The following is a 51,531-nucleotide window of genomic DNA, read 5'->3' on the forward strand; positions in this document are numbered from 1 at the left end:
TATTTCTTTGTGGCGAACAGTATATTGTATTTTTTTTTAACCCCTTTTAAAAAAGTAATCCCACGTCTCGGTCCCAGATCAGCTCGTGATGTCGCGGCGGCGGAAGCCGACGAACGCAGCCAGGAGCAGAACGGCTGCGACCACACTGAGGCCGATCATGTGTGACGGCTCGATGGGCTCCTGGGGGTAGCGGCCGACCCACCAGATGGGCGAGATGCCGGCTACGGCGTCCGGGAGGTCGAAGAGGGGCCCGAACATCCCGGTGATGGCGGTGAACGCGAAGAGCGCCCAGACGATCGGCGTGATCTTCGGGACCCAGGCGTACAGGGCCGCGGTCAGCGCCATGAAGACCGCGACTGCGGGCAGGAACGCCGCGCCGCCCTTCAGGAACGTCGCCAGCTCGACCTCACCGTTGACCAGCGCACCGGCCCACAGCGCGAGCGCACCGGAGATCATGGTCAGTACGAAGGCGCCGAACGCCACGACGGCGAGGTGTGCGGCGAACCAGCGGCCACGCGAGACCGGCTTGGCCAAGGTGATGTCGAGCCGGCCCTCGGTCTCCTCGCTCTTGGCCCGCAGCGTGGTGGCGATCGCATACCCGGCAGCGGCCAGTGCGGCGTACAGGATCATGATCGCCAGGAACCCGGTGAGCGGGTCGTCGCCGAACAGCTTGGCTGCCTCGGGGTTGGAACCCGCCATGTCGTCGACCATGTCCTCGACGCCTTCGCCGAGGTAGGTGCCGGTCGCCCCGAACATCACGAAGGTGCCGAGGAACCACCAGAACAGAGCGATCCGCTGCTGGCGCCAGGACATCGCGAGCGGGTTCGAGAGCATCGAGGGAGCCTCGGCCCGACCCGATCCGCCGGTGAGCAGGGCCCCGTCGAAGTCGCGCTTCGAGGCCAGGAAGGCCCCGAGCGCGAGCAGTACCAGGATCGCCACGACACTCAGCGCGAGCGGCCACCAGCGCAGATCGACGTACGCCCGCATCTGCTGTGCCCACGCGATCGGCGAGAGCCAGGAGAGCCAGGTGCCGTGCTCGCCGGGCTCGGCCTGCAGGTCGCCGATGCCGCGCACCAGCACCGCGACGCCCAGGACCGCGAGACCGAGACCGGTCGCGCCGCGCCCGTTCGTGGTCAGCTGCGAGGTGACCAGGGCGACGGCGGCGAAGACCAGGCCGGTGACGGCGATCGTCGTCGAGAGCGCGAAGGTGTCGGCGACGGCGAGGTCGCCCGCGGTGATGAGCAGCGCGCTGCCGAGCAGGGCGAAGACGACGTTGGCGATGATCACCGTGAGCAGCGACGCGGCTACTGCCGCGTGCCGCCCGACCGCGCCGGACCGGACCAGCTCGGCCCGACCGCTCTCCTCCTCGGCGCGAGTGTTGCGCACGACCTCGAACATGTTCATGACGCCGAGCAGACCGATCATCCACAGGGTCATCTCGTTGGCGAACATGGCGCCGATCGTGTAGTCGTCGAGCCCGTAGTTGGGCCCGCCGAGGAAGATCGACGCCGGCTGCTCCATCAGCGCTGCCCGTCCTGCGCGGTCCTCGGCGGTCGGGTAGAGCGCGCTCAGCGCCGTGACGAAGTAGGCGTACAACGCCAGCAGCGAGACCGTCCACACCGTCAGCCGGACCCGGTCGCGCCGCAGCATGAACCGGGTCAGGTGCCAGGTGCCGGCGAAGGAGTCCAGCGGCGTACGCCTCGGGACGGCCGGGGCAAGCGTGCTCATCACGCCTCCTCCGTCTCGATGACGTCGCCGTAGTGCCGCATGAAGAGCTCCTCCAGCGACGGCGGGGTGATGGTCAGACCGCGTACGTCGAGGTCGGTCAGGGTCTTGAGGACGTCCCCGACGGCGTGGTTGTCCACGTCGAAGGCGACCCGGGTGCCGGCACCGTTCTGGCTGGTCACGAGGTCGTTGACGGCCTCGAGGCTGCCCAGCGGGGACGGGTCGCCGCCGACGGTGGCGACGACGGCGGAGCGGGTGAGGTGGCGCAGCTCGTCGAGCGTTCCGGACTCGACGGCGACCCCGGCCCGGATGATCGTGACGGTGTCGCAGACCTTCTCGACCTCGCTGAGGATGTGGCTGGAGAGCAGCACCGAGGAGCCCGCAGACTTGGCCTCCCGGGCGTACTCGGTGAAGACGGCCTCCATCAGCGGGTCCAGACCCGAGGTCGGCTCGTCGAAGATGTAGAGGTCGGACTCGTCGAGGAAGGCCGCGACCAGGGCGACCTTCTGCCGGTTGCCCTTGGAGTAGGTGCGCGCCTTCTTCGTCGGGTCGAGCTGGAACCGCTCCAGCAGCTCGGCCCGGCGCGCCTTGCGTCGGGCCTTGTCGCCGCCCGGCTTGAGCCGGGTGAGGTAGTCGATGCACTCGCCACCGGTGAGGTTGGCCCACAGCGACACGTCGCCAGGGACGTACGCGATCCGCTTGTGCAGCTCGACCGCGTCCTGCCAGACGTCGCCGCCGAAGAGGCGCGCGGTGCCGGCGTCGGCGCGCAGCAGTCCGAGCAGAACCCTGATGGCGGTGGACTTGCCGGCGCCGTTGGGGCCGAGGAAACCGGCCACCTGGCCGGGCTCGACGATCAGGTCGAGGCCGTCGAGGGCTTTGAAGGAGCCGTAGGACTTGTGCAGGCCCGCGATCTCGACCGCGGGGGTGGTTTCGGACATGGCTAGCTCGCTTCCGCGTAGGGAGGGTAGAAGGACGTACGCCGACGGCCTGGCGTCATTCAGACGGGGGCTCCGTGGCGGGGTCCTGTGGCGGGTCGGGGACGTAGAGCAGGTAGTCGTCGAGCATGCGGCGAGTGGTGAAGAAACCCTGGGAGTAGAGCTCGATCATCGGGAGGTAGCTGGTCGTGATGAAGTCGCGCACGATGCTGCCGAGGTCTGCGGGGTCCTCGGGTGGGTTGAGGGTGATCTCGAGGATGAGCACGCCGAGGGCCGACAGGGTCAGGTAGCGCGCGCGGGCAGGCTCGTCGAGGCTCGGCTTGATCAGGCCCGCCTCTACGCCGTGCTTGGTGTAGCCGACCGCGTCCTCGACCATCTGCTCGATGAAGCTGCGGCCGACCGGGCCGCCGTCCTGGACCGAGCGCAGGACGTAACCGAGCATCGGCGCGTACTCGTCGGCCGCGGCGAACCGGTGCAGGATGCCCTTCCCGGATGCCAGGTCGTCGATCGACTCGTTCTTGACGGCGCGGATCTCGGTGAGGACCCGCTCGTCGCACTCGGCGTGCAGGGCGTCCTTGGAGCCGAAGTGATGCATCACAAGGGCCGGGCTCACTCCGGCGTCGGTGGCGATCGTGCGGACCGAGGCGCCGAAGCCGTCACGCGCGAACCGCAGCACGGCCGCGTCGCGGATTCGCTCGCGGGTGCTCTGGTCGGCGGAGGCTGAACGCATGTTCAATGCTAAACACGTGTTCAGCCCCCGCGCAAGGGGTTATCCGATCAGTCGGTGGTCCAGCTGAAGTCGACCGCGATGGGGAAGTGGTCGGAGAGCATCAGACCGGTGCCGTCCTCACGGAAGTCGGCGTCCAGGTTGCGGTAGGAGGTCGCGCTCAGATCCATGCCGTCGCCGTCGCGGTAGAGCACCTTGTCGACGATCTCGCACTCCACGCCTGGGTTCACCTCCGGGCACGCCAGGGCGGGGCTGCCGCGGTCGGGCTCGTCGCCGTTGCGTACCAGTTCCACCCAGGCATCGGTGAGCCCGTTGGCGGCGGCGAAGTCGGAGATGCGATCACCCTCGCGGGTGTAGCGCGTGTTCGTGTCACCCATGACCAGGACGGCGTTGCCGGCGGAGTGCGCGGAGATGTACGCCGTGAGCTGCTCGAGATTTCCGCGTCGAGCGGCCTCGTCCAGGGCGCCGTCGCCGGCGTCGGCGTGCAGGTTGTAGACGTCGATCCAGGAGTCAGGGGCGATCTGGGCGCGGTGGAAGGTGAACCCCTTCGGCGTCAGGCAGTCGGCCGAGCCGATCCAGCAGTGCTTCCACGTGACGCGGTCGAGCGCCTCGTACGGCTGGTGGTGCAGGCTGTTCAGCCCACTGCCGAACGGCACGCCTCCCGACGTCGGGGTGCGGTGGGCGTGCGCGTCGGTCTCGTAGAGGTAGGCGTGATAGTTGAAGTCCTCCTGGACGTTGACGATGTCGAACTCGTCGATCCGGCGGCCGATCTCGTTGGTGGCGCTCTTGCGGGGTGTCGGGGCGCTGGAGATGGCTTCGGGGAGACCGGCGATGTTGTACGTCAGCGCGCTGAAGCTCCCGTCCTGGGCCTGCGCCGGGGTGGCGCCGAGAACGGGTAGGGCGGTGGCGAGCGAGATGGTCGCGACGGCGAGGAGGCGATTGATCTGAGGCACGAGAAACTCCGATCGACAGTGTGGGGGTGCTGCCGGAGTCGGCAGCGCCGAGCCACCCCATCGTGGCGGACGTCGCTGCGGATGTCCTCGGATCCGCGCGAGTCAGCCCGCGTAACGAGCAGCCCGAGCCGCAGGGTCGCCGGGGCCGGCGGCGAGCAGCGCGAGCAGCTCGTCCTCCAGGATCGCGCCGACCCGGCGGCAGAAGGCCACGGGCTCGTCGGCGGCGTCGGGGGACTCGGTGACGATCCGGTCGACCACGCCGATCTGCAGGAGGTCTACTGCCAGGACCCGCTGCGCCTCGGCCATCTCGGCGGCATGGTCGGAGTTGCCGTGCACGATCGCGCTCGCGCCTTCTGGCGGCAGCGGAGAGAGCCAGGCGTGCTGGGCGGCGACCACCCGGTCGGCCGGGAGGAAGGCGAGCGCGCCGCCGCCGTTGCCCTCGCCGAGCATCAGGCTGAGCGTCGGGGTCTCGACGTTGACGAGCGCTCCCAGCGTACGCGCGATCTCGCCGGCGATGCCGCCGTTCTCCGCCTCGGCCGACAGCGCGGCGCCGGGGGTGTCGATGACGGTGACGACGGGGAGGCCGACGCCGGCGGCGAGCTTCATCCCGCGCTGTGCCTCGCGCAGCCCCTCCGGGCCGAGCGGCTGATGGGCCTGCTCGCGGCGGTCCTGGGCCAGCACCAGGCACGGCGCCGACCCGAACCGAGCCAGCGCGATGATCAGGCCCGGGTCGCGCTCGCCCTGCCCGGTGCCGTTGAGAGGTACGACGTCCGAGGCCGCGATCCGGAGCAGCGCTCGCGCCCCTGGTCGGTCCGCCCGCCGGGACCGCGTGATCGCGTCCCAGGTGTCGATCGCCGAGAAGTCGCGCGCGTCGGCCGAAGCGTCACTCCCGTCGGCCGAAGCGTCACTCGCTGACGTCTCGGCCGACGCGAGTGACGTCTCGTGCCGGAGGTCGAGGATGGTGAGTACGCGGTCGACGAGCCCGGCGAGCTCGTCGGGAGGTACGACGCCGTCGACCAGGCCGTGCGCGAAGAGGTTCTCCGCGACCTGGACCCCGGAGGGGAAGGGCCGGCCGTTGAGCACCTCGTAGACCTTTGGCCCCAGGAAGCCCAGGAGCGCCTCGGGCTCGGCGACGGTGACATGCCCCAGAGAGCCCCAGGAGGCCATCACCCCGCCGGTGGTGGGGTGGCGCAGATAGACGAGGTAGGGGAGTCCGGCCGCCTTGTGCCGGGTGACCGCCTCGGCGATGCGCACCATCTGCACGAATGCCGGCGTACCTTCCTGCATCCGGGTCCCGCCCGAGGCGGGCCCGGCCAGCAGCGGCAGTCCTTCCCGCGTCGCCCGCTCCACGGCTGCGATGAGCCGGTCGGCCGACGCACGCCCGATCGATCCGGCGAGGAATCGGAACTCCGAGAGCACCACCGCCACCCGTCGTCCGGCGATCCGAGCCTCTCCGGTGACCACCGACTCGTCGGTCCCGGCGCGCTCTCGCGCGCGAGCCAGGTCAGCGGCGTACGCCTCCGGGATCTCGCCGTAGGACGGCGGGGCGTCCCAGGGAGTCCACGTGCCGGGGTCGAGGACGAGGTCGATCAGCTCAGCGGAGGTCAAGCCCATGGACCGACCATACCCAGGGATTGGCTCGGTGGTCAGTCCAGTCCAGATCGGCGGATCTTGTCGCTAACGGGCACAAACGATGCGAGTTGGCTGTAGTTAACCCGAACGACATGCTGCTGACCTGCGAAAACCGTTGGTAGGTGGAGGGTGTTCGTTCTATTCTGGTAGCACCCGGTTCGCGCCGGGCTCAGTCATCCAAGCCCAACCGAAGGTCCAGCCATGAACGCGCAGCACTCGACCACCGCCCCGGCGGCCTGGTCGCTGACCGCTGCGCACGAGCGCGACCCTCATGCCCGCGGGAGCCGACAGTGACCTGGGTGCATAGCTGCACCGGATCACTCCGGGCCGCTCCTGCGAGACATGTCCGTCTCGCCGGGGCGGCCCCTCTTTTGTTTCAGTCCAGTGTTTCCGTCCGATCGACACGCGATCTCTATCCGACTCTCCTGGGAGGTAACCGAGCATGACCACGACCATGGGTGCAGTGACCCTGTACAACGCCTCCTTCGAGCCGCTCGGGAGGGTCTCGTTCAAGCACGCCGTGCGGATGCTGTTCCGCGAGGTGGCGGTGGTCCACGAGCAACAGGGCGACAAGATGATCGGGCCACATCCATGGCCCAAGGCGGTGCGGCTGGTCCGCTACATCGCCATGCACTGGATGTATCGCCCGGCCGGCTACTCCCGTGAGGGAGTGCTCAAGCGCGACCAGCATCGTTGTGCCTATTGCGGCGGCCACGCTCGCACCATCGACCACCTGCTGCCCCAGTCGCGCGGCGGCAGGTGGACGTGGATGAACACCGTGGCGGCATGCGGCAGGTGCAACGGCCGCAAGGGCAACCGCACGCCCGAGGAGGCCCACATGTCCCTCCGGATCCAACCCTTCATCCCAACCCGTGCCCAGCTCGCCGCCATCGTCTGACCCGTCGAGAGGTCAGAATGTGACGTCTCGGCGGGGAAAATGTCGCGTCGACTTGACGCACCATTAATAAGTACGATGGACTAACAAACATGTCGAAGGCGAGACGGCGTACGTTGCGGCCGATCGGGAAGCTGCTGCAGGAAGATGCGCGGCGTCATCATCGTTCTCTGGTGCTCCAGCACCTCTTCGCGGTGGGTCCCGCGAGCCGTGCCGACCTGGCTCGATCCTCCGGTCTGACCCGGGCGACGGTCTCTGATCTGGTCGGCAGCCTGCTCGCCGACGGGCTCGTCGAGGAGCTCGGTGCGCCGGTGGAGAGCCGGGTGGGGAAGCCGCCCATGCTGGTCGGGCTCGCCGCCGATGCCACCCACATCGTGGCGATCGACGTCTCCGGGGACGACCAGGTCGCCGGGGCCGTGCTCAACCTGACCGGCGACGTCGTCCACCGCACCACCAGGTGCCGGGAGGGGCGCACCGGAAGCGAGGCCGTGCGCCTCGTGACCGGTCTGGTCACCGAGCTGATCGCCAGCTCCGCCCGGCCGATCCTCGGCATCGGGATCGGCAGCCCAGGTGTCGTCTCGGCCGACGGCACCGTGATCGACGCGCCCAACCTGGGCTGGACCGATGTCGCCCTGGCCGAGCATGTGCGCCGCGAGACCGGCCGACCGACGTACGTAGCCAACGACGCCAACACGGCGGTGCTGGGGGAGTACACCTTCGGGCAGTCCGGCGACGGCGGGCTGATGCTCGTGCGGGTCGGCACCGGTGTCGGTGCCGGTCTCGTGCTCGAGGGCGCGCTGCTCCATGGTTTCGTCGACGCGGCCGGTGAGCTCGGGCACGTGACCGTCGACCCCGGAGGCGCGCTGTGCGCATGCGGCCGCTCGGGCTGCCTGGAGACCTTCCTCGCGGTGCCGCGCCTGCGGGAACGCATCGAGACAGGCCACGACGATGCGCTCGTGGAAGCCGGAGAACATCTTGGAAAGGCACTGGCGCCCGTGGTCGGAACCCTCAATCTTCACGAGCTGGTCCTCTCCGGGCCGGCCGAGCTCCTCGACGGACCGCTGCGGGAGACCGCTGATCGGATCATCCGCGAGCGGACGATGCCAGTCAGCGGCGAGCGGCTGGAGTTCCGTACGTCCACGCTCGGCGAGGACGTCGTCATAGTCGGGGCTGCGGTGCTCGTCCTCGCCGGCGAGCTGGGAGTGTCGTGATGCCGCCCTCGTCAGCCGTCGAGACCCTGGCGCTGCGCGTCCAGGTGTCCGCCTTCGCCGGCGCCACGCTGCCCGCCGACCACGCCGACCTGCTCCGCGAAGGCCTGGGCGGGATCTGCCTCTTCGGCACCAACACCGGGGCCGGTGCGGAATCCGTACGCAGCCTGGCGGCCGAGATCCGATCCGCCGCTGCCTTGGGTGGCCGGGCCCCGGTGATCACCATCGACGAGGAAGGCGGGGACGTCACCCGGCTGGAGGCGCTCACCGGCTCCTCGGTGCTCGGGGCCGCTGCCCTCGGCGCAGCCGACGACCTGGCGCTGACCGAGGAGACCGGCCGGGCCGTCGGAGCACGGCTGGCGTGGGCCGGCGTCAACCTCGACCTCGCACCCGTCGCGGACGTGAACTCCAACCCCGACAACCCGGTGATCGCGACCCGGTCGTTCTCCCACGACGCCGGCGTGGCCGCCGAGCACGTCGCCGCGTGGGTGCGGGGCCTGGAGTCGGCCGGTGTCGCCGCCTGCGTCAAGCACTTCCCCGGCCATGGCGACACCGGCCAGGACAGTCACGTCGCCCTGCCTGTCCTCGACGCCGACCTGGCGACGCTTCACGAGCGTGAGCTGGTCCCGTTCCTGGCGGCCGTCGAGGCCGGCGCCGCCTCGGTGATGACCTCCCACATCGTGGTGCCGGCGCTCGACCCCGACCTGCCCGGCACGCTCTCGGCGCCGGTGCTGGGCCTGCTGCGCGAGCTGGGCTTCGACGGGCCGATCGTCACCGACGCCCTCGACATGGCCGGAGCCTCTGCCGAGCGCGGGATCCCGGCTGCCGCGGTGCTCTCGCTCGCGGCGGGGGCCGACCTGCTCGTCCTCGGTCCCGACAAGCCCGCCTCGCTGGTCCGCGACACGACCGCCGCGATCGTGGCCGCCGTCGAGTCCGGTGAGCTCGCGCTGGAGCGGCTCCAGGATGCTGTCGCGCGTATCGACCGGCTGCTCGCCGCCTTCCCCGGAACCCAGCAGCGCCCGGACGTCGATCCGAAGCTCGAGCAGCGCTCGATCGAGGGTGCCCGCCGCGCGCTCGCGACGGCGAGCGACCTCACCGATATCCCGGACCTCGCCGGTGCCCGGGTGGTGAGCGTCGACACCGAGGCGAACATCGCCGTCGGCGACGTCCCCTGGGGTCTTCCTCCGGACGTCGTCCTGCGCCCGGGCGAACCGCTCCCTGATCTCCCAGATGCGCCCCTCATCGTGCAGGTGCGCGACGCCCACCGGCGCCCCGACGTCGGCCAGACCGTCGCGGAGCTCCGCGGCGTTGCGGTGCTGGTGGAATGGGGCTGGCCCGGGACGTACGACGGACGGCGGTTGCCGCGCCTGTGTCCGCAGGGCTTCTCCCTGCCGGGCGCGGCCGCCGTGACCGAGGTGCTGCGACGATCGGGCTGGGACCAGTGAGCCCCCGACCGGTGAACCCCGCACGGGTCGGCCTCGACATCGGCGGGACCAAGATCCACGGCATCGCCATCGGCCCGGACGGGGCAGTGTTGGCCGAGGACCGTGCCGCCACCACCCCGGGCGCGGAGGGCGTCGTGAAGAGCGCGGCCGCGGTGGTCGCGAGCCTGCGGGATGCCCTCGCCGACGGCGAGATCAGCTCGATCGGGGTCGGCATCCCCGGCATAGTCGACACCCGAGCGGGCACCGTGAAGCATGCGGTCAACCTGGGTCTGGACGGCGACGCCTTCCCGCTCGCCGAGCTCCTCGGCGCGCGGGCCGGAGCGGTCGTCACCCTCGAGAACGACACCAACGCGGCCACGCTCGGCGCGCACGCGGTCGAGGACGTCGACGACCTGGTCTACCTCTCGCTCGGCACCGGCCTCGCCGCCGGCCTCTACCTCGGCGGAGCGCTCCGCCGCGGCTTCCACGGCGCAGCCGGAGAGGTCGGGCATCTCCCGGTCGACCCGGAGGGCCCGGTGTGCGGCTGTGGGCAGCGTGGCTGTCTCGAGCTGGTCGCCTCGGGCGCCGCGCTCGCGGCCGCCTGGCCGACCGCCACCGGCCACCCCGCGGCCGCGCTCTTCGCGGCAGCGACCGCGGGCGATCCGGCGGCCGTCGTGGTCCGTGACCGCTTCGCCGACGGCGTCGCCGCCGCCGTACGCGCGCTCGCTCTTGCCGTCGACCCCGAACGCGTCGTCATCGGCGGGGGAGTGGCGACGGTCGGTGAGCCGCTGCGCGAGGCGATCGCGGCCGCGCTCGTCAGGCAGACCGAGGCCTCGCCCTTCCTCGCCTCCCTCGAGCTCGCCTCGCGACTGAGGGTGGTCTCCGCCGCTCCGGTCGCCGCCATCGGCGCCGCTCTGATCACTCCGACGATCACTCCGACCAAGGACTGACCATGGAAGTAGTTGTCCTCGACACCCCGGCCCAGGTGGCCTCCCTCGCCGCCGACACCATCGAAGACGTCGTCCGCCGCGGGGCGGCCGCCGGTGCCCCGGCGGTGCTCGGCCTGGCCACCGGCTCGACGCCGCTGGCGACGTACGTCGAGCTCGTCCGGCGCGCCCAAGACGGCCACGGACCGTCCTACGACGGCGTGGAGACGTTCAACCTGGACGAGTACGTCGGCCTCCCCGACGGCCACGAGCAGTCCTATCTGGCGACCATCCGGCGAGAGCTCACCGACGCGATCGGCATCCCTCCCGAGCGGGTCCACGGTCCCGACCCGACCGAGGCGACGCTGCCGGACGCCGGCGAGCGCTACGAGGCGGCCATCGTGGCAGCGGGCGGGATCCAGGTGCAGCTCCTCGGTATCGGCTCCGACGGCCACCTGGCCTTCAACGAGCCCGGCTCGTCGCTGGCCTCGCTGACCCGGATCAAGACGCTCACGGCCACGACGCGCAAGGACAACGCACGCTTCTTCGGCTCGCCCGACGCGGTGCCGCACCATGTGCTCACCCAAGGGCTCGGCACCATCACCAGAGCCGGCCACCTGCTTCTGCTGGCGACCGGGGAGGGCAAGGCCGAGGCGATCGCCGCAGCGGTCGAGGGCCCGGTCTCGGCGAGCTGTCCTGCCTCGGTCCTCCAGCTCCACCCCCACGTCTCCGTGCTGCTCGACGAGGCCGCGGCCTCTCGCCTCGTACGCCGCGACTACTACCGCGAGGTCTACGCGGACAAGCCGGACTGGCAGGGTCTCTAGAGCGCCTCACGAAGACGCTCGGCCGCGGTCTCCGGCGGGATGTCGTTGACCCAGAGCGCAACGCCGGACTCGATGCCGGCCAGGTACTTCAGCCGCCCCGGCGCCCGCCGGATGGTGAAGATCTCGGCGGCCAGGTGCCAGGTCTCCTCACGGCCGGTCGGTGCCTGCTGCCAGCCGGCGATGTAGGGCACCGGACCGGCGTCGTCGAGCCCGTCCAACCGGCGCAGGCACTCCTGGTAGAGCGCCGCGAGGTCGTTCATCTCGTCGGCGGTCACCCCCGGCAGCGAGCCGACGTGGCGCCGCGGCACGACGCGGATCTCGTAGGGCCAGCGACCGGCATAGGGCACGTACGCCACGAACGACTCGTTCTCGGTCACCACCCGCGACCCGTCGGCGATCTCGTCGGCGAGCACCACACACTGCAGACACTCGCCGGTCGCGTCGCGGTGGACGTCGGCGGCGTTCACGAGAGACTCGATCCGCGGCGGCAGCACCGGCATGGCGTAGATCTGGCCGTGGGGGTGCTGCAGGGTCACCCCGATCTCCTCGCCGCGGTTCTCGAAGCAGAAGACGTAGGTCACCTCCGGCATCGCCGTCAGCTGCTCGGTGCGGTGAGCGAGCGCCGCCAGCACCGTCCGCACCCGCTCGGGAGGGAGATCGACGAAGCTCTGCTCGTGGTCGCTGGTGAAGCAGACCACCTCGCACCGGCCCTGCCCCGGCTGGGAGACGAACGGCTCCCCGGTCGCCTCGCCGACCGCGACCGTCGAGAGCGCCGGGAACCGGTTCTCGAAGGCCACCACGTCATAGCTCTCGGCCGGGATCTCGGTGAGCCTGCCGTCGACCGACGGACACAGCGGGCACTCGTTCGACGGCGGCTTGAACGTACGCGTCTGCCGGTGTCCCGCCACCGCCGTCCAGGTCGCGGTCAGCCGGTCCCAGCGCAGCTGCGACCCGCCCGCCCGCGGCTCCAGGGGCCGCTCGTCGTGCACCGACCGCAGCGTCGGTTGCTCGTCGAAGAACCAGATCTCGCGGCCGTCGGCCAGCTTCGCTGACGTGGCCACCGGGACGGTCTGCGCTGGGTTGTTCGGCATGCGCCCAGTATCGCCCGCGGCGGGCTACTTGCTGACGCAGGCCTGGGCGGCGCCCTGGGAGACGTTGCCGTTCTCACCCAGGGAGCGGACCTGGATGCAGACCTTGGTGGCTCCCTCGAGGCGTACGACCGCCTTGGGACGGTTCACGTTCCCGCTGGTGGAGTTGTCGCCGACCCACTTGTAGCCGGTGGCTCCGGGGACGCCGGACCAGGTGAAGACGGCGCGGTTGCCGTCGAGCGTGCCCTTCACCTTGCCCGGTGCGGCGGGCCCGGTGACGCCGGGGAGGTCGGTCTCGACGGGCGGGGGCGGGACCTCGTCGGGCTTCTCGTCCTCGCCGCCGCGGGAGAGCATGATGCCGATGGTGGCGGCGATGAGGAAGAGGACGACGACGCCGATGATCGCGGGCGTCTTGCTGCGGGTCTCGCCCGGGAGCGCGCCGGTGAGGACGGAGGGGCCCTCATCCGTACGCGGGTAGCTGAACCGGGTGCGGTCGCCGGAGGGCGAGCCGGCGTCCGCCACCGGCGTCGACGCGAGCGAGGCCGGTGGCTGGGTGATCGGCGCCTGCGCGATGACCTGGGAGGGCGGCTTGAGGTCGGTGGCCTTCTCCATCTCCGGGTCGGAGGGCGGGGAAGGGAGATGCGCACGGCCGGAGCCCGTGGTCGGTCCCTCGCCGCGGGCGGCCGCGATGTCGGGAACGACCGGGATGGACCCGCTGCCGCCGGCGTCGCGGTCGAGGACCTGCACCTCGGTGCGTCCGAGCCGCAGCTCCTGCTCGATCCGCTGGAAGTGCCGGGCCAGGTCGAGGGCCGTCCTCGGCCGGTAGGTCGGGTCCTTCGCCATCGCCTGCTGCAGGACCCGGTCCAACGACGGAGGTACGTCGGGCCGACCCGTCGCGGGCGGAGCCGTGTGCAGGATGCGGGAGAAGACGGCGCGGTCGGAGTTGTTGCCGCGCTCCGCGAACGGTGACCGGCCGACGAGGAGGTGCCAGACGGTCGCGGCCAGCGAGTAGACATCGGAGGCCACCGAGCCGTTGGACGCGGAGGTGAGGACCTCGGGCGGCGACCACGGCAGCGAGACCCCGATGTCGCCCTCGTCGTCGCGCGGACGGCCGGCGATGCCGAAGTCGGCCAGACCGGGCACGTCGTAGCGGGAGAGCAGGATGTTGGACGGCTTGATGTCGCGGTGGATGATCCCGGCGCGGTGCGCGGTCTCGACCGCCGACGCCATCTGGATCCCGAAGCGCAGCGCGTCCTGCACCTTCATCGGGTTGTTGCGTACCCGAGCACCGAGGTCGTTGTTGGGGTAGTAGCCCATCACCAGGTACGGGCGGCCGTCGGGCGTCTCGCCGGCGCTGTGCACCGGCACGATGAACGGGTGCTCGGCCAGCTCGGCCATCACCGCCGCCTCCGCGGCGAACTGCGCCCGCTGGGCCTCGGCGAGGTCGGCGGACCGCATCAGCTTCACCGCGACCCGGACCTTCGGGTGGTGACGCTCGTAGAGGTAGACGTCGGCGAAGCCGCCCGAGCCGAGCCGGCCCAGGCAGGTCATCCCCGGCAGCTCGGGACCGAGCTCGGGGTGTTGTGCCTGGTTCACTCGCTGCGCTCGCTCATCCGAGAACCTCGTAGGTCAGGTTGATCGAGCCGGCGAGGCTCACCACGGCGCCGGGCTCCATGGCGTACTCCTCCATCGGCCGCATCTGCTGCGGACGCCCACCGGGCAGGGTCAGGTAGGACCCGTTGGCGGAGCCCAGGTCGCGGACCAGCACCTGCCACTCCTCCAGGCGCACCTCGGTGTGCAGCCGGCTGATGTCGGGCAGCATCACCTTCACCAGATGCGGAGGTACGCCGCCGGCCCCCGTGTTGCCGCTGGCATCCGCCCGCGGCGACCTCCCGAAGACCGCGCCGCGGTCCAGGACGACGATCCGGCCGTCGTCCAGCTTGAGCTGCCCCAGCGCGGGGCGCGGGACCGAGACCGGCTGCTGATGAGGAGGCAGCGTCAACCGGCAGATGCGGCAGGTCGGGGAGTAGGGCGGCGATGCGTGCCCCTGCGGGCAGTAGACCGCCCACACCGTCGGCCCGCCGGCGGGCGGCACCGGGGTCGGGGTGTTGCGGACCCGGGTGGCCATGTCTTGGGGCGGGTGGGGCGCAGGAGCGGGGGCAGGCATCGGCGGCGGGCTCTGCGGAGGCATGGCCGGCGGCGCGGGCTGCCGGTCCGGCGGACCCCACGCGTTCGGCTCGGGCTTCTTGGCACCCTTCTTGCGCCAGGGAAGCCCGTCGATGATGCCCTTTTTGGACTCCGGCGCGGGCTGCGGCGGCGACACCGGGGGCGGCGGCACCGCGGCCGGGGGAGGGCTCTGGAACGGCGGCACGCCCGGCGACGGCGGAGGAGGCACGCCCGGCGGCCCCGGGGGAGGCGGAGAGGTGGCCAGGTCCGAACGCCGGATGGTGTGGTCCAGCGGCACCATCGTCGCGTCGGCCTGCGCCTGCGCGCCGAGGTCTGGGTCGAAGACGACGTCGAGCGAGCGCGCATGGGCGGTGTCGAGCAGCGGCTGGTCCTCCTCCATGCCGCCCCAGGCGCCGTTGGCGAGCTCGGCGCGCTCGGGGACGGCGGCGAAGTGGCCGTCGGCCCACTTGCCGGAGACGTCGATGCCGTCGACGAAGACCGGCACCTCGTTGACGACCGCGGTCACCTTGGCCGGTGAGCGTACGGCGTAGCGCACTCGCGGGCCCTCGCGTCCGATGATCGCGAAGCCAGGGGCGCGCGGTCCGTCGGCGGAGAGCAGCCCGGCGATCGCGTCGACGGGCCGCGGGTCGGCCAGGGCGGCTTGGACGCCGACGACCCGCGGGTCGCCCGGCCCCAGCTGGACCAGTGCCCAGCACCGGTCGCCCTTCAACGCGAGCCAGTGCCCAACACAGTAGGTAGCGGTATCACTCATGAGACGACGTGACGTCCCCTGAAGGTCGGGCAGGGTCCGTGGGGGCGGCGAACAGAGAGGGCGGCGGTGTCACGAGTACCACAGTGACATTGTCACGCCCACCCGATGCAACCGCAGCGTCCACCCGCCTCTGGGCCAGGTTGTCGATGCTTCCGCCCACCCCGAGCGTCTTGGAGACGATCTCGTGGATCTCGTGGTCCTCGAGCTCACCGGTGAGACCGTCGGAGCAGAGCAGGAACATGTCGTCGGGCGACACGGCCATCAGCCAGGTGTCCGCCTCGGGCGAGGGGAAGGTGCCGAGCGACCGGGTGATGACGTTGCGCAGCGGGTGGACACGGGCCTCTGCGGCGGTGATCATCCCCGCCTCGACCATCGCGGCGACCTCGGAGTGGTCGGTGCTCACCTGGGTCACGCCCGTCGTCGAGAGCCGGTAGACGCGTGAGTCGCCGACGTTGAACACCAGCCAGTGGGGCGCACCTTCCGACTCCACCAGCGCCACCCCGGTCAGGGTCGTGCCCATGCCCTGCTTCTCGGAGTGGCGGGTCGCCTCCGCGGTGATCGCGGCATTGGCGGCCTCAACGGCGTCGAGGATGTCCTCGGGAACCGGCCAGACGGCCGCGAAGCGGCTCTGGAAGGTCTCCACCGCGAGCGAGCTGGCGACGTCGCCACTGGCATGACCACCCATCCCGTCGGCGACGACGGCCACTGCGGGGAGCATGACGAACGAGTCCTCGTTCACCTCGCGGACCCGGCCGACATCAGTCGCCCCCGCGGCACGCAGGGCTGGGTATGCGGTCATGCTGTTCCTTTGCGGAGCCAGTTATCGGGACATCACGGTCAGGATGCGGAATAGTGATGCTGGGAGCGGACACTTTAGAACATCCCGTACGGTACCGGTGAGCGTGTTCACTGAGCCGTGTGCCACGTTTGGCTCATTCGTGTGGCTTCAACCCTGATGCGCGCCTAGAGTAAGCCCGGCTTTTTGTGTCGGCTGGCCGATTTGGCATGGAAGGACTTGGGGAGAGTCTTGGTGGCACGTTTCGGGATGGCGCCCGGTTGGATGCGGCGTCACCGCACCGCTATCGCGTCCTGGGCTGCACTTGCGGTGGTTGCCAGCGGTTTGACCGTCTACGCGATCCAGTCGACGGGCTACCCCGTGCACAAGGCCGACCTCGACGACGGCGGCATCTGGGTGACCAACCAGTCCTGGGGCACCTTGGGTCGGCAGAACCGCCCGGTGGCTCAGCTCGACGGTGTCGTCTGGGCGGGCAACGAGACCGGGTCCAGGTCCGAGCGCAACGGGCTCGACGTGGTGCAGAACGGCATCGCCGTGGCCTCCGTCGACCGCGACGCCCGCACGATCACGCCGGTCAACACCAAGCTCGCCGAGGGCCTGGACGACGACGCGGTGACCGTCAAGGACAGCCGGGTGGTGATGGGCGGCAACACGATCGGCGTCGCCGAGCAGAAGACCGGGAAGGTCTGGCTCACCTCCGTCGACCCGACCACCGGCATCGGCGACCTCTCCGACCTCTCCGGCTCGGCCAAGCCCACCGAGACGGTCGGCGCGGACGCGGTGCTCACGATCGGCACCGACGGGACCGCGTACGCCGTCTCTGCCGCCAAGCGGACGCTGACCGCCTTCGCGCCGGACGGCGAGCGGTTCGCCGATCCCGTCGAGACCAAGCTCCCCAAGTCGCCGGAGTACGCGGAGGCCCCGACCTCGGCGACCGTCGTCGGCAACGACGTCATCACCCTCGACGAGGCCGGTTGGCTGCTCGGTGCCTCCAAGGGCTCGGACATCGCCGTGGACTTCGGTGACACCGCGGAGAGCGCGGTCCTCCAGCAGCCCTCCGTCAAGGCCGGGGACGTGCTCGTCGGCGACGCGACGGGCCTCAAGGCCGTGGACCTGAGGAACGGCGAGATCCGCCACATCTCCGAGTCCGCCGGTGACCCCGCGGCCCCAGTCCGGCTCGGCGACTGCGTCTTCGGCGCCTGGGCCAACGGCTCGACCGGCTCGGTGGCGACCCAGTGCGGCGAAGGCGAGCCGGTCCTGGGCGAGATCCCGACGCTCGGTCCGGCAGCCGAGCTGGAGTTCCGGATCAACCGCGGCCAGCTGGTGCTCAACGACCTGCGCAACGGCGATGTCTGGGAGATCGACGGCGCCGACATCAAGAAGATCTCCAACTGGGAGGCGTTCCAGCCGCAGACCCAGAAGCAGAACCAGAAGAAGGACAAGCAGCAACAGCAGACCAAGGCAGCTCAGGCGCCGAAGGCGAAGGACGACCAGCTCGGCGCCCGGGCCGGACGCACCACGGTCCTGCACGTCCTCGACAACGACTCCTCCGCGAGGGACTCGATCCTGAGCGTGGTCTCGGTTGGCAAGGCCTCCGTCGAGGGTGTCGACGCCACCGTCGCCCCCGACCGGCAGTCGATCCTGGTCACCACTCCCGAGTCGGCCAGGGGCAAGACGACCAGCTTCAAGTACACCGTCGACGACGGCCTCAAGGGCAAGGCCGGCCAGGACGACGCCAGCGTCGAGCTGAAGATCCAGGGCTCCGAAGGCACCGGCAAGCCGACCCTGCGTGACCACTACACCCCGACCGACTACACCGTCGCAGCAGGCGGCACCGTGGAGATCCCGGTGGTGAGCGACTGGCGTGACGAGCGCTACGGCGACCCGGTCACAGCGCAGTCCCCGGAAGCGTCCAAGGGCAAGGCGAGCGTGACTCCCGACGGTCTGCTTCGCTACACCGCCGCCCCGGACGCCTCGGGCAGCGAGAACCTCGGCTACCAGGTCAGCACCGGCGGCAAGGCGTCGAAGAACAAGGTGCGCGTCAACATCGTCGCCGGCGCGAACACCGCGTCCCCCGACCCGAAGGACGACGTCGCCGAGGGGACCCAGGGCTCCTGGGTGACGATCCGGCCGCTCGACAACGACATCCCCGGCGCCGACCCGTCCAACCTCGACGCGGCCCTCACCCTCGCCGGTGACGTCCCACCCAAGGGCGGCCTCGAGGTGAGCACCGACCGGGAGACCGGCGTGGTGCGTGCCAGGGGCAGCTCTCCCGGCACCTACCAGCTCAGCTACAACGCCGGGTTCGGGGCGGCCAAGCCCGCCTCGGCGAAGATCCGTGTCGACGTCAAGCCCGCCTCCCAGGCCGCGGACGAGCCGATCGCGACCCCGGACACGACCGCCGTGCTCGGCACCTCGACCCGCACCCTGGACGTTCTCGCCAACGACTACGACTCCCAGGGCCGGCTCCTCGCCGTGACCCATGCCGAACCGGTCGGCGAGAGCGACCTGACGGTCGCGGTGCTCGACGGACGGTGGCTGCGTATCCAGGCGTCCAAGCCGGACATCTCCCCGTCCACCCAGGCGATCCGCTACACGATCAGCAACGGCGCGGCCGAGGCCGAGGGGTCGGTGACGGTGAGTCAGCGTCCGGCGCTGCGCGGTGCCGCGAACGCTCCGGAGGCGGTCGACGACGAGGCGACGGTGAGAGCCGCCGACTCCGTCTCGATCCCGGTGCTCGACAACGACTCGACGCCCTCCGGCGACCCGGTCGGACTGGTGGTCGACCAGACCATGGAGACCAAGGGGCAGCTGCAGGTGCTCGGCCAGCCGGCCGTCGGTGAGGCCTACATCGACGGCAACCGGGTCCGCTACGTCGCTCCGGACGACGTGAAGGGTCCGGTCGACGTCGACGTGCGCTACGTCGTGCAGAACACCGGCGACCCCTCCGCGGAGCACTCCTCGGGCAACATCCGTGTCCACGTCAAGCCGCTGCCGAAGAAGAAGGCCGACAACTCCCCGCCGGCACCTAAGGCGCTGGAGTCGCGGGTGGTCCAGGGCGACGAGGTCACGCTGCGCCTGCCCACGGTCGGCACCGACCCGGACGGCGACTCGGTCTCGGTGACCAGGATCAACAGCGCACCGTCCTACGGTCGCGTCCTGGCCCACGGGGCGAACACGATCACCTACCAGGCCTTCCCCAACGCCGCGGGCACCGACGAGTTCACCTACGAGGTCAGCGACCCGTTCGGTGCCGTCGCGACCGGCACCGTGCGGATCGCCGTCGTCGCGCCCGGCGCGCCCCAGCGCCCGGTCGCCGTCGACGACCTGGTCACGCTCGACCCCAGCAAGAAGCTGACCTACGACGTGCTCGCCAACGATCTGCGTACGCCGGGGACGGAGCTCCACCTGGCCTCGACCGAGGCGGCCAGCGGTGGTGGGGTGAAGCAGCGTTCCGACGGCATCGTCACGGTCTCGGGTGGCTCCGAGAAGCCGTTCCAGAACATCCCCTACCGCGCCACCACCGGCCTCCACGAGGACACCGGTGAGCTCGCGATCCGCTATCAGGAGGGCTACGACAACCCGCCGATGGCGGGGATCGTGGTCGCCGACCCCGAGGGCGACTCGGCGACGGCGACGGTCGACGTGATGGCCAAGGTCACCGACATCGACGACTCGCTCGAGGATCTCTCGGTCGACGCGGTCAAGGGCCCCTCGGTCGGCGAGGACGAGGCCAAGCCGAAGATCGACGACGGCAAGGTGACCCTGCCGGTCGGCGACACGACCCGGGTGTGGACCTACCGGGTCACCGACCCCGACGGCGCCCAGGCGGTCGGCTCGATCTACGTCCCGGCGCGTCCCAAGGACGCTCCTTACCTGAAGCCGGGCTCCGAGCTCCAGCTGAGCCCGGGGGAGACGAAGAAGGTCGATATCACCGACTACGTCGAGGACCCCGAGGGCGACCCGGTGGTGCTCACCACCACCGACAAGATCGTGGCCGCGCCGGAGGGGATGCTCAACACCGGCGACACCACGGCGACGACGGTGGAGGTCACCGCAGGTGAGACGAGGGGTCCGGCGGCCCTGACGTTCGAGGTCGCCGACCGCGAGAAGATCACCTCCGCGGAAGCCCACCTCGCGGTGATCTCCCTGCCGGTGCAGATCGGCAAGGAGGAGCCGGAGATCAACTGTCCGAGCACCCCGGTCGAGGTCCCCGAGACCGGCGACGGCGCGCTGGTCGACATCGCCGCCATCTGCCACGTGTGGACCGCGGACCCGGGCGACTCCGACGACCTCGACTTCACCGCCGAGGTCGGCGACGGTCTCGACGGGGTCGAGGTCAAGCCCGAGGCCGGCGGTCTGCGCCTCACCGCCGAGCACGCCGACGCCGGTTCCCAGGGCGCCCTGGAGATCGGCATCGAGGGCACCGACGCGACCGGTCAGCTCCTGGTCACCGTCATCGCGCTGCCGCCGCCGTCGCTCTCCCCGATCAAGCCGCTGCAGACCGAGGCCGGGAAGACGGTCTCGATCGACATCGCCGACTATCTGCAGACACCGGTCCCGGCCGGGTCCCAGGAGATCGTGATCACCAAGCTCGACCCGATCGACGGTGACTCGCCCGACATGGGCGAGGTCAGCGGGTCGAAGATCACCTTCAACACCCCCGAGGAGGGGCACGGCCACTACCGCTACCCGATCGAGGTCAGCGACTCGGGCAAGGACTCCAAGCGGGTCCGGGCCACCGGCGTCATCGAGGTGGACGTCATCGACGTCCCCGGTGCGCCGACGGGGCTGCGTACGACCTCCGACTTCCTCTCCAACGTGGTCGCGCTGTCGTGGAACGCGCCGAAGGACAACGGCGACGACCCGATCCAGCGTTACGAGGTGGAGGCCAACGGCGACCACATCCAAGACTGCCCGGCGACGTCGTGCCGGATCACCGAGCTGAAGAACGGCGTCGTCTACGACTTCCGTGTCCGGGCCGTGAACTCGGTGGGACCCAGCCGGGAGTGGAGCAACTCGGCCGAGGGCGAGCCCGACGCCTACACCGGTCCGGTGCAGAACCTCCGCGTGACCCGCCAGCGCGACCACAAGGTCGAGCTGAGCTGGGCGCCGCCGGCCGAGTGCGACTGCTCCGCCGTACGGAAATACCGGATCAGCTGGCCGGGCGGCGGCATCAAGGACATCTCCGCAGGTCAGACGACCTATCCGGCGGCAGTGAGCACCAACGGCGACCCGGTGCAGTTCACCGTCGTCCCGCTCAACGACAAGGGCGTCAAGACCAACAAGGGCCCGTCGGCGACGGTCGAGGGGATGGGTGCCGGCAAGCCGGACACCCCCGCGACACCGACCTTCGAGTTCGCAAACACGGCCAACAACTCCGGCAAGACGATCACCGTCTCGTGGAGTCCGGTCGCGCCCAACGGGCCGGCCCCGGTGACCTATGAGGTACGCCGCACCGGCGGCACCGGCGAGAAGACCGTCTGCTCCTGGGTGACCGAGACCAGCTGTCGCGACGACGTCGCCAACGACGGCACGATCTACACCTACGCGGTCCGGGCCCGCAACGCGGAGGCGACCTCGCCGCGTGAGACCAGTGCCGGGGGTTCGCCGGAGGCGCACGTCTCCAGCTACTCCGCGGGAGGAAAGGTCGAGGCGGCGGCGACGCCCGACGCGGTCTCGTTCGCGAGCGCGACTCCGACCGGGGCCAACGGCACGGCGAAGATCGTCTTCACGCCGCGCGCCTCGCACGGCAAGACCAACCGGGTCGAGTGCCAGCGCAACGGCTCCTCCTGCGGAAGCTGGACCTACCCTCCCGAGGGCGCTGGTCAGCAGACGAAGACGATCAGCGGATTCAACAATGGTGACTCCACGGCGGTGCGGCTCCGTGCCTGCAACGACTCCTCGGGCGGGAGTGGTGCGGGATCGTCCTGCGGGCCATGGTCGTCGAAGAACGTGACGACCTACGGGCCTCTAGGTACGCCATCGATCTCGCTGTCGCGAGATGGCAACAGCATCACTTGGACGGTCAGGTTCAACGGCAACGGTAAGACTGGCAACTATCGGGTCACATGGTCTGGCGGTGGCGAGAGCGGAACGGCGGGGAACGGCACCGTGACCGTGAAGGCGGGATCCGCTAGAGGCACGACGCGCGATCTCAAGTGGGATACGCCTTACACCTTCAAGGTCACCGTGAGTGACTCCGGGCGTGCCAGCAAGTCCGACAGTGCCTCGATCCGAACTGCGGTACCGCCCGACCCGACCCTCCAGGTGAACAAGGCCGGTGAGTGCACGGGCGCCTCATGCCCCGAGCCGGACGTGGCTTGCGGCGGCACCTGCTGGTACGTCGGCTCGACCATCACAGACCTCGCATTCCCAGATACGAGCTGGGAATGCCGCACGAACGCCACCACCTCGCGGTGGAATGTGAACATCGGGGGCAACGGCAAGGGCTCTGGCAGCGGCCGGGGCTGGGTCGGCGCGAATACCCCGTTCAAGGTGACCTGCACCTCGAACAACGGTAGACCCACCCTGTCGAAGAACGTTACGTGGTAGGAGAGAAGAAATGACCGTCACGGCCGAGCAGGCTCGCTGGTTCCACGAGACCTTCGAGAAGTTGTGCGACAACGTCGAGAAGGCGGTGCTGGGCAAGCGCAACGTCATCCGCCTGGTGCTGACCGCGATGCTCTCCGAGGGCCACCTGCTCCTCGAGGACTATCCCGGGACCGGCAAGACCCAGCTCGCCCGCGCTCTGGCCAACACCGTCCAGGGCTCGCACGCGCGCATCCAGTTCACCCCCGACCTGCTGCCGTCCGACGTCACCGGCGTCACGGTCTACGACCAGGGCAAGGCCACCTTCGAGTTCCACCCCGGTCCGATCTTCCACTCGATCGTGCTGGCCGACGAGATCAACCGAGCCTCCCCGAAGACCCAGAGCGCGCTGCTGGAGGTCATGGAGGAGGGTCGGGTCACCGTCGACGGTGCCACCCGCGACGTGGGCAGGCCGTTCATGGTGATCGCGACCCAGAACCCGATCGAGCAGGCCGGGACCTACCGGCTGCCCGAGGCGCAGCTGGACCGCTTCCTGATGAAGACGTCGGTCGGCTACCCCGACCGGAACGCCACCGTCGAGCTGCTGATGAACTCCTCGGTCCGTGACCGGGCCACCCTGGTCACCCCGATCATCACCGCGCCGACGGTCACCCAGATGGCCGAGATGGCCGACCAGGTCTACATCGACCAGGCGATCGTCGCCTATGTCTCCGCGCTGGTCGACGAGTCGCGTCGCCACAAGCACGTACGCCTCGGCGCCTCCATGCGTGGCTGCCTCGCCCTGGTGCGCACCGCCAAGGTCTGGGCGCTCTCCGAGGGCCGCTCGCAGGTGCTGCCCGACGACATCAAGTCGCTCGCCGAGCCGGTGCTCTGCCACCGCCTGATCCTCGACCCGGAGGCGATGTTCAACGGCGTCACGGTCGAGGACGTCATCGGCGACCTGCTCACCTCGGTCCCGGCTCCGCAGGAGCGCGTTTCGTGAGTTCCCCGTTGGTTGAGCCGGATTCGCGAGGAGCGAGCGAATCCGTGTCGAAACCAACACGGTCCCCTCGGCGCTCGATGAGGACTGTGTTGATCTCGACACGCCTCCGCCTAGCGGCTCCGGCGGCTCGATCAGCGGTGGCGGCGGCCCGACCGACGTTGTCGAAGTGGTTCGGCACCGTGACCTCGATCGGCTGGGGCGTGCTGCTCCTCGGCGCGCTCGCCTGGGTCGCCGCGACCGCGCTGGGCTGGATCGAGGCGGCCGTGGTGGCGATGGCGGCGCTGTTCCTCGTGATCGGCGCGGCCTTCTTCATGATCGGGCGCACCCGGCTCTCGGTGGCGACGGTGGTCGAGCCGCCGCGCGTCGCGGTCGGACAGGCGCTGACCGGCGAGCTGCGGGCCCGCAACGAGGCGCGCGGCCCGCTCGTCTCGACGAGCCTGGAGTTCCCCATCGGGGCAGGTGGGGTGACGTACGACCTGCCGATGCTGCTGCCCGGCGCCGAGCACACCGAGCTGTTCGTGGTGCCGACGCAACGCCGGGGCGTGATCGACGTCGGTCCCGTCCGGACCGTTCGTGGCGACCCGCTCGGGCTCTTCCGGCGGGTGCAGGAGTGGACGGATCGCACCGAGGTCTTCGTCCACCCACGCACCACTCACCTGGAGCCCTTCGGCGTCGGCCTGGTCCGCGACCTCGAGGGGACCACGGCCCAGAACACTTCGATGAGCGACCTGGCCTTCCACGCGCTGCGTGAGTACGTCCCCGGCGACGACCTGCGCCACGTCCACTGGCGCTCCTCGGCACGCCACGGGCAGCTGCTGGTGCGGCAGTTCCTCGACACCCGTCGCTCCCACATCGTCGTCATCGTCGACTCCTCGCCGATGTCCTACGACAACGAGGACGAGTACGAGACGGCGATGTCGATCGCGGGCTCGCTGCTGCGCCGCGGGATCCTGGACGAGTTCGACGTCTCGTTCGCGACCGGCGACGTGATGATGGTGCGGGCAACCGCGGCCAACGGGGGAGGGCGGTCCGCCCTGGACGCCTGCTCCCGGGCGACCCCGCAGCAGGCCAACCTGATCGAGACCACCGCCGAGGCTGCCCGGCAGGCGCCGGACGCGTCGTTGGTGATGATGGTGACCGGGCGCTATCCCCAGTTCGTGACCCTGCAGCGCGCGGCCGGTCAGTTCTCGGTCGACGCCACGACCGTCGCCGTGCGGGTCGACTCCTCGCAGCGGGCGGGCTTCAAGGCCGTCGCCGACCTGCCCATGCTCACCCTGCCCGATCTGGACCAGCTGCCGATCGTGCTGTCGAAGGGCCTGTCCGGATGAAGAAGCATCACGCCGTAGACGCCCTCCTCCTCTTCCTGCTCGGCACCATCGCGTTCCTCGGTTTCGACGACACCTACGCCGGCTGGACCTACCTGATCGCCGGCGTCGCCGGGCTCCTGCTCGGGATCCTCATCGCCTTCGTCGGCCGCGGGCAGCCGGTGGTCGTGCTGGCCGTCGGGCTGCTGGCTGCCTTCTTCGTGCTCGGTGGCGCGGTCGCGCTGCACGGGCTCGGAAGCCTCTCGATCCTCCCGGTGCCCGACACCATCGGCACCCTCGCCGACAACTCCGTGCACGGCTGGAAGCGGCTGCTGACCACGCTGCCGCCGGTCGACGGCGGTGCGCTGCTGACGATCCCGTACATCCTCGGCCTGGTCTCCGGCTGTCTCGGCTTCGCGTTGGCGGTGCGGATGAAGGCGGCGCTGCCGCCGGTGCTGGTCGCCTTCGCGTTGATGGCCGGAGTGATCCTGCTCGGCGTTCAGGACCCGTCCAAGACCGCCCTGCTGGGCGCGCTCTTCGGCGCCGTGGCGATCACCTGGCTCTGCATCCGCGGGCTCCGGGCTCGCGCCCTCGCCGCCGGTGGCCGTCGTCTCTCCCGGACCGCCATCGGTGCCGGTCTGTGCCTCGGCGCGGCTGGGCTGGCGTTCCTCGGCGGGCCGCTGCTCCCGGGTATCGCGCCCGAGCGCACCGTGCTGCGCGGCGAGATCGAGCCGCCCTTCAACGTCGGGAAGTATCCCTCGCCCCTGGCCGGCTTCCGGGTCTACACCAAGGGCTACCAGACCCCGGAGGACGATCGCCGGCTCTACGAGAAGGACCTCTTCACCGTCTCGGGCCTGCCCGAGGGGACCCGGGTCCGGGTCGCCGCCATGGATTCCTACGACGGCACCGTCTGGCGCGCGGCCAACGACTCCGGCGAGACCGAAGGTCCCGACGACACCTTCCAGAAGATCAGCTCGACGCTGCGCAACCCGCTCGCCGACGGCAAGCAGGTGCGCGGGACGATCACGATCGGCGAGGACTTCGGTGGAGTCTGGGTGCCGCTGCCGACCGCGCTGACGCGCATCTCCTTCGACGGGCCCGACTCCGACTCGTTCCGCTACAACCTGGCGACGTCCACCGGCGTTCTGCCCTCGGCGCTGAAGCCGGGCGACTCCTACTCCTTCACCGCCTCGGTCGCTGACGAGAAGGTCGGGGAGAAGAGCGAGAACTGGTCGGGTGGGTCGCCGATCGGTGACGAGGCCGCCCAGTTCCAGGCGCTCGCCGCCGAGTACGCAGGCGGAGGTGACTCGCCGATCACCAACGCGCTGGCGGTGGCTGAGAAGCTGAAGTCCGAGGGGACCTACACGGACGGGGAGCCGCCCAACCAGCAGTATCCGGCCGGCCACTCGCTGCGTCGTCTCGCCGACTTCACTGCCAAGGGTGGTCAGCTCGCCGGCAACGACGAGCAGTACGCCGCGCTGATGGCGATCCTGGCCAACCAGGTCGGCGTGCCTGCCCGGGTTGTCCTGGGGGCCGTCGTCGGCTCAGACGGTGTCGTCCAGGGCAAGGACATGCACGCCTGGGTCGAGCTGCGGATGTCGGACGGTTCCTGGGCGACGCTGGACTGGAACGAGTTCATGAACACCGAGAAGCCGCCCGAGCAGAACGCTCCGCAGCCCGAGGAGCTCGTGACGGGCAAGGTCGTCCCGCCACCGGCGCCGGTGCGTCCGCCCGCGACCTCCGGCGACCCGCTGGACGAGTCGGTCAACCAGAAGGCCAACTCCCGTCCCGACGGGTTCGTCCTCCCGGGCTGGGTGGTGGCCGTCCTCAAGTACGTCGGCCTGCCGCTGCTCCTCATCGCGGCGCTGTGCGCCGCGATCATCGGCGCCAAGATCTGGCGCCGCCACCGCCGGCGCACCCGCGGGACTCCTGTCGCCCGTCTCGCCGGCGGCTGGCGCGAGACCCTCGACCACGCCCGAGACTTCGGGGTGGCCGCCCCCGTCGGCGGCACCCGCCGCGAGCAGGCATCCGTCCTCTCCACGTCCGCGGGCATGGAGGGCGCCCCGGGCCTCGCCCTCCTCACCGACACCACCATGTTCGGCGAGTCCGGGCCGAAGGACGACGACGTGGAGACCTTCTGGGAGCAGGTCGGGACGCTGCGTACGTCCTTGTCCGGCTCTCGCACGCGCTGGCAGCGCATCCGTGCGGCGATCAACCCGCTGTCGCTGCTGCCCGCTGGGTTGCGGGGCAGGCGGTAGTTGCGGTTCGAGCCATCGTGGCTAGGCGGCTAGGCGTCGAGGCCGTACTCGATGATCCGCGTCGGGGTGATCCTGAGGATCTCAGGGGACATGCCCTCCATCGGCGGGTCGATGTCGGTGAGGGCCTCGGCGGTGCCACGGATCTCGACCATCCGCGGCTGCCAAGGATTGGTGGACTTCAGGTCGTCGACGACGAAGGCGACCTGATCGTGCTTCTGGGCGTTCTTGAACTTTCGGGACTTGCCCATCTGGTAGCCGCCGATCAGGATCCGGTGCTCCTCGTCGACCTCGAACCCGACGGGGTTGTTCTGTAGGCCCCCGTCGGGTGCCAGGGTCGCGAGCCTTCCCAGCGGTTGAGTGCGGAGGTAGCGGAGCTGCGTGTCGGTGAACTTCATGCCCCCAGCGTGGATGCTCATGTCGGGTTGAGGTCAACCCTTTCGGGATCGACGGCGTGGGGCTCCTTGTGGCTCCGGTCAGAGTGCGCCAGGTCGATCTCCTGCGTGCGGGCGTCGTCCCAGGGCGAGACCGAGCGCGATCATCCCCGCGCCCAGTACCAGGTGAAGCCAGTTGTCGGCGTCGTTGAGCGGTACGAAGTTCGCGTTGCTACCGTGATCGATGAACAGGCCGTAGACCCACAGGATCAGGTAGATCGCCCCGCCGGCGATCAGGTAGCCGCGGGCTCCGTTCCAGGTGGTTGCCAGGACGAGGCCGGCGATCCCGAACAGGAGGTGCACGATGTTGTGCAGGATCGACACCTGGAAGATGCCGAGGAGCATGGCTTGGGACTCGTGGCCGGCGAAGGTCATCGAGTCATAGTCGGTGGTGACGCCCGGGATGAACCCGAGGACCCCGACGAGCAGAAACGTCGCGCCCACGACCGTCGCCGCGATCTGCAGCGGAGTTGCGGTCATGGACCGATAGGCAGTGGCGTTTGTCATACCGAGAGTGGTACCCCGTTTGCCGGGCTGGTATGCCGTACCCGGGGAACCGACGTGTGCCAGCTTCGGTGGTCGAGCTTGTCGAGACCTCCCCTGAGGAAACCTCGCTTAGCGACTGTTTCTTCGTTTCAGGGTTCGCCGCCGACCCTTTCTTGAGTGTTTCTCGCTCATGCGCCGCGTCAAGGACGGGCTTCGCCCGCCGCTTCGCGGTGGCCTTCGGCCATCCTTGACTCGACACCTGATCGAGAAAGATTTCGCCTATATCGGGCCGGCGGCGAGGGCGTGGCGCGGAGTTCAGGTTGCTTGTTCACTGACTGCGTAAATTGGTTATGACCAGCACAAACAGGTAGCCACGGATGGCTCTGGCGAACCGCCTGCGGTGGTGACCATGGGGTTGCGACAGCTCGAGAACGCCGCCAGAAAGCTCGCGATTGCCCTCGACCAGGAATCCGTCGTCAACCGGGCCGCGAATGCCGAGAAGGACCGCCGTGTCAGTGTCCGGCCGGCTCCCGACACGATGACCCGGCTCGGGCCCTGCTCCCGGTCAAGGACGGGGTCGCGGTGTTCGCGGCACTGGATCAGGCGGCGAAGGCCGCGCAGGCGGCCGGCGATGAGCGGACGCGTGGTCAGGTCATGGCCGACACGCTGGTCGACAGGGTCGCCGGCCGCGCCGGCACCGAGGTGAAGCCTCGGATCGAGGTCAAGATCGTGATGACCGCCGACGCGTTCACCAACGACGCCGACCAGCCCGCCATGGTCGAGGGCTACGGGCCCGTCCCCGCCGCGTGGGCGCGTGAAGCGCTCACTCGGGACGCTGCTCAGCACGCTCGACCGTATCCGGCGTACGTTCGCCTGGAAGTGTGGCCGGCCTCACCGATGAGCAGCTGCGCCAGCGGCTGGAACCCTCGGAGATCACGATCGGCTGGCTGCTCAAGCACCTCGCCTTCTGCGAGGACCACTACTTCACCGCTGTACTTGCGGGCAGGGGTTACCCAGACGTCTGGGACCGCTATGACCTCAGTCTGGAGGACTGGGACCGGCGGACCTCGTCAGAGGACACCGCGTCCGACCTGATGGCGCTCTGGGAAGGAGCGGTGGCCAGGTCGCGCCATGCCATCGCCGAGGTCATCGCGGCCGACGGCTGGGACACCGTCGCACCCAACCCTGAGTGGGGCGTGGAGGCCAACGCCCGCCGCTACGTGGCCGACATGATCGAGGAGTACGCCCGCCACACCGGCCACGCCGACCTGATCCGCGAGTCCATCGACGGCCTCGTCGGCGAAGACCCGCGCGAGGAGTGACCTGACCTCAGCCCAGGGCGACGGTGAGGGCGAGGAGCATCGCGGGGTCGTCGAGCCGATCGCCGTACACGTCGCGCAGCTGCCCCATCCGATAGCGGACGGTCTGCGGGTGGATGAAGAGCTCGTCCGCGACGTCTTCGCGCCGGCCCTGGTGGAGGAGCCATGAGCGCAGCGTCTCGGTGAGCTTCTCGGCGGTGGCTGGACGCAGGTCGGCCAAGGGGGCTAGCACCTGGGCACGGAGGTCCTCGCGGGCGTCGGAGTCGGCGGACAGGACCAGCTCGACCAGGTGCTGCTCGGTGTCGGACCCGAGATCCGCGAAGTGGACGCGGCGGGCGCGCTCGTAGGAGACCCGGGCCTCGCGCCACGGCTTGGCCGGCCCGACCACGGCCCGACGACCTTCCAGCGCCTTCATCAGGGGCCGTCGGCGGTGGCCGTGTGCGTCGGGGACGAGCAGCAGGGTGTGGTCGCTCAGATCGCGCAGGTCGTCGAACTCCAGCGTGGACTGGTTGACCTTGGCGAGGAGGCTGCCGACCTGGGAGTTCGGCACGAGCACGGCGGTCAGGGTGCTGGGGGGAGTCCACTCGGCGCGCGCCGCGGCGTCATCGAGCTCCTCCGGGGTCGTCGCCTCGGCCAGCAGTCTCCGGGCCAGGCGCTCGCGCAGTTGGCGCTGCACACGTCCGGTGGTGGCGCGTTCGTCGGCATGTCCGGCGGCCGAGGCCTCCGAGATCTCGTCGATCCAGGCGAAGACCAGCGCGGAGAACTCGACCAGCATCGCCGGTTCCATCCCACCTTCGACGGCCTTGCTGGCGAGCTGTCTCCAGGCGACCCTGGCGCCGATGCGATAGGCGGCGAGCAGGGCCTCCATCGTGCGTCCGCTCCTGGCCTCGCCGCGCCCGAGGTCGTACGCGCCTTGGAGTGCCGGCGGCGTCGCGGCCGACACGTCGGCAGCGAGGCCGGCGCCGGAGGCGAGCGACAGGAAGCCGCCCAGCGCCACTCCGACCGCGGTTCGGATGGTCTCGCCCATGTGTCCGGAGAGCGCGTCCTGGTAGGGCGGCACCTCGGCGATGACCGCGGCCACCACATCCTCGCCGACCTGGGGGAGCACCTCTCGGATCGAGGCGATGACCTCGGGGGTCAGTTGGACGTCATACGATGAGAGTTCAGGGATATCTCGGGAGTTTTTGTTCGTCACGTACAAATCCACCTATCAGATTCACGTCGCTAACACAGGAGTTTACCTCGAATAAGTAGCACTATGGAGGCATGGCTGAGATCTCCACATCCACCGCCTTGCTCTCTCCGAGCAAGGTCAGGCGCCCCGCGCTGCGGGAGCGACTCTCGCGCAAGGCGTGGGAGCTCGCTGAGACGATCGCTACTCCACTGGCCCCAGCCGACTACCTGGACCTCTTCAACCCGCTCCGGCCCGGCGCTGACCTGCGCGGACGCATCGTCAAGGTCACCCCGGAGACCGCCGACGCGGCCACCATCGAGATCAAGCCCGGCGCCGACTGGGAGGGCCACACGCCCGGCCAGTACGTCCGCGTGGGCGTCGAGGTCGACGGCGTACGCCACTGGCGGGCCTACTCGCTGACCCACGGCCCCCGCAAGGACGGCCTCATCTCGATCACAGTCAAGGCCGTCCCCGACGGCAAGGTCTCCAGCCACCTGGTGCGCCGCCTGCGCCCGGGCAAGATCGTCCACCTCGAGCAGGCGGCCGGCGACTTCGTCCTCCCCAGCGACCTGCGCGGCCACAAGTTTCTGATGGTCACCGCCGGCTCCGGCGTGACCCCGGTCATCGGCATGCTGCGTAACCTCTTCCCGGTCACCGACGAGGGCGTCGTCGAGCACCAGCGTCTCGACGTCACCGTCGTGCACGTCGCCCCGAGCCGCCCCGACTCGATCTTCATCCGCAACCTCGAGTCCCTCGCCGAGGCCGGCGCGATCCGCCTCGTCACCCGCTACACCGGCTCCGAGGGCCGCCTCGACCTCGACGCCCTCACCGAGCTCGTCCCCGACCTGAAGGAGCGCAGGGCGTACGCCTGCGGTCCCGCCGGTCTCCTCGACACCCTGCAGTCCTGGTACGACGCCGAGGGCCTGCCGCTCCAGACGGAGCAGTTCCGCCTCGCCACCGTCGTCACCAGCGAGGGCGGCACCGTCGCCTTCAAGGACAAGACCGTCGATGCCGCCGGCGACAAGCCGATCCTCGACGCCGCCGAAGAGGCCGGCGTCCTGATGCCGAGCGGTTGCCGCATGGGCATCTGCTTCGGCTGTGTGCTCCCGATGAAGGAGGGCGCTGTCCGTGACCTCCGCAACGGTGAGCTCACCGTCGCCCGACCCGGTGAGACCGGGCCCCAGGGCGTCCCCATCCAGACCTGCATCTCCGCCGCCGCCGGCGAGTGCGTCATCGACCACCCCGCCTGATCGACCCAGCACGAGAGCGAGACAGAAATGACCATCGCACCCGAAGCCCCGGCCTACACCGGCCCCATCGCCCACCTCAGCCGCGAGGACGTCGAGCAGCTCGGCCGCGAGCTCGACGCCATCCGCCAGGACGTCCTCGACACCCGTGGTGAGCGCGACGCCGCGTACATCCACAAGGTCATCAAGGTCCAGCGCTCCCTGGAGCTCGGCTCCCGCGCGGTCCTCCTGGCGAGCATCTTCCCGCCGGCGTTCGTCGTCGGCACTGTCGGTCTCTCGATCGCCAAGATCCTCGACAACATGGAGATCGGCCACAACATCATGCACGGCCAGTGGGACTGGATGCGTGACCCGAAGATCCACTCCTCCGTATGGGAGTGGGACAACGCCTCGACGAGCGAGGGTTGGAAGCACTCCCACAACGAGCTGCACCACACCTACACCAACATCGTCGGCAAGGACAATGACCTCGGTTGGGGCATCATGCGCGTCGACGAGGAGCAGCGCTGGACGCCGGCGACGCTCAGTCAGCCGCTGATGAACTTCATCAACATGTGCATCTTCGAGTACGGGATCGCGGCCTACGACCTCGAGCTCGGCAAGATGCGCCGCCTCAAGAAGAGCGGCCGTGACATGCCCGAGGGCTGGCACGAGATGGCGCGCAACACGGTCAAGAAGATCCGCCGCCAGGCGTTCAAGGACTACGTCGCGCACCCGCTGGCGTCGATGGTGACGCTCTCCGGCCCGACCACGCTGCTGGCCAACGTGACCGCCAACTTCGTACGCAACGTCTGGACCCACTCGGTGATCATGTGTGGTCACTTCCCCGAGGGTGTGGAGACGTTCGAGCTCAAGGACATCCCCGAGAACGAGACTCGTGGCGAGTGGTACGTCCGCCAGATGCTCGGCTCGGCCAACATCTCCGGCTCGAAGTTCCTGCACCTCATGTCGGGCAACCTGTCCCACCAGATCGAGCACCACATCTTCCCGGACCTGCCCTCGAACCGCTACGCCGAGATCGCTCCCAAGGTCCGCGCGCTGTTCGACAAGTACGGCCTGAACTACCACACCGCGCCGATGCCGCAGCAGGTCGCTTCGGCCTGGCACAAGGTGCTGCGCCTCTCGATGCCCAACGGGTTCTTCGAGTCCACCAACGTGCGCAACGCTCCCTCGCAGTTCGGCAAGCTGGTCAAGGCCGTCCGCGGCGACACCCGCACCCGCCGCCGCATCCTCAAGGAGTTCGAGGCTGCCGGTGCCGCCTCGGTCGGCAAGGCTGTCTGACGCGTCCTGCTTCCCGGCGGTCGGATGTCCAAACGGTGACGAATCTCGTATGGACATCGTCCGCCGGGAGCGGTAGACAACTAGCCACTATGGAGAACGAGTTGATTCCCGGCACCGGGTCACAGACCGCGGTGCGCAGCTATGTGACCGCCAACCAGCCGAACTCCTCGGCGCTCGCCGACGGTCTGTGGGTGCTGCCTCCCGACGTGCTCTCCAGCGGTGACCGCGCGGTGCTCTTCGACCAGTACAAGCTCTACGCCGCCGAGGCGGAGCGGCTCAGCGTGCGGCGTACGCTCACCAGCGCCTTCCTCCTGGTCCTCAACATCGGCCTGCTGGTCGCCGGCACCGCCCTCGTGGCCAGCTCGCCCGAGCAGCCTTGGCTCTTCACCGTCGCCCTGATCGCCGCCCTCGGCACCTGCCTCGGCTGGTTCTGGATCATCCGTTCCTACCGGCAGATGGCGAGCGGGAAGTACTCCGTCATCTCCCACCTCGAGAAGCAGCTTCCCGCGGCGCCTGGTGTCGCGGAGTGGTCGGCGGTCGGTCTGGGGCGGGACAGCTCGCGCTACCTGCCGATGAGCAACATCGAGGTGTGGGCGCCCGCGCTCTTCGGGTTCTGCCACGTCGCGACGTACGCCCTGCTCTACCTGCCATAACGCTGGTTGAGCCACCGGAGCCGCTAGGCGGAGGCGTGTCGAAACCAACACATCACGTGAGCGTACGAACCTTCAGCGGGGTCTCCCCGTCCGGCCCGACGGCGTAGGCGACTGCGTCTGGCCGCTCGCTGATCGCCTCGACCAGCTCGCCGTCGCGCCACAGCAGGGCGACACCGTCATCGGCCGCGTAGCCGGCCGGGAGCGCCCCGGAGCCGACGAACCGGACGTACGTCTCGCGCCGGTCCGCCTCGCCGAGATAGTGCGGGCAGAACGAGCCGGGGAGGAAGCCCAGGCCGTCGGGGAGCGGCGCGGTGGGGCCGAAGGAGTCGGTCGAGGAAGCCTCGTACCAGCAGTTGGCCCCGGCCGAGATGCCCGCCAGGACCGTCCCGCCGGCGGCGGCCTTCTCCAGCAGCGCGGGCAGGCCGTGCAGCCGCCAGATCGCCAGCAGGTTGGCGGTGGAGCCGCCGCCGACGTAGACGATGTCCTGGTCGAGCAACTGCTCGAGCTGGTCGATCGGGAGCTCGTGCCCTTCGGGGGCCTTGTTGAACAGCGACAGCACCTTCGCCTCGGAACGCTCGGCGTACGCGGCGAGGAACTTGTCGTGGTAGCTGTCGGCGTCTCCGCTCGCGGTCGCGACGAAGCAGACCTTGGGCCGCTCCTTCCCGCTCAGTCGGATCAGGTGAGCATCGAGCGGCGAGAAGTCCCGACCGTGCACCTCCGGCATCGAGAAACCGCCACCGCCCATGGTCAGGATCGTTCCGCGCATGGGGTGAGTGTAGGGACACGGAGAGCCCCGCCGGAGAAGTTTTCTCCGGCGGGGCTCTGAGGGACTGACAGCTACCTGACCGTGACGGTCACCGTCTCGGTGACCGCCTCGTTCTTCCGGTCACCCGAGTAGGCCACCTCGTAGGTGTGCGTTCCTCGAGCCGCCCGGAAGGTCGCTTCCTCCCTCTTGAGGGTGAAGCGGCCGACACGGGTGCCGTTCTCGGTGACGACGATCTCGCCGGAGGCGCGCTTGCCGTCGACGGTGATCTCGACCTTGCCCTTCTTCGGCGACTCGGCGGAGATCTCCGGGACGGCCTTCTCGGTGCAGTAGCTCACCGAGACGTTGTCGATGGCCCAGCCCTCGACGCCGTTGCAGCCGTCACGACCCATGTCGAAGCGGAACTTCACGGTGTCGCCAGCATCGGCGACCGCGTCCAGGTCGACGATCGTCGTGCCCCACTCGCCGGTGAACTTGCCACCGTCGGTGCCGGTCCAGACCGGCTGACCCTCCAAGTAGCCGCTGCCGTCGCCAAGCGTGCCGCCGGGAGCGTTGAAGAGGTACGCAGCCTGGTCGACGAGCGCGAAGTCGCCGCCGTTGACCGACACCTTGACGTTGCCGCCGTCCCAGCCGGCCTCGGTGCGTACCGAGTGGTCGAACGTGAGGCGCGGCGTCTGGCCTGCGGGCACGGTGATCTCCGGGGAGATCAGACCGTTGCGAGAGGTCAGGTCGTTGGGGTCGTTCGGACCACCGCAGGAACCGACGTCCGCGGGGTCAGGGCCCCAGGCGACTCCGGTCTCGTTGCCCTCGATGTCGGAGCGGGCCTCCCAGGGGAAGCCGTTGTCGCCGTTCCACGCCTCGGCGTCCTGGGTCCAGCCGCTGAGGCCGTCCTCGAAGTTCTCGGTGTAGGTGGCGACCTCGTTGGTGCCCTCGCCGCAGATGGCGGGGGTGTCCTGGTCGAGCAGCGGACCGAAGTTGCACTGGACGGGCTCGTCGGCGAGCTCGGTGGCCGTGTTGGCCGCGGCAACGGCAGCACAGTCAGCAGCCGTGATCGGCTCGAGTGCCGGAGCCTCGGCCGCGCCACCCGGAGTCACGCCGCCACCGCTCTGCGGCGTCGAGGTGCCGAGGGTGAGCTTCTTGAGGTTGGTGGCCCCAGCCAGGTCGGCGCACGAGGTGACCATCGCCTGGGCGTACTCGGGGAACCCCGAGGTCGGCGTCAGGTAGTTGGTCTGGGTGTGCCAGATCAGGTTGGCCGCCTTGTCGAGACCGATGCTCGGCACGGTGACGTCGTTGGAGGTGCCGCCGTCAACGAGCAGGGCGAAGTGGTGGTTGATGACACCCGAGTTCGAGTGCACACCGCCAGCGTCGGAGGTGTCGCAGTGGTACTCCTCGTCGGAGACCTTGGCCGGGTCGCCGTAGCAGTTCGGGTTCCACATGTCGCGGATCGCGCCGCCGAAGGCGGTGGAGTCCTCACCCACCAACCAACGTACGGACTCGTCCTTGGATCCGGAGGCGTCCTTGATGGTGATGTTCGCCGTGGTGCTGGCGTTCTTGATCTTCTGGCCGGTGGCGTAGTCGGTGGTGGCACCGTAGATGTCGGAGGTGCCGGAGATGCTGCCGATCGGCTGACCCTCGAGGAACGCGATCACGACGCCGGTCGCGCCCGCGTTCTCTGCGTTTGCGGCCTTCTGGACGAACGGGCAGGCGCCACGGTCGACGAGCACGAACTTGCCGTTGACCTCGGCCGTGTTCTCCAGCGGCGAGCAACCGTCGGTGGTGCTCGGACCACCTTCGTTGGCGGCGTCGAGACCGACCACGATGTCGCTGGTCACTCCAGCCGTCGGGTACACCGGACCGAAGTTGGCAGCCGCGGCCGGACAGTCACCGGCGACCTCGGCCGGCGAGTTGATGGTCAGCGTGATGGCGCCGCGCGTGGACGAGGAGCAGGTCCCATCCGTACGGGCCACGTCGTCCGTCGTGTTCTCACGGGTGTTGAGAAAGTCGACGGTGTTGCCCCACATGTCGGAGTACGCCTCGTTGAGCGCGCCCGACTGCCACTGGTAGATCAGGCCGGAGGTGTGCTCGGTGTAGGCGTGGCCCCACTCGTGCGCCACCACGTCGTCGGAGGTGACCCCGGAGCAGTAGTTGGTGGTCGCGCCGTTCCAGTTGGCGTTCGGGCACGAGATCCCCGGGTCGTTGTTGACCGTGATCATCTTCGCGCCGGAGCCGTCGTAGGAGTCGCGGCCGAACGTGTTCTGGAAGAGCCAGTAGGACTCACCGGAGGCGGCGACCTCGTTCTGCTGATCCTGGTCGAGCGTGCCAGGGAAGGCGTCGTTCTCGACCCAGACGGTCGCGTCGTCGGCGGTGTCGGGGGTGTTGTGCTTCTCGATCAGCTCCCGCTCGTTGGCCGAGTGGATCATCGAGTAGCGGTTGACCGGCTTGCCGCTGGCCGCGTCGAGCACGACGGTCTCGCGCACGGTGGACTTGTTGGACACCTCGATGACCCAGGCGAGCAGGCTCTTGCCGCTCACGCCCTGGGCGGCGCCCATGCGGTAGACGTTGAGGTCGGCCTTGACCACCTCGACGCCCTTCGTGCTGACCTGACTGTCGGCGTGGGCGTCGGCGGGCTTCGCCTTCACGAGCTCGAGCGCCTTGGCGCTCGCCTTCTCCTTCGACCACTTCGGGGTCGTGCCGAGGTCGAGCGACGGGGCGGCGAAACCGTTGACCGAGGTCAGGTCGCCGGCCTTGTCGACGTGGGCCTTCAGGACGCCGCCGAAGACCGGCACACCCTCGTACTCCTGCTTGAACTCGACGGTCCAGCCGGCAGGGTTCGTGGTGACCTTCGACTGGTCGAGCTGGTCGGCCTCGGCCCCGAAGACGGGGGCGTACTTGTCGAGGTATTTGCGGGCCTTGGCGGCCGCCTTCGACTTGCTGTCGGCTGCGACGTCGGGCATCAGGTCACCCTTGGTGGATACGAAGCCGATCTGGCCGGTGGCACCCTCCTTCTTGAGTGTGACCGTCTTGTCGGCATCGGCCCTGAGCTGGTCGATGGTGTTTGAATCCGGCTGTGCGGCGACGGCTGCGATCGGTGTGACCGCCATGCCTGCCGCGACGAGTGCAAGGCTGATTCCTTGCATTCCGAGCTTCACGGTTGCTCCTCTCGGGATTGCGCCGCGTCAGGTCGCGGCGCTTTCGCATCGTAGAGAGATTTGCGTCACGCAGATGTGCAAACGCGTATCACAAGTCCGAAACGATTCCGTCCCGGGTGCAACGCGCGGGGCTCGTTCCAGGCTCACGCGGGGGCTCAGGGGCGATCTAAGGTAGTTTCCCGATGCGCGGGACTACCTCAGGCGCAGATTCTCTAGGGGTGCCCCTGGAGATCATCCCACCTCTGTACGCCGCCGGCCTGCCGTGCCACGGAGACGACTCTGCGTTGTGGTTCTCAGAGTCCCCTGCCGCCCTCGAGGTGGCCAAGGACCGCTGCCTCGACTGCCCGGTGATGCGTGAGTGTCTCTCCGGTGCCCTGGCCCGCTCGGAGCCGTGGGGCGTCTGGGGTGGCGAGATCGTCGAGCGTGGCCAGGTGGTCACCCACAAGCGGGGCCGCGGACGGCCCCGCCGCCAGGCGGCGTAGGCCTGCCTCAGCCGTGCGTTGGCTCCAGGCCCAGGTCCTCGGCGAGCTTCGCGACCTGGGCGGGGGCTGCGTACGCCTCGATCTCGGTGATCCGGCCGTCGACCACGGTGAACGCCATGACGCTGTGGAGCTTCCCGTGGAAGGTGATCGCGACGCCGGCGGCGCCGTTGACGAGGGCGGGATGGGTGACGCGGTCGGCATGGGCGTACATGACCGCGTTGCCGGCGACCTTCGCGGCGCTGCGGTACGTGGTGACCCCGGAGCCGACGTCGGCCCGCAGGACGACGTCGGGATGGAGGGCACCGATCAGGCGGTCCAGGTCGCCGTCCTGGGCCGCTGCGAAGAAGGCGTCGACTACCTCGCGCTGCGCGTTGACGTCGGTCTCCGGCGTACGACCTCTGACCCTCCGCCGGGCGCGGCTCGCGAGCTGCCGGGTCGAGTCCGGGGAGCGGTCGAGCATCGTCGCGATCTCGTCGAAGGGCACGGCGAAGAGATCGTGGAGTACGAAAGCCAGCCGCTCGTCGGGGGAGAGCTCGTCGAGCACGACCAGGAGAGCAAGGCTGACCGAGTCGGCGAGGACCGCCCGTTCGGCGGGGTCCTGCCTCGTGCCGTCGTCCAGGACGACCGTCGGGTCCGGCAGCCCGGCCTCGAGAGGCCCGGTATCCAGGGACAACTCGCCGCGGGTCTTGCGGGAGCGCAGCATGTTGAGCGAGACCCGTGCCACCACCGTCGTCAGCCACCCACCGATGTTGTCGATCTCGTCGGCGTCGCTCCGGCTCAACCGCACCCAGGCCTCCTGCACGGCGTCCTCCGCCTCGGCGGCCGAGCCGAGCAGCCGGTAGGCCACCCCGAACAGCTGTCGCCGCTCGTCCTCGAACCGCTCGGCCAGCCACTCCTGCTGCATCGTACGTCCTCCGGGTCTCTGGGTCGGTTGTCTCCACAGACCCGACACGTGAAGCAGAGCAGATGTGACCGATCCGGTGAAAGAAAAATTTCTTTCACCGATCGGTCACATCCGGCCAGCCGGCCGGGTCGAGATGGCATGAGCAACCGAATGAAGAACCCAGCAGAAGTCATCCCGCAGGCATTCAAGGGCATCGGCAACCTCTTGGCCGCCGTGGCCGAGGGCGGCCTCCCCGAGACCACGACCGAGCTCGTCGCCATCCGGGTGAGCCAGCTCAACGGCTGCGCGGCCTGCCTCCAGGGACACGTCGCACGCATCCCGGACGTCGGCATTCCGATCGAGAAGATCGTCGGCCTGGCCGCCTTCCGTGAGTCGCCCTTCTTCGACGACGCGGAGAAGGCGGCCCTCGCTCTGGCCGACGCCGTCACCCGTCTCGCCGACTCCGAGGACGCCGTGCCCGACGAGCTATGGCGCGAGGTCACCAAGCACTACGACGAGAAGCAGACTGCCGCCCTGGTGCTCTGTATCGCCACCCACAACCTCTTCAACCGGGTCAACGTGACCGTGCGTGAGGACGCCGAGCACCCCTTCTGGCTCCGTTGATCCCTGGGCTGAGCGCTAGCTCAACGCCGCGGCGACGACCTCCTTGGCCTCCGCCTGGACGGCGGCCAGGTGGTCGGTGCCCCGGAACGACTCGGCGTAGATCTTGTAGACGTCCTCGGTCCCGCTCGGCCGGGCGGCGAACCAGGCCGACTCGGTGGTCACCTTCAGACCACCGATGGCCGCGCCGTTGCCGGGCGCCTCGGTGAGCTTGGCGGTGATCTCCTCACCGGCCAGGGTGGTGGCGGTGACGGCGTCGGGGGAGAGGGCGGCGAGCTTGGCCTTCTCCTCCCGCGTCGCGGGAGCGTCGATGCGGGCGTACGCCGGCTCCCCGTGGACGGCCACCAGCTCGGCGTAGCGCTCGGAGGGCGACTTCCCGGTGCGAGCCAGGATCTCGGAGGCGAGCAGGGCGAGGATGATGCCGTCCTTGTCGGTGGTCCAGACGGTGCCGTCGAAGCGCAGGAACGACGCGCCTGCCGACTCCTCGCCACCGAAGCCGAACGAGCCGTCGATCAGCCCCGGCACGAACCACTTGAATCCGACCGGGACCTCGACCAGCGGCTTCGCCAGTGCACCGGCGACCCGGTCGATCATCGAGGACGAGACCAGCGTCTTGCCGATCCGCGCGGTGGCCGGCCAGTCCGGCCGTGCGCCGCCGAAGAGGTGGTCGATCGCGACCGCGAGGAAGTGGTTGGGGTTCATCAGCCCGGCGTCGCGGGTGACGATCCCGTGCCGGTCGGAGTCGGCGTCGTTGCCGGTGGCGATGTCGAACTCCGGGGTGCGCTCCAGAAAGCGCACCAGCTCGGCCATCGCGCTCGGAGATGAGCAGTCCATCCGGATCTTGCCGTCCCAGTCGAGCGGCATGAAGCGCCAGGTCGGGTCGACCAGCTCGTTGACCACGTTGAGCTTGAGCTTGTGCCGCTCGGCGATCTCGGCCCAGTAGGCCACCGAGGCGCCACCGAGCGGATCCGCCGCGATCCGCACCCCCGACTCACGGATGGCGTTCAGGTCGACCACGTTGGGCAGGTCGTCGACATAGGAGCCCAGGAAGTCGTACGCCTCGGCCTTCCGTCGCGCGGCAGCGAACGGCACCCGCTTGACCCCGGCGAGCCCGGCCCGGATCAGCTCGTTGGCCCGCGCGGCGATGACCTTGGTCGCGTCGGAGTCGGCGGGGCCGCCGTGGGGCGGGTTGTACTTGAAGCCGCCGTCGGAGGGCGGGTTGTGGGACGGGGTCACCACGATCCCGTCGGCGAGGCCTGCGCCTCCGGAGGTCGAGCCTGTCGAGACCCGCCCGGCGTTGGCGCGGAGGATCGCGTGCGAGACCGCCGGGGTGGGCGTGTAGCCGTCGCGGTCATCGACCAGGACACGTACGTCGTTGGCGACCAGCACCTCCAGCGCGCTCGCCCAGGCGGGCTCGGAGAGGCCGTGGGTGTCGCGGCCGATGAACAGCGGCCCGTCGATCCCCTGCGAGGTCCGGTAGTCGACGATCGCCTGGGTCGTGGCCAGGATGTGGGTCTCGTTGAAGGCCGACTTGAGCGAGGACCCACGATGCCCGGAGGTGCCGAAGACGACCTGCTGGGCCGGATCGTCGGGGTCGGGCTGCAGGTTGTAGTAGGAGGCGACCAGGTGAGGTACGTCGACCAGGTCGGCAGGTGTAGCGAGCGTTCCAGCGCGAGGGTCAGCCATGTGTCCCATCATGCCTACTGCCCCGTACTGTTCTCCCCATGCCCCTCGTCACCACCGAAATCAACGACGGCATCGCCCAGGTGCGCCTCAACCGCCCTGACAAGCTCAACGCGCTGACGCTCGACCTGCTCCGGGAGCTGGTCGCCACCGCCAAGACGCTCAGCAAGAACCACGACCTGCGAGCGGTGGTCATCGCCGGTGAGGGAGACGCGTTCACCGCCGGTCTCGACTTCGCCTCGGTCCTGCGTGACCCGAAGAAGGTCGTCGGCGCGTTCCTGCCTGTCCCCTTCCGTGGCACCAACCTCTTCCAGGAGTCGGTCTGGGCCTGGCGTCGGCTGCCGGTCCCGGTGATCGCGGCCATCCACGGCCATTGCCTCGGCGGCGGCGTGCAGATCGCGCTCGGCGCCGACTTCCGCATCGCCGAGCCCGACTCGCAGTGGTCGGTCCTCGAGGGCAAGTGGGGCATCATCCCCGACATGACCGGCATCCGGTCGCTCTCCGAGGTCGTCGGCATCGACACCGCCAAGAAGCTCACCATGACCGCCGAGCAGTTCTCCGGCGAGCGTGCCTACGAGCTGGGCCTGGTCACCGAGCTCTCCGCCGACCCCGTGGCCACCGCCACCGCCTTCGCCCGCAGGCTCTCCGAGCGCTCCCCGGACCAGCTCGCCGCCGCCAAGCGCCTCTTCAACGACACCTGGTACGGCCCCATCAAGCGCACCTTCTCCTGCGAGCGCATCGAGCAGGTCCGTCTCCTCTTCGGAGAGAACACCAAGATCGCCCGTGAGGCTGCCTTCAAGCGCGAGAAGCCGACCTACAAGCCCCGCCGCTGACCCTCGTCCGCCGAGGCGTCACCCCCGTCGGGCGAGGCGTCACTCGCGTCGGGCGAGGCGTCATCCGCTGCCTTCTCGGCCTGCGGGAGGGACTTCTCGGCCGACGTACCTGACGCTTCGGCGTGCTTGCGGCGGCGCTTGATCTCGGCCTGGGCGAGGAAGAAGGCGAGGACGACGGGCCAGACGTACTTCAGGTGGTTCGCGACCCACTTGACCCATTCGGGGACCTGTACGTTCGGCAGGTCCGGCCAGGGGATCGCCGGCCACGGGATGCTGGGGAGGTCGGGGAGCGGCAGGTCGGGGAGGTCCGGCAGGTTCGGGAGCGGGAGGTCGATGTCCGGGAGCGAGATCCGGGCGACGATCCAGGCGACGACGATCGCGCCGACGATGCCAGCGAGCACGCCGCCGACGCCGCCGAGGGTCTCGATGAGCGCATAGCGCCTGGGATGCTCGATCACCCGGCGTTCGTACGCAGCGGCCCGTGACCCCGGCTCCGGAGTCAGGTCGACGCCGCCGACGCCGGTCAGTCCGGCCAGGCCTTCCTCAGGCGTGAAGTAGGTCGCGCGCCGCGGTGTGCCGAGCCCCGAGTGGATCACGAGCAGGCTCCCGTGGTCCTTGCTCTCGAGCCGAGCCCGGTCGTCGGCGGTCTTCCGGGTGAGGACCTCTTCGCCGTCCACGGCCCACACGAACGTACGGACGATCTCTCCGGTCACCTCGAGGTGATGGGTGTTCCCGGCGATCGTTCGCGACCAGATCTGGGCCTTCTTGCTCACCCTTCGAATCTAGAAGTCGGGGCACCGCGGCGGCATCGGCCGCAGGTAGCGACCGAAATCAGACTTTGGTCAGGGGTAGGACAGACCGGTGGTCTGCTCGGAGAGCTCCCACAGCGCTCGCGCCGCCTCCGGGTCGCGCGCGAGGCGAGACGCGGAGACCGGCTTCGGTAGGCCGCCACCCTCGAAGGCGCCGCTCGGACCGATGTACGTCGCGGGCTCGAGCCCTGGGTAGGTCGCCGCCATCAGAGCCGGCCAGGCGCCGGCCTCGGGGGTCTGCGCCGTCGCCCGGACGAATGCCTCGCCGATGCTCGCGATCGGCGCGGTCATGGTCCGGGCAGCCCCGTTCGCCATGAGGTGGGTGGCGGCGAGCCCCGGGTGGGCGGCGTACGCGGCGACCGGCAGTCCCACCTTCTCCAGGCGTCGCTGGAGCTCGAAGGTGAAGAGCAGGTTGGCGAGCTTCGACTGCGAGTAGACGCCCCACGGCGAATAGCGGCCGACCTGCGCCGTCGGGAAGCCGAGCGGTGCTTTGCGGGCGACCTTGTGCGCCATGCTGGCCATGGTCACGATCCGTCCTTCGCCGCTCTCGGCCAGCGGCTCGAGCAGCAGCCCGGTCAGCAGGAACGGCCCGAAGTGGTTGGTCGCCATCTGCAGGTCGAGGTCGTCCACGGTCCGCGACTGCGGCGTCGCCATCACCCCGGCGTTGTTGACCAGCAGATGGAGCGGGCCGCCGCCTTCGAAGGTCGCCGCCGCGATCGCCTCGGCCCCGGCCCGCACCGCCTGGAGCGAGGAGAGATCGAGGGCGACCCGGTCGAGCCGGGCGCCCGGAACGTCCTCGGTCAGCGCTTCAGCGGCCGCGTCGAGCTTCTCCCAGGACCGCCCCGCCAAGATCACACGCGCTCCCGCCGCGACGAGGCCACGCGCGACGAAATACCCGATCCCGCCCAGGGTCGGGCCGGTCACCACGGCGTTCTTGCCGGTCAGGTCGGGAATGTCGGAGGTCGTCCACGCCATGCGGCCACACTAGGCGGCCAGTCAACACAACGAACGCATTTGCTCCGCCGCCCGCCCCGTCAGCCCAGCCCGCCGAACGCGAGGCCGGCCGCGATCGCGATCATCGTGCACCCGATGAGAGTGTCCAGCACCTGCCACGCCCGTCGGCTGGCGAGCAACGGAGCGAGGAACCGGGCGCCGTACCCGAGCCCGGAGAACCACACGATGCTGGCCAGGCAGCCACCGATCGCGAACCCCCAGCGGGCCGATCCGTACGTCGCCGCGATCGACCCGTGGAGCACCAGCGTGTCGATGTAGACGTGTGGGTTGAGCCAGGTGAAGGCGGCAGCCTTGGCGACCACGCGGGGGAGCGTCTCGCGAGGTGTGTCCGTGGCATCCAGGGCCGCGGGTCGCAGCACCCGGCGGAACGAGCTGATGCCGTACCAGCCGAGGAACACCACCCCGAACCAGCGCAACATCTCCAGCGCCCACCCGGCGTGCGAGACGATCGCGCCCATCCCGCCGACGCCCGCACAGATCAGCACCAGGTCGGAGACCGCGCACACGCTCACCACGACCAGCACGTGCGAGCGCAGGATGCCCTGCCGCAGGACGTACGCGTTCTGCGACCCGAGGGCGACGATGAGGCTGAGCCCGGTCAGCAGGCCGGCGAGGATGGCGGTTATCACTCCGGCGACGCTAGAGCCCGGAAGATCTGCAGACCAGCGAAAGAATCTTACCGAAGATAAGCCACACTTAAGTCATGCCTCTCGACCCGACTCAGCTCGAGACCCTCGTCGTCATCGCCGAGGAAGGCACCTTCGACGCCGCTGCCCGACGCCTCCACATCACCCCGAGCGCTGTCAGCCAACGGATCCGCGCGCTCGAGCGTGCGGCGGGCCAGGTGCTGGTGCGGCGTACGACTCCCTGCACGCCCACCGAGGCCGGTGAGCCGCTGATCAGGCATGGACGTCAGCTCCGGCTGCTGCTCGCGGAGGCCGCCGCGACCCTGAACGCCGGCGACGACAGCGACAGCGGCGCCGTCGTCGACCTCTCGGTCGTGGTCAATGCGGACACCCTCGCGACCTGGTTCCGTCCGGTGCTCGACGAGGTCGCGACCTGGGACCGGACGGCACTGCGGATCACGGTGGAGGACCAGGGCTACTCGGCCGACGCGCTGCGCCGTGGCGAGGTGCTCGCCGCGGTCACCAGCGAGCCGAAGCCGGTCCAGGGCTGCACCGTCGAGCCGCTCGGCCGCCTCCGCTACACCCCGGGCGCGACCCCGGCCCTCGTCGAGCGCCACCGCCGGGGCAGAGGCATCGACTGGGGTGCGATGCCGATGATCGTCTACAACGAGAAGGACCATCTCCAGGACGAGGTGCTGGCTGCGCACGGCGCGACCCGGCCGCCGGTCGTCCACCGGGTCCCGAGCAGCCACGACTTCCACGAGGCCATCCGTCGCGGCCTCGGCTGGGGGATGCTCCTCGACGCGCAGGCCGAGGCCGACCTCGAGGAGGGTACGACGATCCCGCTTCCCGGCGCGAAGCCGATCGACATCCAGCTCTTCTGGCAGCGCTGGCGGCTGGACTCGATCGCCCTGGACGACCTGAGCGAGGCCGTACGCCGCGCTGCCCGGTCGCAGCTACGCCAGCCGCACGGCCGGCGAACCGGTCAGTCCCGGCCGCCGGGGTAGCCCCCGCCGTACTGCTGGCCAGGGTTCGGGCCGCCCTGCGGCGGCTGGCCCGCCGGCGGGTAGTGCCCCTGGGGCGGCGCCGGAGGGCCGGGAGGGTAGGGCCCCTGAGGGCCGCCACCGTAGGGTCCGGGGTCGTACTGACGGTGCTCCACCGCGGTCGTGTGCTGGGACCGGTTCACCGACAGCAGCACGCCGATCACGATCGCGAGAGCGCCGGCGATCACGAGGATCCAGCCGAGCGGCTCACTGGCGATCGCGTTGGCGACCGCGTCGGGCAGGTCCACAGCGCCGGTGAGCAGGATGAGTCCGAGGACCAGCAGGATGATCCCTAGGCCGATGGTCATGAAAGCTCCAGAGGTTGGGGTGGCGCCACGCTACCCAGCCGTTTCGAGCCCCCATACCGTCCCCCGCATCGCGGTCGACGGGCGTTCAGGCCGTACGCCGCGCCCCGGCCACCCCGCGAGCCGCGATCCCGAGCAGCACCAGCAGGAGTGCACCGAAGGCGAGCATCGCCGGGTCCGTGGCGACGTACTGCAACAGGATCCCCAGCAGCACCACCGGCACCGTGATCCCCAGATACGCCATCAGGAAGAGTCCGGCCAGCGCCTCTCCACGGCTGTCCGCCGGTGCCACCGAGATCACGGTGGCGATCGCCGCCTTGAACGACATCCCCCCGCCGGCCCCGGTGACGAGGGCCCCGACGACGAGCACCCAGAACGTGGCGGACAGGAGGGCGCCGATCACGAGGAGCAGTCCGGCGGCCAGCGCGAGCAGCCCGGCGACGTACAGCCTCCGGCGCGGCCAGCCCCCGGCCAGCACCTGGAAGAGCGCCGCGGCCCCGAAGATCGAGAACCCGACCGCGCCTGCGACGGCGTGCGATCGGATGTCCAGATCCTCGGCGAGGAACGACGGCACCAGCGAGGTGAAGAAGCCGAACATCGCGAACGTCACGAAGCTCGCCATCCCGGCCGCGAAGTAGGCGCCGCGCGCGTCCGCCGGCACCCGCACCCGCTGGGGCCGGTAGGTCCAGCCCGGCTGGTCGGTGTCGACCGTCTCCGGCGCCGCCACGACCGCCAGCAGCCCGAGCACCATCAGGGACGCGAAGACCGCGTACGGCGTGTAGAGCGGCTGCGGCGCCCATTCGGCCAGCGCACCGGCGACCAGCGGACCCAGCCCGAGGCCACCGACGTTGGCCGCGGTCGCGACCGCCTCGGCGCGCGTCGTCGAGGCCTCCGGGCGGCTACGCCGGTGCAGCTCGGCGAGATGGGCCGTCGCGGTCGCGGTCAGCATCCCGACGCCGAGACCGGACAGCAGCCGCGCCAGCAGCAGCCAGCCCAGCTCGTGGGTCGAGAGGAAGATCAGTGCGGAGAGCACGTTGAGCAGCACGGCCGGCACGACCACCCGCCGCCGCCCGAACCGGTCCGAGAGGTGGCCGGCGAGGAAGAGCGAGATCGCCACCCCCGCGCCGTACGTCGCGAACACCAGCGTGATCACGAACGAGCCCCAGCCCTGCTCGTCGACGTAGAAGACGTAGAGCGGTGCCGGCGCCGACGCGAAGCCCATCGTCACCGCGAACAGGAACGCCACCGACCAGAACCCGCGAGCGTGACGGACAGAGCTCGTACGCAGCCGGCGATCGGTCGAAGTGGTCACGTGACTTCTCAACCACTCCCGGTGTCCACATCATTCCGCCGGACGCACCACGGCCCGCCCGGAGAACCGGGCGGGCCGCAGCGTACGAGCGGATCAGAGTCAGAAAGCCGACTCGGGCAGATCCATGATCGAGTTGTCGATCGCCTCGGCGATGGCCCGCTCAGCGGTCAGCTTCGGCAGGTTGTAGGAGGCGAAGAACTTCGCGGCGGCGACCTTGCCGGTGTAGAAGTCCTTGTCCTTGCCCGGGTCACCCGCAAGGGCGGCAAGGGCGATCTCGGCCTGGCGCAGCAGCAGCCACGCGACCACGACGTCGCCGACGGCGAGCAGCAGGCGCGAGGTGTTCTGGGCGACCTTGTAGATGTTGGTGATCTCCTCCTGGGAGGCCATCAGGTCGTTGAACATGTGGCCGACCATCGCGTTGACGTCCTCGAGCGCGGTCGCGAGCAGGGCACGCGACTCCTTGAGCTCGGCGGAGCCCTCGGCGTCGAGGAAGGCCTGGATCTCACCGGCGACCTGGCCGAGCGCAGCACCCTGGTTCTTCACGATCTTGCGGAAGAAGAAGTCCTGGCCCTGGATCGCGGTGGTGCCCTCGTAGATCGAGTCGATCTTGGCGTCGCGGACGTACTGCTCGATCGGGTACTCCTGCAGGAAGCCCGACCCGCCGAAGGTCTGCAGCGACTCGGTGCCGAGCAGGGTCCAGGCGCGCTCGGAGCCGTAGCCCTTGACGATCGGCAGCAGCAGGTCGTTGACCGCGGCGGCCAGCTTGTTCTCGTCGGAGCCGTCCTCGGTGAGGATGACCTTCTCCTGCCACGAGGTCGTGTAGTAGACCAGCGCGCGCATGCCCTCGGCGAACGACTTCTGCACCAGCAGCGAGCGGCGCACGTCGGGGTGGTGGGTGATCGTGACGCGCGGGTCGGTCTTGGCGGCAGCGACCAGGTCGGCGCCCTGGACACGGGTCTTGGCGTACTCCAGCGCGTTCAGGTAGCCGGTCGACAGGGTCGCGATCGCCTTGGTGCCGACCATCATCCGAGCGTTCTCGATGACGTCGAACATCTGGCGGATGCCGTCGTGGACCTCGCCGAGCAGCCAGCCCTTGGCGGGCTCGCCGCCGCCGACCTGCGGGTCGCCGAAGGTGAGCTCGCAGGTGTTGGACACCTTGATGCCCATCTTGTGCTCGACGTTGGTGACGTACGCACCGTTGCGCTCGCCGGTGAGCTCACCGGTCTCGTGGTCGAAGTGGTACTTCGGCACGAGGAAGAGCGAGAGGCCCTTGGTGCCCGGGCCGCCGACGCCCTCGACGCCCTTCGGGCGGGCGAGGACGAGGTGCATGATGTTCTCCTGCAGGTCCGACTCGGCGCTGGTGATGAAGCGCTTGACGCCGGTGATGTTCCAGGAGCCGTCCTCGTTGGCGGTGGCGAAGGTCTTGCCGGCGCCGACGTCGGAGCCCGCGTCGGGCTCGGTCAGCACCATGGTGGAGCCCCACAGCTTCTCGACCATGATCTGGGCGATGCGCTTGTCGCGGTCGTTGCCGTTCTCGTAGACGACCTTCGAGAAGAACGGGCCGGCGGCGTACATCCAGATCGCCGGGTTGGCGCCGAGCAGCATCTCGGCGGTCGCCCACACGAGGGAGTTGGGCGCGGGCTGGCCGCCGATCTCCTCGGGCGTGTGCAGGCTCCAGAAGCCCGACTCCATCCACGCGTCGTAGGACTTCTTGAACGCGGCCGGGACCGGCGCGGTGTTGGTCTTGGGGTCGAAGACCGGCGGGTTGCGGTCGGCCTCGACGAACGACTCGGCGAGGTCCTCGCGCGAAAGACGGTCGACCTCGGCGAGGATCTCCTTAGCCGTGTCGACGTCCAGATCCGCGAAGGGTCCGGTGCCGAGCACCTTGTCGGTGCCGAAGACCTCGAACAGGTTGAACTCGATGTCGCGGAGATTGCTCTTGTAGTGGCTCACTGATCCACCTTCATAACCTTTGTCGGATGTACCAGTTGCGGGAGCGCCGGTCGGCACGCACTACTGGCGGGTAACATCAAGAATAGGGTCGCCTTCAAGGGGTGGCAAGCCCGGGTCTACTCATGAGTAGGGGCCTTGCTCACATTTGCTCGCGCTCGGCCGGTAGAACACGTTCCAGTTTCCGCGTACGATCTGCCTCATGATCTCCTCCGACGCCATCACCTGGAACGCCCCCGACGACGAGCACCCCGCACGTACGGCCGGACAGCGCTCCTATGCCGCCGTCGCCAAGGGTGACCTCGACGAGTGGCTGACGGTCTATGCCGAGGACTGCGTGCTCGAGGACCCGGTCGGGCCGTCGATGTTCGACCCCGAGGGCAAGGGCCACCACGGTCACGAGGGACTCAAGGCGTTCTGGGAGAAGGCGATCGCCACGGTCCACAAGTTCGAGTTCGAGATCAACGACTCCTTCGCCAACCCCGAGGGCAACACCTGCGCCAACATCGGCAAGATCAAGACCAGCTTCCCCGACGGCAGCTACACCACCACCGAGCTGATCATGGTCTACACCGTCAACGACGAGGGCCGCATCGCCTCCATGAAGGCCTTCTGGGAGCCTGAGCGCACCATGGCGTCGTTCACCTCTGCCTGATCCCGGCGCCATGACGTGGTTCGGGGCGATCCGGTCCATCTACCAATGACTTCTGGGCGGAAACGCCCCGGACTATCTCGCCTCGTCCGCGACTCACCGCGGTTCCCGATCGTGCTAGAAGGCCTCCCTGGTCACAGCTCCCAGAGGGCGGCGATCGGAAGTCCCCAGAGCCGCTGTCCGATCTGGACGCCGTGGTCGGCTGTGCCGAGGACGAAGCCGCCGGCGAACTGGTCCCCGAGTTTGTCTGCGAGGAATCTGAGCCCTTTAAAGTGTTCGGCCTTGTAGGTGCGTCCTGCTTTGACCTCGACACCGAGGATGCGTCGGTCGGGAAGTTCGATGATGAGGTCGACCTCGACCTTGTCGCGATCGCGGTAGTGGAACATCCGATAGCGGCTGTTGCTCCAGGTCTGCTGCTTGCGGAGTTCGGCGACGACGAGCCCTTCTGCGAGCGGTCCGAGGTGGTTGTTGTCGATCAGTGGTTGGAGGTCGGCGGGAGAGATCTGAGTCAGGTGCATGGCCAGAGCCGAGTCAGGGATGGTGACCTTGGGCCGACCGATCTCGCGGGACGTGAGGTTCGGTGTCCAGGGCGGCAGGTTGTCGGTGAGGAACAGGGTCTGCAGCGTGTCGAGATAGCCGGTGACTGTGCTTGCGGGGAGGTCCGCGGCGTCGGCGATCCGTTTCTTGACCAGCTCGCCGGACTGGTTGGCCGCGAGTAGGCGCAGAATGGAAACCATCCGTGTCGGCTCAACGCGCTGACGTACGTCTCGTGCGTCGAGTTGGACGATCCGCTGGAGATAGCTCTCCAGCCACTGGTCGCGTAGACGCGCGGAGAGACGGCGCAGTTCGGGGTAGCTGCCCGCGGCGAGAATGCGGATGTAGTCGTCACGGGTCGTCGGGGTTGTGAACGCTGCGGGTTCGGAGGATGTTGCGCGAAGGAACCAGTCGACGAAGCCTTCGCGTCGTCCGTTGGCCTCGCCTTGGCTCAGTCCGTGAAGGCGAAGCGAAATCGCGCGGCCGGCGAGGCTGTCGGGTGTGCGCTCCAACCGGAGCAGGTCGGCGGAACCTGTGAGGATGAACCGGGCGGGTCTGCGGGCGCGGTCAATGGCCGCCTTGATCGGCAGTAGGAGATCGGGCGCCCGCTGGATCTCGTCGATGACCAAGAGCCCGGTCTCGTTCTGGTTCACGAAACCTTCGGGGTCTATGCGGGCGAAGTCCCGAGCGGCACCGTCGTCGAGCGTGACGATCTGGGCATCATCGTGCTGGTCTGCGAGCATCGCTGCAAACGTGCTCTTGCCGACCTGCCGTGCGCCGTCGATGGTCAAGGCGGGAAAGGCGCTGAGGATCTCGGCTGCGATCTCGGTTGCGTTTCGGCTGATCAGACCACTCATGGCGAGCACCCTATCCGGCGAGTCGCACATTTGCGACGATCAACTCGACGATTTGCGAAGATCGAGTCGGACGTTTGCGACATGCGTCGTGGGCATTCGCGGACTGGTGCGATGTGGACTGGTCAGGCGACAGCGTGCTCGGCGATCCACTCGATCAGCGGACGTACGGCCCGCCAGTCCTTCTTCACCTCGTCGACCAGGTCGGGGGTGTGGATGATCGGCTCGAAGCCGATGGTGCGGCCGAGGTGGATCGACTT

General features: G+C 69.4%; 42 protein-coding genes. 18 read left to right on the forward strand and 24 right to left on the reverse strand.

The window, feature by feature from the left end; genetic code table 11:
• Nucleotides 1-78: 78 nt before the first annotated feature.
• The 5 genes from H5T77_RS13030 to H5T77_RS13050 form a co-directional block, all read right to left on the reverse strand.
• Complete coding sequence (locus tag H5T77_RS13030) at nt 79-1,728, reverse strand: ABC transporter permease (RefSeq protein ID WP_292649849.1); 1,650 nt, start codon at nt 1,726-1,728, stop codon at nt 79-81.
• Complete coding sequence (locus H5T77_RS13035) at nt 1,728-2,663, reverse strand: ABC transporter ATP-binding protein (RefSeq protein WP_292649851.1); 936 nt, start codon at nt 2,661-2,663, stop codon at nt 1,728-1,730. Before H5T77_RS13035 ends, H5T77_RS13030 begins: the two co-directional genes overlap by 1 nt.
• Nucleotides 2,664-2,718: 55 nt before the next feature.
• Nucleotides 2,719-3,390 (reverse strand): TetR/AcrR family transcriptional regulator, encoded by a 672-nt coding sequence (locus tag H5T77_RS13040; RefSeq protein ID WP_292649853.1) that lies wholly within the window; start codon nt 3,388-3,390, stop codon nt 2,719-2,721.
• Nucleotides 3,391-3,437: 47 nt separating this feature from the next.
• On the reverse strand, nt 3,438-4,340 hold the full coding sequence (locus H5T77_RS13045) for an exonuclease/endonuclease/phosphatase family protein (RefSeq protein WP_292649855.1): 903 nt from the start codon (nt 4,338-4,340) through the stop codon (nt 3,438-3,440).
• 102 nt (nt 4,341-4,442) lie between these two features.
• Entirely contained in the window at nt 4,443-5,954 is a 1,512-nt protein-coding gene (locus H5T77_RS13050) for a carboxyl transferase domain-containing protein (protein WP_292649868.1), read from the reverse strand.
• 460 nt (nt 5,955-6,414) lie between these two features.
• Here H5T77_RS13050 and H5T77_RS13055 point away from each other — a divergent pair, with 460 nt between their 5' ends.
• From H5T77_RS13055 to H5T77_RS13075, 5 genes are all read left to right on the forward strand, one after another.
• On the forward strand, nt 6,415-6,870 hold the full coding sequence (locus tag H5T77_RS13055; protein WP_292649869.1) for an HNH endonuclease: 456 nt from the start codon (nt 6,415-6,417) through the stop codon (nt 6,868-6,870).
• Between the two features lie 89 nt (nt 6,871-6,959).
• A complete protein-coding gene (locus H5T77_RS13060) occupies nt 6,960-8,078 on the forward strand; it encodes an ROK family transcriptional regulator (protein WP_292649871.1) in 1,119 nt (372 codons plus the stop codon).
• Complete coding sequence (locus tag H5T77_RS13065; protein ID WP_292649873.1) at nt 8,078-9,520, forward strand: glycoside hydrolase family 3 protein; 1,443 nt, start codon at nt 8,078-8,080, stop codon at nt 9,518-9,520. Before H5T77_RS13060 ends, H5T77_RS13065 begins: the two co-directional genes overlap by 1 nt.
• A gap of 11 nt (nt 9,521-9,531) precedes the next feature.
• Nucleotides 9,532-10,449, forward strand: a complete 918-nt coding sequence (locus tag H5T77_RS13070; RefSeq protein ID WP_292649875.1) for an ROK family protein — start codon at nt 9,532-9,534, stop codon at nt 10,447-10,449.
• 2 nt (nt 10,450-10,451) lie between these two features.
• The gene (locus tag H5T77_RS13075; RefSeq protein WP_292649876.1) at nt 10,452-11,249 is read left to right on the forward strand and encodes a glucosamine-6-phosphate deaminase; all 798 of its coding nucleotides are present in this window, start codon (nt 10,452-10,454) and stop codon (nt 11,247-11,249) included.
• Here the strand turns inward: H5T77_RS13075 and galT are convergent.
• The 4 genes from galT to H5T77_RS13095 are packed head-to-tail and all read right to left on the reverse strand — an operon-like array spanning nt 11,246 to nt 16,074.
• Entirely contained in the window at nt 11,246-12,340 is a 1,095-nt protein-coding gene (gene galT / locus H5T77_RS13080; RefSeq protein WP_292649877.1) for a galactose-1-phosphate uridylyltransferase, read from the reverse strand. The genes H5T77_RS13075 and galT overlap by 4 nt on opposite strands.
• A gap of 24 nt (nt 12,341-12,364) precedes the next feature.
• The gene (locus H5T77_RS13085; RefSeq protein ID WP_292649879.1) at nt 12,365-13,933 is read right to left on the reverse strand and encodes a serine/threonine-protein kinase; all 1,569 of its coding nucleotides are present in this window, start codon (nt 13,931-13,933) and stop codon (nt 12,365-12,367) included.
• 13 nt (nt 13,934-13,946) lie between these two features.
• Complete coding sequence (locus tag H5T77_RS13090) at nt 13,947-15,275, reverse strand: FHA domain-containing protein (RefSeq protein WP_292649881.1); 1,329 nt, start codon at nt 15,273-15,275, stop codon at nt 13,947-13,949.
• Nucleotides 15,268-16,074 (reverse strand): PP2C family protein-serine/threonine phosphatase, encoded by an 807-nt coding sequence (locus H5T77_RS13095; RefSeq protein ID WP_292649883.1) that lies wholly within the window; start codon nt 16,072-16,074, stop codon nt 15,268-15,270. The genes H5T77_RS13090 and H5T77_RS13095 overlap by 8 nt, the downstream gene beginning before the upstream one ends.
• Before the next feature lie 231 nt (nt 16,075-16,305).
• Here H5T77_RS13095 and H5T77_RS13100 point away from each other — a divergent pair, with 231 nt between their 5' ends.
• The 4 genes from H5T77_RS13100 (at nt 16,306) to H5T77_RS13115 (ending at nt 27,167) form a co-directional block, all read left to right on the forward strand.
• Nucleotides 16,306-22,626, forward strand: a complete 6,321-nt coding sequence (locus tag H5T77_RS13100; protein ID WP_292649885.1) for an Ig-like domain-containing protein — start codon at nt 16,306-16,308, stop codon at nt 22,624-22,626.
• 10 nt (nt 22,627-22,636) lie between these two features.
• Nucleotides 22,637-23,605 (forward strand): AAA family ATPase, encoded by a 969-nt coding sequence (locus H5T77_RS13105; RefSeq protein WP_292649886.1) that lies wholly within the window; start codon nt 22,637-22,639, stop codon nt 23,603-23,605.
• Nucleotides 23,606-23,694: 89 nt separating this feature from the next.
• Nucleotides 23,695-24,933 (forward strand): DUF58 domain-containing protein, encoded by a 1,239-nt coding sequence (locus H5T77_RS13110; protein ID WP_292649888.1) that lies wholly within the window; start codon nt 23,695-23,697, stop codon nt 24,931-24,933.
• Complete coding sequence (locus H5T77_RS13115) at nt 24,930-27,167, forward strand: transglutaminase TgpA family protein (RefSeq protein ID WP_292649890.1); 2,238 nt, start codon at nt 24,930-24,932, stop codon at nt 27,165-27,167. Before H5T77_RS13110 ends, H5T77_RS13115 begins: the two co-directional genes overlap by 4 nt.
• Nucleotides 27,168-27,196: 29 nt before the next feature.
• Here the strand turns inward: H5T77_RS13115 and H5T77_RS13120 are convergent, their stop codons facing one another.
• The 3 genes from H5T77_RS13120 to H5T77_RS13130 form a co-directional block, all read right to left on the reverse strand.
• Nucleotides 27,197-27,562 (reverse strand): PPOX class F420-dependent oxidoreductase, encoded by a 366-nt coding sequence (locus tag H5T77_RS13120; protein ID WP_292649891.1) that lies wholly within the window; start codon nt 27,560-27,562, stop codon nt 27,197-27,199.
• Nucleotides 27,563-27,640: 78 nt separating this feature from the next.
• The gene (locus H5T77_RS13125) at nt 27,641-28,078 is read right to left on the reverse strand and encodes a DUF4383 domain-containing protein (protein WP_292649893.1); all 438 of its coding nucleotides are present in this window, start codon (nt 28,076-28,078) and stop codon (nt 27,641-27,643) included.
• Nucleotides 28,079-28,432: 354 nt separating this feature from the next.
• On the reverse strand, nt 28,433-28,930 hold the full coding sequence (locus H5T77_RS13130) for a hypothetical protein (RefSeq protein ID WP_292649895.1): 498 nt from the start codon (nt 28,928-28,930) through the stop codon (nt 28,433-28,435).
• 35 nt (nt 28,931-28,965) lie between these two features.
• On the opposite strand from H5T77_RS13130, the gene H5T77_RS13135 reads away from it, so the two are divergent.
• Nucleotides 28,966-29,406, forward strand: coding sequence for a mycothiol transferase (locus H5T77_RS13135; protein WP_292649897.1), 441 nt, complete (start codon nt 28,966-28,968; stop codon nt 29,404-29,406).
• 7 nt (nt 29,407-29,413) lie between these two features.
• On the opposite strand, the gene H5T77_RS13140 is transcribed toward H5T77_RS13135, so the two are convergent.
• Nucleotides 29,414-30,598 carry a PucR family transcriptional regulator gene (locus H5T77_RS13140; RefSeq protein ID WP_292649899.1) on the reverse strand — a complete coding sequence of 395 codons (1,185 nt, stop codon included), beginning with the start codon at nt 30,596-30,598 and terminating at the stop codon, nt 29,414-29,416.
• A gap of 71 nt (nt 30,599-30,669) precedes the next feature.
• Here H5T77_RS13140 and H5T77_RS13145 point away from each other — a divergent pair, with 71 nt between their 5' ends.
• The 3 genes from H5T77_RS13145 to H5T77_RS13155 all read left to right on the forward strand — a co-directional run bounded on the left by H5T77_RS13145 (nt 30,670) and on the right by H5T77_RS13155 (nt 33,758).
• Nucleotides 30,670-31,827: a ferredoxin reductase gene (locus H5T77_RS13145; RefSeq protein WP_292649901.1), complete on the forward strand. Its 1,158-nt coding sequence runs from the start codon at nt 30,670-30,672 to the stop codon at nt 31,825-31,827.
• 27 nt (nt 31,828-31,854) lie between these two features.
• Nucleotides 31,855-33,105 (forward strand): fatty acid desaturase family protein, encoded by a 1,251-nt coding sequence (locus H5T77_RS13150; RefSeq protein WP_179660043.1) that lies wholly within the window; start codon nt 31,855-31,857, stop codon nt 33,103-33,105.
• Nucleotides 33,106-33,194: 89 nt separating this feature from the next.
• Complete coding sequence (locus H5T77_RS13155) at nt 33,195-33,758, forward strand: RipA family octameric membrane protein (protein WP_292649905.1); 564 nt, start codon at nt 33,195-33,197, stop codon at nt 33,756-33,758.
• A gap of 52 nt (nt 33,759-33,810) precedes the next feature.
• Here H5T77_RS13155 and H5T77_RS13160 read toward each other — a convergent pair whose 3' ends face one another.
• Entirely contained in the window at nt 33,811-34,524 is a 714-nt protein-coding gene (locus H5T77_RS13160; RefSeq protein WP_292649908.1) for a Type 1 glutamine amidotransferase-like domain-containing protein, read from the reverse strand.
• 71 nt (nt 34,525-34,595) lie between these two features.
• Nucleotides 34,596-37,670: a M4 family metallopeptidase gene (locus H5T77_RS13165; RefSeq protein WP_292649910.1), complete on the reverse strand. Its 3,075-nt coding sequence runs from the start codon at nt 37,668-37,670 to the stop codon at nt 34,596-34,598.
• 218 nt (nt 37,671-37,888) lie between these two features.
• On the opposite strand from H5T77_RS13165, the gene H5T77_RS13170 reads away from it, so the two are divergent.
• Entirely contained in the window at nt 37,889-38,152 is a 264-nt protein-coding gene (locus tag H5T77_RS13170; protein WP_292649912.1) for a WhiB family transcriptional regulator, read from the forward strand.
• Nucleotides 38,153-38,159: 7 nt separating this feature from the next.
• Here H5T77_RS13170 and H5T77_RS13175 read toward each other — a convergent pair whose 3' ends face one another.
• Nucleotides 38,160-39,056: a sigma-70 family RNA polymerase sigma factor gene (locus H5T77_RS13175; protein ID WP_292649914.1), complete on the reverse strand. Its 897-nt coding sequence runs from the start codon at nt 39,054-39,056 to the stop codon at nt 38,160-38,162.
• A gap of 138 nt (nt 39,057-39,194) precedes the next feature.
• On the opposite strand from H5T77_RS13175, the gene H5T77_RS13180 reads away from it, so the two are divergent.
• On the forward strand, nt 39,195-39,659 hold the full coding sequence (locus tag H5T77_RS13180) for a carboxymuconolactone decarboxylase family protein (RefSeq protein WP_292649916.1): 465 nt from the start codon (nt 39,195-39,197) through the stop codon (nt 39,657-39,659).
• 15 nt (nt 39,660-39,674) lie between these two features.
• Here the strand turns inward: H5T77_RS13180 and pgm are convergent, their stop codons facing one another.
• Nucleotides 39,675-41,342, reverse strand: coding sequence for a phosphoglucomutase (alpha-D-glucose-1,6-bisphosphate-dependent) (gene pgm / locus H5T77_RS13185; protein ID WP_292649918.1), 1,668 nt, complete (start codon nt 41,340-41,342; stop codon nt 39,675-39,677).
• 38 nt (nt 41,343-41,380) lie between these two features.
• Between pgm and H5T77_RS13190 the strand changes: the two genes are divergently transcribed.
• Entirely contained in the window at nt 41,381-42,172 is a 792-nt protein-coding gene (locus tag H5T77_RS13190) for a crotonase/enoyl-CoA hydratase family protein (RefSeq protein ID WP_292649920.1), read from the forward strand.
• Here the strand turns inward: H5T77_RS13190 and H5T77_RS13195 are convergent.
• From H5T77_RS13195 to H5T77_RS13205, 3 genes are all read right to left on the reverse strand, one after another.
• Nucleotides 42,154-42,945, reverse strand: a complete 792-nt coding sequence (locus H5T77_RS13195) for a hypothetical protein (protein ID WP_292649921.1) — start codon at nt 42,943-42,945, stop codon at nt 42,154-42,156. The two genes, H5T77_RS13190 and H5T77_RS13195, sit on opposite strands and share 19 nt — an antisense overlap.
• A gap of 69 nt (nt 42,946-43,014) precedes the next feature.
• On the reverse strand, nt 43,015-43,956 hold the full coding sequence (locus tag H5T77_RS13200; RefSeq protein WP_292649923.1) for an oxidoreductase: 942 nt from the start codon (nt 43,954-43,956) through the stop codon (nt 43,015-43,017).
• Nucleotides 43,957-44,015: 59 nt separating this feature from the next.
• On the reverse strand, nt 44,016-44,624 hold the full coding sequence (locus tag H5T77_RS13205) for a LysE/ArgO family amino acid transporter (RefSeq protein ID WP_292649925.1): 609 nt from the start codon (nt 44,622-44,624) through the stop codon (nt 44,016-44,018).
• Between the two features lie 74 nt (nt 44,625-44,698).
• Between H5T77_RS13205 and H5T77_RS13210 the strand changes: the two genes are divergently transcribed.
• The gene (locus tag H5T77_RS13210) at nt 44,699-45,628 is read left to right on the forward strand and encodes a LysR family transcriptional regulator ArgP (RefSeq protein WP_292649927.1); all 930 of its coding nucleotides are present in this window, start codon (nt 44,699-44,701) and stop codon (nt 45,626-45,628) included.
• Here H5T77_RS13210 and H5T77_RS13215 read toward each other — a convergent pair.
• The 3 genes from H5T77_RS13215 to H5T77_RS13225 form a co-directional block, all read right to left on the reverse strand.
• Nucleotides 45,607-45,972 (reverse strand): DUF6458 family protein, encoded by a 366-nt coding sequence (locus H5T77_RS13215; protein WP_292649929.1) that lies wholly within the window; start codon nt 45,970-45,972, stop codon nt 45,607-45,609. The two genes, H5T77_RS13210 and H5T77_RS13215, sit on opposite strands and share 22 nt — an antisense overlap.
• An 85-nt stretch (nt 45,973-46,057) precedes the next feature.
• Complete coding sequence (locus H5T77_RS13220) at nt 46,058-47,281, reverse strand: MFS transporter (RefSeq protein WP_292649931.1); 1,224 nt, start codon at nt 47,279-47,281, stop codon at nt 46,058-46,060.
• A 99-nt stretch (nt 47,282-47,380) separates the two neighbouring features.
• Nucleotides 47,381-49,234 carry an acyl-CoA dehydrogenase gene (locus H5T77_RS13225; RefSeq protein WP_292649933.1) on the reverse strand — a complete coding sequence of 618 codons (1,854 nt, stop codon included), beginning with the start codon at nt 49,232-49,234 and terminating at the stop codon, nt 47,381-47,383.
• Between the two features lie 199 nt (nt 49,235-49,433).
• On the opposite strand from H5T77_RS13225, the gene H5T77_RS13230 reads away from it, so the two are divergent.
• A complete protein-coding gene (locus H5T77_RS13230) occupies nt 49,434-49,886 on the forward strand; it encodes a nuclear transport factor 2 family protein (RefSeq protein ID WP_292649935.1) in 453 nt (150 codons plus the stop codon).
• Nucleotides 49,887-50,017: 131 nt separating this feature from the next.
• Here H5T77_RS13230 and H5T77_RS13235 read toward each other — a convergent pair whose 3' ends face one another.
• A complete protein-coding gene (locus H5T77_RS13235; protein WP_292649937.1) occupies nt 50,018-51,274 on the reverse strand; it encodes an ATP-binding protein in 1,257 nt (418 codons plus the stop codon).
• Nucleotides 51,275-51,531 lie beyond the last annotated feature (257 nt).

Source organism: Nocardioides sp. (assembly GCF_014360585.1).
Classification (GTDB): Bacteria; Actinomycetota; Actinomycetes; order Propionibacteriales; family Nocardioidaceae; genus Nocardioides.

What these genes read in the sequence shown, in the direction of transcription:
- H5T77_RS13030 (WP_292649849.1), bottom strand. Translation starts at nt 1,728, where the DNA reads ATGAGCACGCTTGCCCCGGCCGTCCCGAGGCGTACGCCGCTGGACTCC.
- H5T77_RS13035 (WP_292649851.1), bottom strand. Translation starts at nt 2,663, where the DNA reads ATGTCCGAAACCACCCCCGCGGTCGAGATCGCGGGCCTGCACAAGTCC.
- H5T77_RS13040 (WP_292649853.1), bottom strand. Translation starts at nt 3,390, where the DNA reads ATGCGTTCAGCCTCCGCCGACCAGAGCACCCGCGAGCGAATCCGCGAC.
- H5T77_RS13050 (WP_292649868.1), bottom strand. Translation starts at nt 5,954, where the DNA reads ATGGGCTTGACCTCCGCTGAGCTGATCGACCTCGTCCTCGACCCCGGC.
- H5T77_RS13055 (WP_292649869.1), top strand. Translation starts at nt 6,415, where the DNA reads ATGACCACGACCATGGGTGCAGTGACCCTGTACAACGCCTCCTTCGAG.
- H5T77_RS13060 (WP_292649871.1), top strand. Translation starts at nt 6,960, where the DNA reads ATGTCGAAGGCGAGACGGCGTACGTTGCGGCCGATCGGGAAGCTGCTG.
- H5T77_RS13065 (WP_292649873.1), top strand. Translation starts at nt 8,078, where the DNA reads ATGCCGCCCTCGTCAGCCGTCGAGACCCTGGCGCTGCGCGTCCAGGTG.
- H5T77_RS13075 (WP_292649876.1), top strand. Translation starts at nt 10,452, where the DNA reads ATGGAAGTAGTTGTCCTCGACACCCCGGCCCAGGTGGCCTCCCTCGCC.
- galT (WP_292649877.1), bottom strand. Translation starts at nt 12,340, where the DNA reads ATGCCGAACAACCCAGCGCAGACCGTCCCGGTGGCCACGTCAGCGAAG.
- H5T77_RS13090 (WP_292649881.1), bottom strand. Translation starts at nt 15,275, where the DNA reads ATGAGTGATACCGCTACCTACTGTGTTGGGCACTGGCTCGCGTTGAAG.
- H5T77_RS13095 (WP_292649883.1), bottom strand. Translation starts at nt 16,074, where the DNA reads ATGACCGCATACCCAGCCCTGCGTGCCGCGGGGGCGACTGATGTCGGC.
- H5T77_RS13105 (WP_292649886.1), top strand. Translation starts at nt 22,637, where the DNA reads ATGACCGTCACGGCCGAGCAGGCTCGCTGGTTCCACGAGACCTTCGAG.
- H5T77_RS13115 (WP_292649890.1), top strand. Translation starts at nt 24,930, where the DNA reads ATGAAGAAGCATCACGCCGTAGACGCCCTCCTCCTCTTCCTGCTCGGC.
- H5T77_RS13120 (WP_292649891.1), bottom strand. Translation starts at nt 27,562, where the DNA reads ATGAAGTTCACCGACACGCAGCTCCGCTACCTCCGCACTCAACCGCTG.
- H5T77_RS13125 (WP_292649893.1), bottom strand. Translation starts at nt 28,078, where the DNA reads ATGACCGCAACTCCGCTGCAGATCGCGGCGACGGTCGTGGGCGCGACG.
- H5T77_RS13145 (WP_292649901.1), top strand. Translation starts at nt 30,670, where the DNA reads ATGGCTGAGATCTCCACATCCACCGCCTTGCTCTCTCCGAGCAAGGTC.
- H5T77_RS13150 (WP_179660043.1), top strand. Translation starts at nt 31,855, where the DNA reads ATGACCATCGCACCCGAAGCCCCGGCCTACACCGGCCCCATCGCCCAC.
- H5T77_RS13155 (WP_292649905.1), top strand. Translation starts at nt 33,195, where the DNA reads ATGGAGAACGAGTTGATTCCCGGCACCGGGTCACAGACCGCGGTGCGC.
- H5T77_RS13160 (WP_292649908.1), bottom strand. Translation starts at nt 34,524, where the DNA reads ATGCGCGGAACGATCCTGACCATGGGCGGTGGCGGTTTCTCGATGCCG.
- H5T77_RS13175 (WP_292649914.1), bottom strand. Translation starts at nt 39,056, where the DNA reads ATGCAGCAGGAGTGGCTGGCCGAGCGGTTCGAGGACGAGCGGCGACAG.
- H5T77_RS13180 (WP_292649916.1), top strand. Translation starts at nt 39,195, where the DNA reads ATGAGCAACCGAATGAAGAACCCAGCAGAAGTCATCCCGCAGGCATTC.
- pgm (WP_292649918.1), bottom strand. Translation starts at nt 41,342, where the DNA reads ATGGCTGACCCTCGCGCTGGAACGCTCGCTACACCTGCCGACCTGGTC.
- H5T77_RS13190 (WP_292649920.1), top strand. Translation starts at nt 41,381, where the DNA reads ATGCCCCTCGTCACCACCGAAATCAACGACGGCATCGCCCAGGTGCGC.
- H5T77_RS13200 (WP_292649923.1), bottom strand. Translation starts at nt 43,956, where the DNA reads ATGGCGTGGACGACCTCCGACATTCCCGACCTGACCGGCAAGAACGCC.
- H5T77_RS13210 (WP_292649927.1), top strand. Translation starts at nt 44,699, where the DNA reads ATGCCTCTCGACCCGACTCAGCTCGAGACCCTCGTCGTCATCGCCGAG.
- H5T77_RS13215 (WP_292649929.1), bottom strand. Translation starts at nt 45,972, where the DNA reads ATGACCATCGGCCTAGGGATCATCCTGCTGGTCCTCGGACTCATCCTG.
- H5T77_RS13230 (WP_292649935.1), top strand. Translation starts at nt 49,434, where the DNA reads ATGATCTCCTCCGACGCCATCACCTGGAACGCCCCCGACGACGAGCAC.
- H5T77_RS13235 (WP_292649937.1), bottom strand. Translation starts at nt 51,274, where the DNA reads ATGAGTGGTCTGATCAGCCGAAACGCAACCGAGATCGCAGCCGAGATC.